The following is a 46,612-nucleotide window of genomic DNA, read 5'->3' as shown; positions in this document are numbered from 1 at the left end:
TGTGGTTCCCAACCAACAAACCCGCACCCGCGGCACGTTGCAACAGGAACAAACCACAACAACATAAACAACACCACAACTGCACCAGCACCACCGGTGCAGCAGGTTGTAACCACAGATTTCCCCGCCACACCCCCCCGGGTGCAAGGCGGTGGAGCAAGGGTTACGGCGGTCATAGCGTGGGGGAAACGCCCGGTCCCATTCCGAACCCGGAAGCTAAGACCCACAGCGCCGATGGTACTGCACCCGGGAGGGTGTGGGAGAGTAGGTCACCGCCGGAACACTATTACAGGTCGAGGACCCCCAACACACGTTGGGGGTCCTCCCGCATTTAACCGGACTCCCACGGGCCACGACGCTCAGTCACTTCTGACAGGTCTGCGGGACGTGCGGGATCGTCGGGTATGGAACCGGGAAACTCCCAGCAGACTCCGGGGAAAGCCCCGGCTCCAGCGGAACGTTCTCCGAGTTGGGATCGTTAGAATGCGACGGGCTGGATTCCAAAAGACCAGCCAGCCGCTTTCGTTCTAAGGACACGTCAATGCCCGAGCGCACTATCGTCATCACCGGAGCCAGCGACGGCATCGGTGCCTCCGCCGCACGGACTTTCGCCCAGCAGGGAGACCGCGTGGTCGTCGTCGGGCGTTCCGCGGAGAAGACCGAGGCGATCGCAAAGGAAATCGGCGCCGACTTCTTTGTCAGCGACTTCGCCGAGCTCGCACAGGTACGCACCCTGGCCGCGCAGCTGAAAGAGAAGTACCCGCGGATCGACGTCCTGGCGAACAACGCCGGCGGCATTATGGGACCCCGAGAACTCACCGTGGACGGCCACGAGAAAACCTTTCAGGTGAACCACCTTGCCCCGTTCCTGCTCACCACCCGGCTGATCGACGTTCTCACCGCCAGCCAGGCCACCGTCATCAACACCTCGAGCGTGGCGAACTCAATCTTCGGCAAGCTGGACATCGACGACCTCGACGCGGCCCGGAGCTACTCCACCAACCGTGCCTACGGCAACGCCAAGCTCGCCAACATCCTCTTCACCACCGAGCTCCACAACCGCTACAACGCCGAGGGGATCTCGACGGCGGCCTTCCACCCGGGCGGCGTGGCCACCAATTTCGCGGCCGACTCCACGAGTCCCATGCGCTTCGCCTACAAGTCGTTCCTCAAACGCTTCATGCTGACCCCGGATCAGGGCGCGGACACCCTTGTGTGGCTCGCCAACGCCACCCCGGGCCACGACTGGATCTCGGGCACCTACTACGCCAAGCGGACGCTCTCCAAGGCCAACAAGCAGGCCTACGACGCCGGCCTGGCCAAGGCGCTGTGGCAGCGCAGCGAAGCGATGGTGGCCCGGGACAGCGACAAGCTGGACCCCCGGCAGTAAATCACCAGAGCGGAGCCTCACGGCAAACGGCGAAACCGTGGGGTAGCATCTTCCTGCCCCTCGCCGACACGCGGCCGAGGGCTTCTATTTGGGGGAGTGCTCTCTACCGTGCGCCTGAAGAAATTGCTTGTCTCGTCCCTGGCGGTAACCGCCGTCGTTCTGAGTGCCACGGCCGTGCCGGCATCCGCCGCGCCCGCGCCGAAGTCGTACAAGAACTGCACGGAGCTGAACAAGGTCTACCCGCACGGCGTCGGCCGCGCCGGCGCCCGGGACAAGACCAGCGGAAAGCCGGTCACCAACTTCCGCGTCAACAACACCGTCTACAGCTACAACGACGGCGGTGCGCGCCACTGGGGCGAGCACGACCTCGACCGTGACAACGACGGCATCGCCTGCGAAAAGCGCTAGAGCAGGGAGGCAGCCGGGACTCTGACTCCGAGGGAATCCTGACGCCGGCCCGGACCATTCAACGAAGTGACACGAACGGCCGCTAAGCCATGATGCTTAGCGGCCGTTCGCGTCCAATGGCGGAGTTCGGCGGAATCAACGCGCTCCGACCCGGCGACGCCCGGCGACGCCCGGCGAGGCCCGGCAACACGGCACACTTAGGGTCACCGCCCGGCGTCGACCTTGTCCAGGGCGGTGAGGGCACTCTCCATGGTCCCGGCGAGGTCGCTGGCCGGGGCCGGCTTCGCGAAGAGGTAGCCCTGCAGGGAGTCGCAGCCGCGGTCCATGAGGTACTTGGCCTGCGCCGGGGTCTCGATGCCTTCCGCCGTGACCTTCAGGCCCAGGGCGTGCGCGGCGTTGACCATGGTGCCGAAGAATGGGAGCTGTTCCTGTCCCGTCTTGATCATGGCCACGAAGGAACGGTCGATCTTGACCATGTCCAGGGGCAGTTCCCGGAGCCGGCCGAGCGTGGAGTATCCGGTGCCGAAGTCGTCCATGGCAATCCGGACGCCGGCCTCCCGCAGGTGACGCAGCTGGCCCAGCACGTCCGAGGACGCATCGAAGAACACGCTTTCGGTCAGTTCAAGCGTCAGCTGGTGCGGGTCGACGCCGGTGGATGCGGCAATGGCGAGCACGTCCGTGGCGAAGTCCCGGTGCTGGAACTGCAGGCCCGAGACGTTCACGGCCACGCAGTAGGCGGCGTCGCCGGCCAGCCAGGGCCGGATCTCGGCGCAGGCGCGGCGCAGGACCTCATCGCCGATCTCGCGGATGAGGCCGCTTTGCTCCGCGACGGGCAGGAACTGGTTGGGCGGCACCAGCCGGCCGTGCCGTTCCCACCGCGCGAACGCCTCGAACTGCACCACCGAGCCGATTCCGGGGGACACCACGGGCTGGTAGTGCACGGAGATCTGGCCGAGCTCGACGGCGCGGCGGAGCCCGGTCTCGCCGTCGGCCTTGTGGGCCGCGGTGTTCAGCATCTCCGGCCGGAACCGCAGCCAGTTGTCCTTGCCGGCGGCTTTGACCGCGGTCATGGCGGCGTCGGCCTGCCGCAGCAGTTCGGCCCCGTCCAGGGTGTGCGCCGACTTGGACGCCAGGCCCATGCTCACGCCGGGCCGGACCATGGTGCCGCCGACGCGCAGCGGCTGGTGAAGGGCCTCGGTGATCCGCTTGGCCACGGCGTCGGCGTTGAGGCATTCGGTCAGGAGCACCGCGAATTCGTCGCCGTCCAGCCGGGCCACGGTGTCATGCGGGCGGACGCAGTTGCGCAGCCTGCTCGCGACCTCCACCAGCAGCTCATCGGCCGCCGAGCGTCCCAGCATGTCGTTGAGGGCCTTGATGTCATCGATGTCCAGCAGCAGGACGTCCACGGGATCCGGGCGGCGCAGCGCCGCGGCGAGCCGCTCGTTGAAGAACGGACCGTTGGGGAGCGCCGTCAGCGGGTCGCGGAGGGACCCGGCCTTGAGTTCGTCGTCGTGTCCGACGAACGCCGCGGGAGCCGCCCCCGCCGCCCGTGCGGCGCCCGGAGCGCCCGGAGCGCCAGCAGCGCCCGCAGCACTAGGGGTACGACGGCGGAAGTCGCCGCTGAGCGAACTGCCGGCGCTGCCGTGGGACGCTCCGCCGTGGGTGGCTCCGGTATCCCGGCCGGTGCCTGCATTCCGGTGGCCGGCGTCGCGGACCGCAAGGGCGACGGAGGTTCCGGTGTCGGCCGCTGTTGCCGGCGCGGGGACCAGCGAGCACGTGATTTCGACCTGGAGTTCGGTGCCGTCGGCCCGGCGCCCGGAGCCGGCGAACGGAGCGTGGGGACTAGGGGCCGCGGCCAGCCCGGCCAGGACGCCGTGGAATTCCTCCCGGCAGGACTCGGCCAGGAGCAGGCTGTGGTCCGCTCCGAGAAGTTGCGCGCGGGGATAGCCGAAGAGCCGTTCCGCTGCCGTGTTGAGGAAGGAAATGGATCCGTCCGGGCCGACCAGCAGCAGGGCGTCCGGGCTGTACTCCAACAGTTGCTGTGCGAAACCGGCTTCCACGATGTTTGACTGCCCCCCAGGCGACGGAAGTTCATAGAGCGATGATGTTCCCGGCCAAGGTGCCAGGATCAATGCGTTTCACTGCATCATAGGGTCCTTCGGCCCAATGTCCAGTACATCTGTCCAGTACATTCCAGTACGTTGGTTCAGTTCATCCGTCTGGCACTTTGGACGGGTAATTCCCGGTCATCGGTGACCGGGGACCCGGTCGCCCCGCAGTGCGGCGATGGCCCCGGCCGCCTGCTCGAGTCCCTGCTGCAGCCCGGACTCCGGCTGCGGGCCCGAAAACAGGAAGCCCTGCAGGGAATCGCAACGCAGCTTCATCAGGTACTCGGCCTGCGCGGACGTTTCCACACCCTCGGCGGTGACGGTGAGTCCCAGGCCGTGGGCCATGCCGATCATGGCGTTGAGGATGGGCAGCTGTTCCGCGCCGGTGCGGATCATGGACACGAACGACTGATCGATCTTCAGCGTGTCCACCGGCAGGCCCTGAAGCCGCCCGAGCGAGGAGAACCCGGTGCCGAAGTCATCCAGCGCCACGCGGACGCCGGCCGTGCGCAGGTTCATGAGCTGGCGGATGACATGGCAGTCGTCGCCGAAGAACACGCTTTCCGTGACTTCCACGACCAGTTGGCGCGCGTCCACCCCGCAGGACTCCGCCACCGCCAGCACGAGTTCGGCAAAGTCCCCGTGCTGGAGCTGGACGCCGGAGACGTTCACGGCCAGGGACCGGGCGACGTCCTCATCCAGCCAGGGCTTGAGCTCGGTACAGCCGCGCAGCAGGACCTCGGTTCCGATCTCGACGATGAGGCCGCTGCGTTCCGCCGCCGGAATGAAATCCTTCGGCGAAACCAACACCCCGTCACGCACCCAGCGGGCCAGCGCCTCGACCTTGACCACGGCCCCGCGGTCCGCCGAGACGATCGGCTGGTAGTGCACGGCAATCTGCCCGTTGTCCACCGCCAGCCGCAGACCGGCCTCGAGATCGTTGCGGTCCACCAAGGCCTTCATCATCTCCGGCCGGAAGCGCATGTACCGGTTCTTGCCGGCGGCTTTGGCGGCATACATCGCGACGTCGGCACGGCGCAGGAGCTCGGAGGCGTCCACGGCGTCCTCGCTGATCGAGGCGAGCCCCAGGCTGAGGCTGGGCCGCAGCATGGTGCCATCAATCCACACGGGCACCCGCAGCGAGTCGACGATCCTGGCGGCGACGGCCTCGGGATCCAGCGAGCCGACCAGCAGCACCACGAATTCGTCGCCGCCCAGGCGGGCCACGACGTCGCTCGGCCGGACGCACGTCCGGAGCCGCCGCCCCACTTCAATGAGCATCTGGTCCCCGGCGTGGTGGCCCAGGATGTCATTGACCTCCTTGAAGTCGTCAAGGTCCAAAAGCAGGACGTCCACGGCGGTGCCGCACGGGCCTGCGAGGGCGCTGGCGAGGCTGTCGTTGAACTGCTGCCGGTTGGACAGGCCGGTCAATCCGTCCCGGAACGCCAGCGCCTTGAGCTGGGCGGACTGCTCGGCGAGGTCGGCCATGGCCCGGGCAATCCGGTCCTGGGCCACCTTGGCCGCGGTCACATCGCGGAAGCTCCACACGCGTCCGACCACGTGGTCCGCGACCTTCTGCGGGCGGGAATAGCGTTCAAACGTCCGGCCGTCGCGGAATTCCAGGACATCGTGGCTTTCGGCCGCGGGATCGGCGTAGAGGGCAACCACCTTTTCAATGAACTGGGCGGGATCCTTCAACTGGTCCAGGACGAAGTCTATGACGGCCCCATCGTCGCGGGTGGCCAGCAGCTCCCGCGGGATGCCCCACATGGTGACGAACTGGCTGTTGACGCCGGCGATTTCGCCCTCGCTGCTGACCACCAGGATGCCGTCGGCTGTGGATTCGAGCGTCGCGCTCAGCAGCGACATCGCCTCGCGGAGTCCGTCGTCGGTCTCCGGGCGGTGGGAGGTGTCGCGGATCGCGACGATCATGCTGGCCGTCCGGGCGTCTGCTTCTGCTTCGGCGTCGGTTCCGCCGGCGGCACCGGAGTGAGGCCCGGCATCGGTGACGACGAGGGAGCAGGCCACCTCGGCCTGGAACTCTGTGCCTTCCTGCCGCAGCCCGTATACCTCCATCGGAACGTGGGCGCCGGCACCGGCCGTGGCAGTCGCGGCAGTTTCGGCGTCTGCGGCGGCTGTGCTGTCCGCTTCACGGCGAAGGGTGAAGAACATCCGCTGGAACCCGTTCCTGAACCCCTCGGCCAGGAGCATGCGGTGGTCCAGACCCGCGAGCTCCCCGCGGGAGTACCCGAACATGCGCTCCGCGGCAGCATTGACCATCCTGATGGTGCCGTCCTCGGCCAGCACGAGCAGGGCGTCGGGGCAGGATTCCACCAGATCCCCGTACTGTGGGGCCTCGCCGGATGCTCCCTCCGAGTTCGACGGCGCCGTCACCCGGCCACCGCCGTGCACATCTGAGACCAATCAGTCATTTAGAACCCTCCCATCGGGAAATCATAGGCGTCCCGACGGTCCCGGAGGTGTCACCACGAGCGCAGGGCGGGTCCGGTCCCCGTTGGCCCCGCATCGATTCCTCGGGTTGCCCAATCACTAATGGTGCCTAAAACCCCTGTTTAGCAGCCTTAAGTGATAGGGCAACGAGGCGGGAGCGGCCGACGGCGGGTTCCCCGGTGACGGCCTTGTAATGGCCCACGAGCTCGGCCCCGAGGGCGGACCATGTCCTGCCTTGAACCGAGGCATGTGCGGCCTCGGCGAACGCGCGGCGCTTGGCGTCGTCGCCCATCAGGTCCATCACGCGGGCCCGGAGCCCGGCGAGGTCGCCGGGTTCGTAAAGCCAGCCGGTCCGCGAATTCTCCACGAGGTCCAGCGGGCCGCCCCGGCCGGTGGCCACCACCGGCACCCCGGAAGCCATGGCCTCCTGGATGGTCTGGCAGAAGGTCTCGAACTCGCCGGGGTGCACGAAGAGGTCGAAGGACGCCACCGCCCGGGCCAGTTCGTCGCCGCCGAGGAACCCGGTGAAGACAGCGTCCGGCAGGGCAGCTTCCAAGGCCGCCCGCTGCGGACCGTCGCCCACGATCACCAGCCGGGTCCCGGGGACATCCGCCAGCACCGCCAGGTCCTCCACTTGTTTCTCGGCCGCCAGCCGGCCGACGTAGCCGATCAGGCGCTCGCCGCCGGGGGCTACGGATGCCCGCCAGCCGGCGTCGCGCTTCTCCGGGGTGAACCGCTGCGTGTCCACGCCGCGCCGCCACATGTCCACGCGCGGAATGCCGCGGCCGCGGAGCTGGTTGAACGCGAAGGTGGAGGGGACCAGAGTGCGCGAGGCCAGCAGGTGGATGTGTTCCACACGGTTCCAGGCCCAGTTCTCCAGGAACGGGACGCCATAGCGCGAAGCGTAGCCGGGGACCTCGGTCTGGTAGATCGCGACGGTCGGAATGCCGAGCTGATAGGCGGCCTGTGCTGCTCGCCAGCCGAGCACGAACGGGGACGCGAGGTGGACGACGTCGGGCGCGTAGTCGGCAAGGATTCGCTTGACCCGATACACACCGCCCAACGCCACCCGCACATTCGCATAGCCGGCCAGCGGGACCGAGGGGAGCCGGTGCACGTGGGCGCCATAGACCTCGTCCGGGACGTCTGTGTCCTGCGTGGACGGCGCGATCACGAGCACCTCATCCCCGCGCTCCTGCAGATGCTCCAGCACGCGCAGGATGGAGTGGGTGACCCCGTTCATGAGCGGCAGGAATGATTCGGCGACGATTGCGATCCTCACTCCTCCACGGTGCGGGCGCCGCCTTGCGACCCGGGGGAGCGGGCGTTGCCGGCAGGGGAAGACTGGGTTAACAGGTGGGCACGGTCGCTAGGGCGCCGTGAGCCACGTCCCCGAAACATGAGCCAGGTCCCCGAAAAAGGACCGACAAAGGGACCCACGGCGGGAGCGCGCGCCTAGGAGGGCGTGAACCATCGAGGCCATGGGTTCTCGGCACACTCCGACTAAACGGCGGTGCCGGACGGCATGGCGGAAGGACGGGCTACAGCGGATCGGGCCAGTTGCCGACCGGGCCGCGGGCTTGCATGCCGGGACCACTTACGAACCTGGCAGCCGGTCCGAGACGCTCACGCATATTGCCTTCCATCTGAAATACCTCCAGAGGCGACGGAACTTCAGGATACGCCCGTCGCCTCCTAGCGTCCAGAGGCCGTCATTCTGGTTTGAGCACGTCCGGAAGTTCGTCCACAAAGACGGTCTGGGGCGGCTCAAAATAGATGACCAGGACCTGCTCGCCCACGGCGAAGACGCTGGTTTTGTCGAACGGGTGAGCGTGGAACGCGCTGGTTCCGCCGCGGACCGGCAGCATGACCTCGCCGATGGTGCCCGGGCCGATCCGTCCGGTGACGCGCCCAATCTTTCCGGTCAGGCTCCGGTCAACATCCTTATGCATCACAATCCCCGGATCCCTGGACGCATGCCGGCCCTACGCCTCCGGAGCCTTCCCGTCCCGTTTGTGGGCGTCCCGGCCGTTCTTGAGCGCGGTGGAGAGCGCCGGAAGGTAGTCGCCCACCTGTGCCAAAATCCCGCCGATCATCCGGTTGACCCCTTCGCCGCCGTTGAGCACGGTCATCTGGCCGACGTGCGCAAACGGCTCGGCTGCGGCCGCCACGATGGCCGGCATGTTTTCGGCGAGCTGCTGGGAGATGACGGCGTCCTGGTTGGTTCCGAGCGCCTCCGCACGGGCCTTGATGCCGTCAGCCTCGGCCAGCGCCTTGGCCTTGATCGCGGAGGCGGCGGCATCGCCGCGCGCCTTCGTGGCGGCGGCCTCGGCCTCGCCCGTGACCTTGGTGGCTCCGGCTGCTGCCGCCGCGGCGTTGGCGTTTGCCTGGGCCTGCAGCTCGGTCCGGCGCGCGTTGGCCTGGGCTTCGAGTTCGGTGCGCCGGGCCAGTGCCTCGGCGGCGCTGATGTCCGCGGCTTTCTGGCCTTCGGCATCGGTGCGCTTGGCGTAGGCCCTTGCGTCGGCGGGCTTGCGGACGGTGGTCTGGAGCTTCTGTTCCTCCCGGTCGGCCTCGAGCTTCGCCACCTCGGTTTCCTGGACCACCACCTGCTGGCGCGCCGAGGCATCGGCCAGCGGGCCGGCCTGGGCCGCGTTCGCTTTGGCCCGCTCGGCATTGGCCTGCGCCACGGACTGCCGGATCGCGGACAAACTCTGGGCGTCGGCGATCATGGCCTCGGCCTCTGCTTCCTTTTCTGCCGCCTCGCGGTTCCGGGTGGCCTCCGCGATGCGGGCCTCCATCTTGACCATGGCGATGTGCGGCTTGGCGATGTTCTGGATGTAGCCGGTGGGGTCCTGGAGGTCCTTGATCTGCAGCGAGTCGACCACAAGCCCCAGCTTCTCCATTTCGACGCCGCTGGCGCTGCGGACCTGGGAGGCCAGCTTGTCGCGCTCGCGGATGATTTCCTCGACCGTCATGCTGCCGATGATGGAGCGAAGATGGCCTTCAAAGACGTTGTAGACCTGGCTTTCCATCTTGGGCTGCTGGCCCAGGAAGCGCCGTGCGGCGTTGGCGATGAACGGCGGGGCATCCCCGATCTTGTAGATGACCACGCCGTCAACAATGACCTGGATGCCCTGGGAGGTCACACAGGAGACCTTGAGCTCGGTTTCATTCAGCGTCAGGGACAGCGGCCGCACGGTCTGGAGCCCTGGGAGCACCAGGGCCCCCTTGCCGGTGACTATCTTGAAGTCCATGCCCTCCCGGGTTTCCAGCGTGCCGCGCGTCAGCCCGGAGATGATGAGGGCCTCGTTCGGTTCAGCCACCTTCCACATCAGTTTTGTGGCCACCCAGATGACGCCGATGACCACGACCGCCCCGAGGATGATCGAAATGAGCGGGTAGAAAGCTGACAAGTCCTGCATTACCAGGTCCCTTCACGGTGGTGGAAAAGGTATAAAGCAAAGCCCAAACGATGCTGCTGGTAGTCCCCGGCTGGCCCGGATGCGGGAATCAAGACGCCGCCTAGCCAGCTGTTGTACACAGTCTGTGGTGCTACCTGCCGGTAAGTCCAGCAATTCGGCCATACCGGCGTCCGGGCGGTGACGAAAGCCCCTGTTGGGGCGGCCGCCGCCGTGCCAGCGTGGAATAGCGTGTAATCGTGGGAGAGCGTGTAATCGTGGGAGAGCGGGCGGCAGGTGTGCCGGGCCGTGAAAGGGTGATGGGTGATGCGCGTCCGAGCCGGGATGACCGGGATCGCATGGGACATCTGGCGGGCCGGGCATGCCAGCCAGGACGCGATCGCCCGCCGGCAGCGGGAACGGCTCGCCGTGCTCGTTGACCACGCACGAGCCGCCTCGCCCTTCTACCGCAAGCTGTACCGGGACGTCCCGGAGACGGTCACGGATTTGCGGGAGCTGCCTCCGGTGGGCAAGCGCGAGCTCATGGAAAACTTCGATGACTGGGTGACCGACCCCCACATCACCCTCGCCGGTCTCAGGGCCGACCTCCTTGGCGATCCCTCGCGCGTCGGCGGCTTCTACCGCGGGCAGTACCTCGTCCTGACGACGTCGGGGTCCACGGGGGAGCCCGCCGTGCTGGTCCATGACCGGAACTCCTGGCTGGTGGCGAATCTCCTGGCCCGGAGTCGCGAACGGCGGACGGGTGTGTCGGCTGCGGAGGCACGGGCCTTCGTGCGCCGGGGGCTCCGGGCTGCGGCGCTGGTCGCAGACGGGGACCACTTTGCGGGCGTCGTCCTGACGGAAACCGCGCGGCGCCGCAGTCCCCGGATCGCGCGCCGGGTCCGGGTGTTCTCCGTGCTCCGGCCGCTCCCGGAACTCGTGGCGGAGCTCAACGAGTTTCAGCCGACTGTGCTCTACGGATATCCGAGCGCCATGCTGCAACTGGCCGCAGAGCAAAAGGCGGGACGGCTCAGAATCCAGCCAATCCTGGCTGTCGCTTCCGGGGAAAGCTTGGCGGCCACCGGCGCGGCCGAGATTGAAGCGGCTCTCGGCTGCCGTGCCACCGTGCATTACCTTGCTTCGGAGGCGCTGGCCCTGACCAACCGGTGCCGGCTGGGGCAGTTCCACGTCAACGCGGACTGGTACATCGTGGAGCCCGTGGACAAGGCGTTCCAACCCGTTCCGGCCGGCGAACTCTCCTATACGGTGTTGGTCACCAGCCTGGCCAACCGGGTCCAGCCCCTCATCCGCTACAACCTGGGCGACCGGGTGCAGATGATTGCAGGCCAGTGTGCGTGCGGCAGCCCGTTTCCCGCGCTTCGAGTCGAAGGCCGCAGCGGGGACGTGCTGACGTTTGCTGCCGCGGACGGAGGAACGGTGACGGTGCTGCCTCTGGCGCTGGGCACGGTGATCGAGGAAACTGCCGGCGTGCGCCGCTTCCAGGCGATCCGCACCGGGTTGCGGCAGTTGACAGTGCGGCTCGAGATCTGGCCGGAGGTCACGACGGCGGCCGTGCGGGCAGCGGCCGAGGAACGGTTGAGTGCGTTCTTCGCCGCCCAGGGCGCCGACGGCGTGGAGGTCCGGTTTGCCGATGAGCCGCCCCGGCCGGACCGTAGCGGCAAGTTCCGCGAGGTGTGGTCCGCCTGAGAGGTGTTACTGCTAATGCTGGTCGAGGATCCGCCGGGCGTCCTGCTGGGCTTGGAGCTCTGTCGCGGTGAGCGTCTGTCCGGCCAGGTAGCCCGCGTCGGCCACGATCCGGCGCAGCTCCGCGACCGTGCGCGGCGTCCGCACCCCGTGGTGTGCCATGGCGTGGCAGTTGGCGCAGAGCGGCACGAGGTCCGTGACGGGATCCAGTTCGTAGTTGTTGCCCAGCTGCGACGCCGGGACCAGGTGGTGGACCGGGGTGAAGTCCTTGCCGAGCTCCCCATAGGCAATTTCAAACGAGAACCCGCACACGGCGCAGCTGGTTCCGTGGTCGGCGATACAAACCCGCTGCGCGTCCGCGCTGTGTTCGTACCTGTTCACCTCTACCCGGCTGACTATTGCCGCCGGGACGGTGCCGGGAACAATCTGGGTAGGATCAGCCGCTGCCTGCGGACCGAATTCGCTCCAGAGTCCCCGGAGCAAGGGCTCGGCAGACGGATCTATGGCCAGGCCGGAGTCGTGCAGAGCCTCCCAGTCGATGCCCGGCACGGCGTCCGTGAGGGTCTCGAACGGGATCTGGTCTCCGGCGGCCAGGAGGGAATCAAAGGCCACTCGGACGTAGCGCCGGGAAGCCGCTGGCGCGGCGTCCCCGGCGCCGGATGTTTGGGCCGCGGATGTTTGACTGTCCGGTGCTTCCCCGCTGTGTGTTTGAAAGTCGGGGGCCGGAAAGTGGGTGGCCGGTCGCTCCGAGACGATGACGCCGTGGCCGATCAGGCCGCGCCCGTGACGCCCCTGGAGCACGAGCCACGCCTCCGCGCCGGACGTGGCGTCCCCGTTCCCGACCTCCCAGCTGGCCAGGAACCAGCCTGTGTCCCCGACTTCTTCCAGGACCGCCGGGTAGGTCCAGTTGTTCCATTCGTCGGGGTTCCAGACGAGGATGATCGCGCTCATGTGCCCATTGTCGCAGTGCCAATCGTCGCAGTGCCCGCCACACCTCGCGCAAACTCACCCCGGACTGCCGGCAGCAACCTTGACGCCCTCGGACGGCGCGGCCGGGCAGGTGGCGTTGAGGGTGTCCTCGGCGATGGCTTCCATCTCGCGCAGGATACGGGTGGCCCCGGACTGGAGCGGTTGCGGCGGGTAAGCCACGGCCATGGCGAGCTGCCGGGTGCCGTCCGCGCTGGTCATGGCGATGGTGCCGTAGCCGGGCACGTCGCCGGGATGGCCGTAGTAGAAGTCGTTGGTGCAGAGGTCGTTCCAGCGCACGACGCCGAGGCCGTACCGGGCATATAGCGGGCTCTGCATCTGCGTGATCGTGTCGGCCTTGAGCAGCCGGTCCTGCAGCAGGGCGCGGTAGAACGCATTCACGTCCGCCATGGAGGACACCATGCCGCCGGCGGAGTTGTCTATCTGTGCCGCGGGATAGGTGACGTCGAGCCGTTTGCGGTCCAGCGTGATGTAGCCGTGGACCATATCCGAGGGCGGAAGTCCGGCCGCCGTCATCAGGGTTCCGGTCAGGCCCAGCGGCTCGATGATGTCGGTGCGGATCACTTCGCCGATCGGCCGGCCCCGCAGGCGTTCGACGATCAGCGCCAGGGCAATGTAGTTCGAGTTGGAGTACTCAAATCCCTGGGCCAGCTTTGCCTGCCAGGTGATCCGGCCCGCCATGGCCAGCAGGTCCGCCAGGCTCACCCTCGTGGTCAGCGCCTGCTGCACGGTGGCCGGATCGTACAGCGGGCCGTCCACGGACGGCATGCCGGAGCGATGCTGCAGCAGTTGGCGGACGGTCACGGGGCCCGGCGGGTGCATGACCTGGTCGAACTCCGGCAGGTACGTGCTGACCGGGGCGTCCAGCTGGAGCACGCCCTCCTCGGCCAGCTTGAGCACGGACACCGCCACCATGGACTTGGTGATGCCGCCGATGTGGACAGGGTCCGTGATTTCAGTCCGGGAGCCGCTGTCCAGGTTGCGGACGCCGTACGCCGCGGACCAGTCGTCGGCCCCCACGCGGAGCTGGATGAGCACCGCGGGGGCGCCGTCGTCGAGCATTCTCTTGCTGAACTCTTCGAGCATGGTCCGGGAGACGGGATCGGACGATGAGGGCGGCTGCGCCGGCGGTTGCGGCCCGGGACTGCACCCGCCCAGGGCGGCCGTGAGCACGACGGCGACGATTTCGGCCGTGAGCCGGAAGGATGATGCGCGAATCCAGGCCACCGACATGGCGGGTCCTTTGTGCAGGTCGAGTTTTCAGTCGGGGCAGGAGGATGCCCCTGGCCGAGCACAGTCCTGACTCTTGTGATGGTCCTCAGCCGTGTCCCGGGCGACTAGAGCCATAAGTCACGGGCACACGTCAACGGCCGCCAGCAGTCCCAAAAGCAGGACTGCTGGCGGCCGTTGTCGGCAAGCGGTGCACCGGGAAGCGGTCAGCCAGTAACGCCGGCGGTCACGGGCGCGGCCGCCACGACGGGGTGGTCGCGGTGCAGGTTCCCGAGGGCCGAGGCGCCCTGCGGTGATCCCAGCTCGTCGAAGAACTCGACGTTGGCCCGCACGTAGTCGGCCCACTCATCCGGGACGTCGTCCGCGTAGTAGATGGCCTCCACCGGGCACACAGGATCGCAGGCGCCGCAGTCCACGCATTCGGACGGGTGGACATATAGCGAGCGTTCGCCCTCGTAGATGCAGTCCACCGGGCATTCCTCGATGCACGCCTTGTCCTTCACATCCACACAGGGCTGCGCGATCACATAGGTCATTGCCGGCTACACACCCGTGTAGACGGTTTTGCCCCACGTGAAGAAGTCCAGGGCGGACTTCCCCTGTTCGCGGAACGTGTTGGTGGAGGAGTCCTTGACGCCGCCGAACGGCACATTGAGGTCCAGGCCCGCCGTCGGTCGGTTGACCTTGATGACGCCGGCTTGGGCGCGGGCAGCGAAGTCGGTGGCGAACGCCAGGGAATCGGTGCAGATGCCGGCGGTGAGGCCGTAGCGGGAATCGTTGATCGCGGCGAGGCCGGCCTCATAGTCGGGGACCTCGAGGACGGCCACGACGGGACCGAAGATCTCCTCGGTGACGGCGGCGTCGTCGAAGGCGAGGTCGGTGAGGACGGCGGCCGGGAACAGGAAGCCAGCGTCCGTGCCGCCGTCGTACTCGCCGTGCAGCAGCGTGGCGCCGCGTTCGACGGCCGTGCGAACCGCCGCCTGGTTCTGTTCGAACTGCTGGCGGCTCACGACGGCGCCCATCCCGGCACTGTCCAGGCCGTCGCCGGGGGTGTAGTCGGCGGCTTCCTCGACGAGGGCTGTGAGGAAGGCGGAGCGGATGCCCGGGGTGACGTAGACGCGGGAGGTCGCGGTGCAGGCCTGGCCGGTGAGCCCGAACGCGCCGGCGGCAACGACCTTGGCTGCCTTGCGCGGGTCGGAGTCGTCCAGGACCAGCACGCCGTTCTTGCCGCCCATTTCCAGCTGGACCCGGGCGCGGCGGGCGTTCAGGATCTCCTGCAGGCCCAGGCCCACCGCGGTGGAACCGGTGAAGGACATCCCGGCGATGCGGGGGTCGCGGGCCAGGGCGTCGCCCACCACGCGGCCCTTGCCATGGACCACGTTGAACACGCCCGCCGGCAGCCCGGCGTCCTGCAGGGCTCGGGCCAGGTGCGTGGCGGAGAGCGGGGTGAGTTCGGCGGGCTTGATGACCACGGCGTTGCCGCTGATCAGTCCCGGGGCGGACTTCCAGGCCGGGATGGCGATGGGGAAGTTCCACGGCGTGATGAGCCCGACGACGCCGAGGGGCTCGCGGCGGGTGGTGATGGTGGTGTCCGGCAGGCCGCTGGGCAGGACTTCGCCGGTGGCGGCCCAGCCGAGCGAGCCGAAGAAGCGCAGCACGTCGGAGGCGCGTTTGACCTCGCCCTTGGCTTCGGCGAGGGTCTTGCCTTCCTCGCGGACGAGGTCCGCGGCGATGGCGGCCTGGCGTTCGAGCAGGAGGTCGCCGGCGGCCATGAGGATGGCGCCGCGGGCCGGGGCGGGCAGGGCGGCCCAGGCCGGCTGGGCGGCGGCGGCAGCGGTGATGGCGGCGTCGACGTCGGCCGCGGTGCCGCTGGGGGAGAAGGCCGCGGGCTCGCCGGGGCGGGCGGGGTTCGTGCGTTCGGTGTCCGCCTCGCCGAGCCATTCGCCGTTGATGAGGTGCCGGGCGGTGATGAGCCCGCGGTCGGTCTCGGTGGAGGTGGAGAGGTCTGTTGCCGTGGAAGTCATGGGGTTCCTTCGGGTCGTGGGGAAGATGAGGGGGCGGACGTCAGGTGCGGCTAGAGGCTGCGGATCAGGCCGCCGTCGCAGCGCAGGGCGACGCCGGTGATGTACGACGCCGGGGCGCTGCAGAGGAACGCGGCGGCGGCGCCGAATTCCTCGGGTTCGCCGTACCGGCGGGCGGGGATGGTCTTGCGGGATTCGAGCTGGATTTCCTCGGCCGTGGTGCCGCGGCGCTTGGCGGCGGCCTGGTCCAGTTCCGCGACCCGGTCCGTGGCGATGCGTCCGGGCAGGAGCATGTTGACGGTGACGGCGTCCAGCGCGACCTCGGCGGCGAGGGTCTTGAGGTACCCGGCCAGGGCCGCACGGCCGGTGTTGGACACGGCCAGGTTGGGCAGGGGCGCCACGACCCCGCTTGAGCCGACGGCGAGGATCCGTCCCCAGCGCCGGTCCCGCATGCCCGGCAGGATGTGCGAGACCAGGGCGTGCTGCGGTTTGACGAGCAGCTCGAACGCGGCGGCGATGTCGTCGGCGCCGAGCGTGGACGCGGCTCCGGGCTTCGGGCCGGGACCGTTGAGCACGAGGATGTCGATGGGGCCGAGTTCCGCGACGGTCTGTTCGACGGCGGCGGCCACGCCTTCGGCCGTGCTGAGGTCCGCTTCGATGGCGACGGCGCCGGGCCCGTAGGCGTCCGTCAGTTCGGCAACGATTTCCTTGGCGCGGACCTGGCGCCGGCCGGTGACGGCCACCCGAACGCCTTCGGCCGCCAGGGCCCGGGCGATGGCAAGGCCCAGGCCGCCGGTGGAGGCGGCCACGAAGGCGGTCTTTCCGCTGATTCCGAGATCCATTAGTGGCTCCTTGCCATGGTGAGGGCTTCTGTTGCCAGCGCCGACGATGCAGCGGAGGCCAGGGCATCGGCGGCCTCGGCGAGGTGGGCCAGCAGGGCCGGCCGGAGGACTTCCGGGAACGGCGACGCCGGAGCCCGGACGCCGGCGTCGGAGATGAGTCCGCGCCGGTGCAGGCATTCCTTGCGGACGGCCAGGGCGATCCTGGCCTGCTGCTCGAAGTTGATCAGCGGCAGGTAGGGAAGCAGCGACTCCCGCGCCGCTTCATACCCTTCGTTCTGCCACGCCCGCACGCAGGCGATGAGCGCCTCGGGGTAGGAGAACCCGGTCATGGCCCCGGCCGCGCCGGCCAGGAGCTCGTCCAGCAGCCCCTGTCCGCCGAGGCCGCCGAACACGGACACGGTGAGGGCGGCCGTCAGCTGCCCGATGGCCACGGACGTGGGCGGGGCCTCGGCCTTGACCGCGATGATGAAGCTGCAGGCCTGCACCACGGTGATCAGCGACTGCGTGGTGATACTGACGCCGCTGGCCAGCGGGTAGTCCTGCAGCACCACCTTGGCGCCGGTGGCCCGGTGGATGGCGTCCAGATGCCGGATCACCGTGTCCGCCCGCGCCGAGTTGGCCTGGACCATGACGGCGGCCAGGCGCTCGCCGGCGACGGCCTGGGCGGCGAGGATTTCCTCGATGGCCGGCCGGGTGGCCAGCGCCGTCACCCCCACCACGAGCGGCAGGCCGGTGCATTCGACGGCGGTTTCCAGGACCTGGGCGCGTTCGGCCGTGGTGAGCGCGGCGGCTTCGCCGAAGACGCCCAGGACGGTCAGGCCGGTGGCGCCGATGGCTTCGTAGCGTTCCACGAGGCCGGCCAGGCTGTCCAGGTCCACGTCCAGGCTGCTGCCCTGGAACGGTGTGGCGACGACGCCCCAGACTCCGGGTGTCAGTGACTCCCGCATGGGATTCTCCTTAATTCGTTGTCATGTGTTCGTTGTCCTGCGAGTTGCTGCATCGCTGGTGGCTGCAGTTCTCATGGCTGAAGCTCTAATGTCCGGGCCAGACCGGCGGGCGCTTTTCCTGGAAGGCACACACGCCCTCGGCGGAGTCCTCGCTGTCCAGAGCTGCCATGAGGGCCGGCAGCCGGAGGCCGCGGGCTTCGGCGGCGGTCAGGTGCCCTGTCCGGGTGACCATCTGCTTGACGGCCCGCACGGAGGTGGGGGCGCAGGCGAGGATCTGGTCCACCCAGCGCTGCACCGCGGCGTCGAGTTCGTCCGCGGGGACCACCTCGTTGACCAGGCCCATGGCCTGCATTTCCGCGGCCTCGGCCTTCCGACCGGTCAGGAGCATGCCCATCGCCTGGGTGTAGGGGATGCGGCGCACCAGCTGGTGGATGCCGCCGTCGAGCGCCAACCGCCCGACGCGCGGTTCCGTCAGCCCGAAGCGTGCCGTGTCCGCGGCGATCACGATGTCCGCGCCCAGCACGATCTCCATGCCGCCGCCGAGCGCGTAGCCGTTCACCTGGGCAATCACGGGGATGTCCAGGCTGGTGCGCAGGCTGAGGCCGCCGAAGCCGTTCGGATCCAGGCCGGCCCAGTATTGCAGGCCGGTCTTGTCCACGGCGGAGGCGGACATGTCCGCGCCGACGCAGAACGCCCGGGTCCCGGCGCCGGTGATGACGACGGCGCGGACGTCGGGATCGGCTTCCAGTTGGTCCCAGATCTCGTTGAGCCGGGCCTGGGCACGGCCGTCGACGGCGTTGAGCACGTGCTGGCGGTCGATCACCACGGTGGCGACATGGTTCTCGATGGTCAGGGTGACCTCGTCGATGAGGGTTTCGGTCGCGGCGGTCACCGGAGCACCCCCAGCTGCTGCAGGCGTTCGATGGTTTCGGCGTCGAAGCCGTTTTCCAGCAGGACCTCCACGTTGTGCTCGCCGAGCCGCGGGGCCACCCGGCGGATGGTCGGCGGGGTGGCGGAGAGCCGGATGGGCGCGTTGAGCATTTTCACGGTGCCGACGCCGGGGTGTTCGGCCTCGACGATCATGCCGTTGGCGTGCGTCTGTGCGTCGGCGAGGGTCTGTTCCAGGGTGTGCACGGGGGCGTTGAGCAGTCCTTTGTCCTCGAGCTTGCCGGTCCAGTATCCGGTGGTGTTGGTGGCGATGCGCTCGCGGAACATCGCCTGCAGCGCCGGCTTGTGCTTGAACTGCTGCTCCAGGGTCGCGAACTCGGGCCGTTGCGTGAGGTCCTCGTCCAGGCCGAGCGCCTCCGAGATGCGGGCCAGCGGGTCGGGGGTGAAGCCGCCCACCATGCAGACGGCGCCGTCGGTGGTTTCAAAGACGCCGCTCAGCGGCATCGCGCCCCAGTTGACCTCGTAGCCGCGGTTGAGCTGCATGCAGGCCTCCTGCATCTGCAGGTGCAGCATGGAGTCGTACATGGTCACCTCCACCTTCTGGCCGACGCCGGCGGATTCCCGGGTGCGCAGTGCCAGCAGGATGCCCTGCATGAGGTGCATGCCGGTGATGTAGTCACACAGCGTGGTGGGGTAGATCGAGGGCTTCATGTCCTCCGACTCGCGCCGCCACATCACGCCCGAGTACGCCTGCGCGATCGCGTCCTGGCCGCCCTTGTGTGAGTACGGACCGACCGGGCCGAAGCCCGTGCCGGAGGCCCAGATGATGCCCGGGTTCTGCTCCTTGAGGTCCTCGTAGCCGAAGCCCATCCGCTCCATGACGCCGGAGCGGAAGTTGCTGACCACCACGTCGGCGTCGGCCAGCAGCCGGCGGAGCACGGCTTTGCCCTCGTCGGTGCGGGTGTCCACGGAGACGCTGCGCTTGTTGCGGTTGATGGACAAGAAGATCGGGTTGTCCTGGCCGTCCTTGTCCGGGAAGGAGTTGCGGGAGATGTCCCCGGCGCCCGGGCGCTCCACCTTGATGATGTCCGCGCCGTAGTCGCCCAGGAGCTGGGTGCAGGACGGGCCCATGAAAACCTGGGTGAAGTCCACGATCTTGACGCCGTCCAGCGGCAGCGGGGTGCCGGCGCTTTCTGCCGTTGTTCCGGGCTCGGCGGCGGGGGCCGCCGCCGTGCCGTCTGTTGTACCCGACAACAGGTCTTCGATGACGGTGCTCATGCCCCCACCACCGCGTCCGCGTCCAGGGTGGCGTTCGACGACGGGACGTCGCCCGGGTCCGCGCCGTGCCGGCGCATGCCCTGTTGGATGTCCAGGGCCGAGACGTCGCGGACGAGGGTGCCGTTCTGGATGGCGAGGGCGGCGGCGACGCCGACGGCCTGGCCCATGGCCATGCAGGGCGGGATCTCGCGGGACATCTTCTGCGCCTCGGGGGTGGCGGAGTAGTGGCGTCCGGCGACGAGCAGCTGGTCCACTTCCTTGGGCAGCAGCGAGCGGTAAGGGTAGTAGTAGTCGCGGCCGCGGGCCACGGTGTCCGCGAAGTGACGACGGGAGGTGACATCGTCCTTGGTCATGACGTACTCGCCCTCGAGCAGACGGGTCTGCCGGACGCCCATCTGGGACGCGACGTCGAGCATGTAGCAGTTCTCGAAGCCGGGGAGGTGGGCGCGGACGTAGTCCACGGCCTCGGTGATCCGGTCCCGTGCGGCGAACTCAGCGGCGGTCATGTCCGCCGGGTCCACGCCGTCGTACCCGGTCATGTGGGGTGCGTTGCACCAGACGACGCCGTCGATGGGGGTCTTGAGCCACCACAGTTCCCAGGCGCCGCCGAGGAGCCGCTTGATGGTGCGGTTGATGGCGCGGGCCTCTTTGGGGTTGGCCTGTTCGAAGGCCTCTGCTGCGGCGGTGTCGACGTTGCCGAGGCGGAAGACGAGCGTGGTGAGGTAGCTGTCCTTGACGTAGCTGGCGCCGGCCCGGGAGGCGACGTCGATGTCGCCGGTGGTGTCGATCACGATGTCCGCCATGAAGGCCTGCGGGCCGGACTTGGTCTCGCAGATGACGCCCTTCATGACGCCGTTGTCCACGATGGGGCGGGAGAACCAGGAGTGCAGGCGGAGGTTGACGCCGGCTTCGCGGACGAGGTCGTTGGAGACGCGCTTCCAGCCGTCAGGGTCGAACGCCGCGGCGTAGCAGACCGGCTTGGGGGTGGTGTGGGAGTGGAAGTCGAAGGTGCCGTAACGGCCCCATTTGTTCCACAGTTCCTCGGAGGTCTTGCGGTCATCGGCCGGCGGCACGATGGCCAGTCCGAGTTTCTGGAGCCGTTCGACGTATTCGGAGACGATGCCGGTGACGGTGATTTCCTGGCCGTTGATCATGTCATCGAGCACCAGGACCATGCCGCCGGAGGCGAGCCCGCCAAGGGAGGAGTAGCGCTCCAGCAGGGTGACGGAGGCGCCGGAGCGGGCCGCGGTGACGGCGGCGGCCACACCGGCGGGTCCTCCGCCGACCACGAGGACATCGGAGCGGGAGATGACGGGGGCCGTGAGGTCGTGCGTGGTGGTGCTGAGTTCCAGCGACGACATGGCTGTAGACGGGTTCATGGGAATCCTTACTTTTCCGGCAGAAGCGCCGTGGGAACGGCAGCCGGTGAGGTAGAAGACGGTGCTCAGGAGGAGGGCGCGGCGACGCTGACCGCGAATTCGACCCGGCAGAGGGTATGACGCAGCGCGGCCCGTTGCGGGCCTTGTTGCGGGGTGTGGAAAAGGTTCCGGCGGACACCGCGGTATAGAAGAGGCGTCCGGACCGGAGAACGGCGACGGCGGCTAGGGCCGGCCGATCACCACGCGTGAGGTGCGTTAACCCAGATCGCTACGCATACCTCTTCGTAGCTGTTCTTGTACCAGTGAGGCGTATCCGAGGAGAAGGTGATCGAATCGCCTTCTTCGAGGGTGTAGCACTCACCGTCCAGGAAGATGTCTTTCCGGCCGGAGAGGATGATGCCGAATTCCTCGCCGCTGTGCCGGAACGGAGTGGCACTGGTGTCGTGGCCTGGCGGACTCACGATCCACTGGGCCTCCAACGCACCGTTGAGGTCGGGGGTGAGCAGTTCATAGACCGCCTCACCCACAGACTTCTTGGTAACGCCTTTGAGATTTCGCCGTTCGCCCTTGCGGACCACCGGGGACCTGGTCTCTTCCTGTCCAAGGAAGAACTTCCCTACAGGGATGTCCAGACCGTGGGCCAGCTGCGCCAGGGTGGTGAAAGACGGATTGGCCAGGCCGCGTTCGATCTGGCTAACGATCGCCGGGCTGAGGCCAGTGATTTCCGAGAGCTTCGCAAGGGTCATCCCTTTGTCTTTGCGCATGTTGCGGACCTTGTTGCCTACAGTGGCAAGCAGGACGCTCGTGCCGGCGGGGGATGATCCCGTGACGCTCTCATTGGTCATGGTCCGACTTTCTCTTGGTGAGCTGACACACACAACTATAGTGAAAAACTTTAGCGAATCAATGGTTTTGTGAAAATTCTTGCGGCGTCCGCCTCGGGTCCGGGCCGCCCCGGGCCCCGACTGGGTCGACCTCCCGCCCGACCTGGGGAGGTATCCCGCCCGACCTCTCGCCCAGCCCGGCGTATTCCCGCCCGCATCCGCGGTGACGACGCCGGACTTCTCCGAAACCATTGACTCCGTGAAGATCTTCAATATAGTTGTGTGAGCCGCAACACTTTGGGATTGACGCTACGAACAGGAACTGGGTGCGAAAACCTTCTGGCGGAAGGTGCAACCAACCCGCGTTCCGGTTCGTGTCCCTTAGCAATAAGGCAGGTATATCTGCCAAGCCATCCGCAGCACGTGATGTTGGCCCGCCGGCAGGGACACGTTCCCTGCTGCCGGGCCGGATGGCCCGTTTGCATTCAAGCGCTACGAAGAGGCACGCGTAGCTATCTGGGCTAACTCACCTCCCATGGGGTGACCCGGTCCCGCCCTGCGGACCAAGCCAACCGATAGTTTCGATTACCGCGACCCCGTCAGGGGTGCCCGCCGGTGATCCGTACCCTCCCGCGCCCCGAAGGTGCGGGGGAAGGAAAAGTATCATGACTGATACCGTCGACAAGATTGACGCGGGGAGCGGGCGGAAGTCCCGCCTCTCTCCGGAAATCCGCCGAGGGCTGCTGGGCCTCGGACTAGGGAACACCCTGGAGTGGTACGACTGGATGGTCTTTGGCCTTCTGTCGGCATTCATCGGGCCAAAGTTCTTCCCGTCGCATGATCCCGTTGCCGCAACGCTGAGTGCCCTGGCAGTCTTCGCCGTCGGCTTCGCCTTCCGGCCGCTCGGCGGCATCCTGCTCGGTACTCTGGCTGACAGGATCGGACGACGGCGGGTCATGCTCTGGTCCATCATGATGATGGCAGTCACCACCCTGATCATTGCCGTGTCTCCGACCTACGACGAGATTGGCGGCGCCGCCGGCTTGATCCTGCTGGTCTGCCGCATCATCCAGGGCATCTCCACCGGCATTGAAGCCCCGCTGTCCACGGCCCACGCCGTCGAACTCGTCCCCGAAGGGCGCGAGGGCTTCGTCGCCGGCGTCATCTCCTTCTTCGTCAACTCCGGCATCCTGCTCGCCTCGCTTGTCTGCTACCTGGCGAGCCTGCTGCTCAGCGGAGCCGTCATGTCCGACTGGGGGTGGCGCGTCCCGTTCTTCGTGGGCGCTGTCTTCGGCTTCGTGGTGGTCTACCTGCGCCGCACCCTTCCCGAAACCATGAAGCCCGAGGAACTGGCGGACAACTCCGCGAAGGCTGTCTGGGGCGGGGTGCGCAAGCACTGGCTCAGCGTGCTGGCCATTACGTTCGTCGTCGGCGCCGCGCAGGCGTACAACTACGCCTGGAACACCGGTCTCCCGACGGCGGCCCGCAGCAGCTTCAAGGAGGACGCGACCGCCGTCTTCGCACTCACCACCATCCTGGGGGCCGTCTTGGTCGTCGGAAGCCTCGTCATTGGCCGGCTCGTCGACGGCAAGTCGATTTCCAAGTGGTTCCTGATCACCCGTGCGCTGTCCATCCCGTCCGTCTTCCTGATGCTGATGTACGTCCGGCCCGGCATCGGCGGCTTCGCGGCCGTCCTCCTCGGCGGCTCCATCGTGCTGGTCCTGAACATGACCCTGTACAACGTGGTCACCAGCTCCCTCATGCCGAAGACGTGCCGCGGTGCCGGAACTGCCCTTGGCTACGGACTGGGCGTCGCCCTCTTCGGCGGCACCGCCTCCTATCTGCTGGTCTGGCTCCAGTCCCTGAACGCGTCCTGGATCTTCCCCGTGTACGTCGCCGTACTGTCGGCGCTCAGCATCGTCTTCTATCTGCTCGCCCGTCGGAAGAACGGCATCTTCATCGGACGGTAGGACCCCAGGAAAGTAGGACCCTGGAAAGTAAGACGCTGGAAAGTAAGACCACAGGAAGGTAGAAACGCGCTCATGGACCCCAGTCGCCCGGTCCGCCGCAGCGGTGAGGAAGACGTCGTCTCCTTCGACCTCAGCGTCTCAGACGTGGAGCTCTACGAGGCAGCGCGCCGGCTGTTGTTCACTGCCCATCACACCGAGAACCACCGAGTGGCTGCCGCCATGCGCGGTGAGTCCGGGGCTATCTACCTCGGACTGCACATCGGCTCGAAACGTCTCAACGTGTGCGCCGAATCCAGTGCCCTCGCCAATGCCCGCATGGCGCAGGAGCCATCCATCCACTCCGTGGTTGCCGTCAGCATGGACGGAGATGGAGAGCCCCAGGTCACGAACCCCTGCGGGCTGTGCCGGGAACTGCTGCGCACCTACGGATCCGAAACTTCCGTCCTGATCGATGCCGAGGGCGACGTGGGAAAGATCCGCATCAAGGATCTGCTGCCCTATCCCTGGATGCGGGCCGCGGAAACGGAATGGGACACCCGCCCGCCCCGTATGGAGGAAAGCGTCAGCTAGCCCACCCACCCAACTGACTCGCAGCTGGGGCCGTTTTGAGCCCTCATAACGGCCCCAGCTGCGAGTCAGTTGGGTGCGGGCAAAAGGAAGCTGGTGCAGCCGCCGCGTTTCCGCTAAACCACTGCACCAGCAGGTAGTACGAATTTTTTCGAATGCTATGAAACGTTACTCATTCGCGGCTCCCTTAGGTCCCGGGGGTTGATGACCGGGTCTTCACGTCTTCTTCAAGATGCCTTGTCATAAGCCAGCCTGCGCCAGCCATTACGATGCCCATCACCATAAAGGCCCAATTGTCCATGGTGTTCAGCGACAGGAAGTTGGCCGCCGAATCCACGCCGACTATAAACCCGTAGATGCTCAGGACGATGTAGAGCAGGCCGGAGCCCATGAGGAAATTCCGGGCGCCCATGGCGGTCCGGGACATCGTCAAGCCGGTGGCGCCGATCGCGAGCTGAACGATGTTCAGCAACATCGACACCTGGAACAGGTTCAGGAACAGGGCCTTGGAGTCTGGCCCGAAGAACCTGAGTTCGCTGTAGTTCGTCGTGATGCCCGGGATGAACCCCAGGATGCCCACGACGATAAGGACGATACCTACACCCATGCCTACGTTCTGTACATCTGTCCGACCAAAATGAACGCCATGGGCATGAGGAGTTGCGGTAGTCATTTGCTGCCTCCAACCACTGATTGCGGACAGTTACAATTTTACGGCCCGGGTGTGGAAAAAGCGCCGGCAGCCGGGGGAGGCGAATTCCGCGGATCCGCGCGTTGTGCCTGTCGGTAACCGGCCGGATGCCGGGCTCGTGGCACCATGGAACTCGATGAAACTGCGCGCTGATCAGACCGGACAACGTGGCCTTCCCATGCCCTTGTGGCTGCAGGGTGCCCTCGAGTCCGCCCAGGCCGCCGTTATCTCCGCCCTGGTGGTGGCGGCGCCGATCGTCACGGTCTGGGCCACGGCCGGATTCCAGAACAGCGGGTTCGACCTCCTGGCCCGCCTCGCCGGCCAGGCCTGGCTGCTGATCCACGGCGTGCCGCTGCTGCTGGCCACCGCCGGCGCCGGGTCCGCGGCTCACCCGGATTCCGGCACGCTCTCACTGATTCCGCTGGGGCTGACCCTCATTCCGTTCCTGCTCGCCTGGCGTGCCGGGCTTAGGCTCGCCCGCGCCTCCTATACGGACCAGCTCTGGCAGGCCCTGCTCGGATCCTGGCTGATGTACGCGGGATTCGGAGTCGCCACGGGTTTCGTCTGCCGCACGTCCGACGTCGGCATCAGCCTGTGGTCTGCCGCGCTGATCCCGCTCATCCCGTTCGGACTGGGCATGGTGGTGGGCGCGCGCCGCGAGGCAGGCTCCTGGAGCCGTCTGATCGGCGTCGACGCCGTGGCGTGGCTGTCCCGCACCAGCCAGCACTCCCGCTGGGCCGGGTCCTACCTGGGTTCCGCCATCAAGGCCGGATGGGTAGCGCTGATGGCGAGCCTGTCGATGGCGGCGGCGCTGCTCGCCGTCGACCTCTTCATCCACTGGAACCTTGTGGTGGCCGTGTATGAGGGACTCGACGCCGGTGCCATCGGCGGCGCTGTCCTGACCATCGTGCTGCTGGGCTTCCTGCCCAACCTCGTTGTGTTTGCCCTGGCCTGGATCTCCGGCGCGGGGTTCGCCCTGGGGGTGGGCTCGGCGGCCGGGCCGCTCGGAACCGCCGTCGGGCCGCTGCCGTCCATCCCCGTGTTCGCGGCGCTGCCGTCCGGGTCGCTGGACTTCGGCTTCGTGGCCCTAGTGGTGCCTGCGCTCGCCGGGGCGCTGGCCGGCTGGTGGTTCCTGCGCGAAGGCGAGAACCACTTCGACGAATGGCTGTCCATCAAGGTCCGGGCCCGCTGGTTTACCGCCGCGGCGTCCACCCTGGTGCTGGGCGCGGTGATCGGCTCGGTCGCAGGGCTGCTCGCGGCGGGACTCGCCTGGCTTGCCGGCGGATCCGCCGGAATCGGCAGGCTGACGGAGATCGGCCCCGACCCGCTCCGCACGGCACTGTTCGTGGCCGCGGAGGTCGGGATCGGCGTCGTGATCGGCTACGCGGCCGGCCCCTGGCTGGAACGCCAGCAGAAGCTGCGGGAAGCCGATCTCGAAGCGGTCAACGGCCGCTAACGGAACTGCGTGGGCATGGCGTTGTTGAGCTGCGTCCTGCACTCGGACATTGACTGCTCCGTCAGGGCATGCCGGACGCACTGCTGGTAGTCGCGGATCTGGCTGAAGAACAGTGACGAGGCCAGGATCACCAGCAGCATCACCGCCGAGGCCACCAGCCCGGAAATCGCGCCGAACAGGACCAGCCGCGGTGCCTTGTACTTCACCGCCCGGATCAGCAATATGATGCCCAGCAAAATCCCGGCCGTGGTGAGCAGGGCCGTCAGCCACAGGTAGTTGACGTCGAGCTGGAAGACGAAGAAGGCGCCCAGGACCGCGACGATGAACAGCCGGAACAGGGTGTGGGTTAGCTGCTGGGGGTCTTTGACCGCCGCGCCGCGCGGATGCCGGCCGGGCTGGCCGCCGCCGGAGTCCGTGGGGGAATTCATGGTTTCCAGCCTACGCGAGCGGCCCCATAAGCTAGGACCATGCGCATCGTAGTCCTCGTTTCCGGCACCGGCTCCAACCTCCAGGCAGTGATCGACGCCGTGACCTCCGGCGCGCTCGACGTCGAGATCGCCGCCGTCGGCGCCGACCGGCCCGGAACGTTCGGCGTGGAGCGCTCCGCGGCTGCCGGAATCCCGACGTTCGTGGTGGACTTCAAGGCCTATCCGGACCGGGCTGCCTGGAACGCGGCCCTGACTGAGACCGTCGCGGCCTACGACCCGGACGTCGTGGTGTCCTCGGGCTTCATGCGGATTGTCAGCGCCGGATTTATCGATGCGTTCGGCGGCAAATACCTCAACACGCACCCGGCCCTGCTGCCGTCCTTCCCGGGCGCCCACGGTGTCCGCGACGCCCTGGCCTACGGCGTGAAGGTCACCGGCTGCACCGTGCACTGGGCCGACGCCGGCGTGGACACCGGCCCCATCATCGCGCAGGAGGCCGTGGCGATCGAGGACGGCGAGACCGAAGAGTCCCTGCACGAACGCATCAAGGTGGTGGAGCGCCGCCTCCTGGTCTCCACGCTGGCAACCCTCGCAGCGGCCCACAACGGACGCAAGTAGCGGCGCTCCGGCGTACCCCGCCCATCCAACGGGGTTGCCCACCCAACTGACTCGCAGCAGGGGTCGTTTTGAGCGCTCAAAACGACCCCTGCTGCGAGTCAGTTGGGTGCGTGGGCCCTGAGCTGTGGATAACTCCCCGGGGCAGACCTCCGATTTGCGACGATGTACCGATGAGGACGCCCCGACCGCTCCCGGTGCCACTCGGATCAGCGCCGTTTACCGTCAAGGAGGCCGCCGACGCCGGCATCAGCCGACGTCGTCTTAGGCACTCCTCCCTGGACGTTCCGAGCCGCGGGATCCGATTGCCAACGGGGCACAGCGCCGAAGTGACGCTTCACGCCCGGCCCCTCACCCTGGTCACGCAATTCTCCGCAGCCTCCCACGCGACGGCCTTCCTGATCTGGGCCTTTCCGGGATTCCTCCCGGGCTCTCACGCTCCCGGAATCCACATTTCCCGTCCGGACACCATGGCCATACCGCGGCGCAGGGGCGTGATCGGGCATGTCGGGCAATTCTTCGCAGATGAAATCACCAGGGTCGACGGCGTGCTGGTCACCACGCGGACCAGGACGTGGTTGGACTGCTCCCGGAAGATGAGCCTCGATGAGCTGACCGTGGTGGCGGACCACTTGCTGCGCCGTCCTCGGCCTGCATTTGAAAGCCGGACGGAGCCTTATGCCACGCCGGCGCAGCTGGCCGAGATGCTGGACCGGCACAAGGGGACGCCCGGCATCCGCAAGGCGCGGCTCGCCCTGGAGCAGGCCCGGATCGGTGCGGACTCGGCTCCCGAGACGAGACTCCGGCTCGCGCTGTGCCGCGCAGGACTGCCGGAACCGGAACTGAATGTGGACACGGTCCTGCGCTCCGGCGTCGTGCGTCAACCGGATCTTGCCTACCCGGAGCACCGGGTTGCCGTGGAGTACGAGGGCGCCGGGCATTCCGAGGCGGCGCAGGTCATTCGTGACATTGCCCGGGAAGAGGACTTCAGTGGCGCCGGCTGGATCCTGATCCGGATCTCGAAGCGGCACATGGAGAACGACGCGCGGTCCGCCGTCGCGAAGGTCAGCGCCGCGCTCGCGTCCCGCGGCTGGCAGCCCAAGTAACTAGCAGCAGGGGCCGTTTTGAGGGTTCAGAACGGCCCCAGCTGCTAGTTAGTTGGGGTGAGGGCGGGCGGGGGCTGCTGCCCGGGGTGGGGGACTAGTCGAGCCGGCGCTGCTTGGTTTCGGGGGCGAAGAACGCCATCCACAGCACGGACAGGAGCACGAGGCCGCCGGCCAGGGCGAACGACGTCGCGAGCCCCAGCTGCGGCCACAGGAGGGCCGCGAAGATCAGCGGCCCGAACCCGGCGCCAAGCCGGGAGAACGTCGAGGCCCAGCCGAAGCCGGAACCGCGCAGCTCGGTGGGGTAGAGCTCGGACACGTAGGCGTACAGCACGGGGATGGCCACCTGCACCACGAAGCCGAAGACCAGGAGCCAGAACACGGCCGCCGTCGGGATGTCCACCACGATCGCCACAATCACGAGCGTCAGGGCGGCGAGCGGGCCGGTGATGGCCAGGATCCACTTGCGGCCCACGCGTTCGACGAGCAGGGCGGCCACCACCACGCCGAGGAGACCGACGGCGGCCATGGACGCCGTGGTCAGGAAGGCCGTGTACTCCTCGAAGCCGGCACCGATCAGGATCCGCGGCATCCATGTCAGGGACAGGTAATACACCAGCAGGATGCTGAAGAAGAGGGCCCACGCCGCCGTCGTGATCTTCCAGCTGAACTGCCAGAGCGCGCGCAATTGCGTCCACGCGCTGCCGGCGGAGAGCCGGGGTGCGTCCTGCGGTGCGGGCAGGCTGTAGACGCGGGGCTCGGCGCCGGTGGCCTCTACCAGGCTGTCGATCACCTTGGCGGCCTCGTCGCGGCGGCCCTTGCGGATCAAAAAGAGCGGGGACTCCGGCACGCTGCGGCGGACCCAGAACACCAGCAGCGCCGGGAGCACCATGACCAGCATGGTCAGGCGCCAGTCCGCGAAGGCCGCGACCAGTCCGGCGGAGACAAAACCGCACAGGGCGGCGCCGATCGGCCACCAGCCGTCCATTGCGGTCAGCACCCGGCCGCGCTGTTTGCGGGGTGTGAACTCGCCCACCAGCGCATAGTCCACCGGGATGCAGCCGCCCAGGCCGAAGCCGGCCATGAAGCGGAACACGACGAACCACATGAAGTCGGGGGAGACGGCGCCGAGCACGGTGAAGATGGAGAAGATCAGCAACGTGGCGGTGAAGGCCCTCTTGCGCCCGATCGTGTCCGCGATGGTGCCCCAGACGAAGGCACCCAGGGCCATGCCGATCAGGTTCGCCGTGCCGATCCAGGCGGCATCGCCGGGGCTCAGGGACCAGTGTTTGGACACCAGCGGAATGAGGATGCCGTTGAGGGTGACGTCCCAGGCATCGAACATGAAGCCCAGGCCGCCGATCAGGAAGATCCGGCCTTGGACCTTCCACCGCCACGGCAGTTCCTGGACCACCTGTTCGCCGCTGGGCACAGTGGTGTACGTGTTCATCTTGGCCTCCTGTGGGAAAACTCTACGTGGCCCGGGCGGGGCCGGTGCGTGCTTCACACTCCGGCGCGCGGGACGGCCCGGTGCCGGGACACGATAAACTGGCCGCATCCCCACCACCCGCGGCCCGCCGCGATATAAGACGGAGACTTTTTGTGAGCTTCACGCAGCTTGACCGTGTATCCATCGACCGAGTGCCCATCCGCCGGGCACTGATTTCGGTCTACGACAAGACCGGTCTGGAGGAGCTCGCACAGGGCCTGCACGACGCCGGCGTCAAGATCGTCTCCACCGGCTCCACGGCCAAGAAGATCGCCGCCGCGGGCATCCCCGTGCAGGAAGTCGAAGAAGTCACCGGCTCCCCGGAAATGCTGGACGGCCGCGTCAAGACCCTGCACCCTCGCGTGCATGGCGGCATCCTCGCGGACCGCCGCGTCCCGGCCCACATGCAGACGCTGGCCGACATGGACATCGAGCCGTTCGACCTCGTCGTCGTCAACCTTTACCCCTTCGTGGAGACCGTGAAGTCCGGCGCGGCGCCGGACGACGTCGTCGAGCAGATTGACATCGGCGGCCCGGCGATGGTCCGCTCGGCCGCGAAGAACCACGCCGCCGTCGCGATCGTGGTGGACCCGGCGTCGTACGGTGCCGTCGTGGAGGCGGCCGCCTCGGGCGGCTTCGACCTGAAGACCCGACGCCGGCTCGCCGCCAAGGCGTTCGCGCACACCGCGAGCTACGACACCGCGGTGGCGACCTGGACCGCCAGCCAGTTCCTCGACGAGGACGGCGACGGCGTGATCAACTGGCCCGCCTACGCCGGCCTGGCCCTGGAACGCTCCGAGGTGCTCCGCTACGGCGAAAACCCGCACCAGCAGGCCGCGCTGTACGTGGACAAGGCCGCCCCGGCCGGCATTGCGCAGGCCGACCAGCTGCACGGCAAGGCCATGAGCTACAACAACTTTGTCGACGCCGATGCCGCCCTGCGCGCCGCGTTCGACTTCGCCGAGCCCGCCGTCGCCATCATCAAGCACGCCAACCCCTGCGGCGTGGCCGTGGGCTCCGCCTCCGCGGCGGACCCGATCGCCGACGCCCACGCCAAGGCCCACGCCTGCGATCCCGTGTCCGCGTTTGGCGGCGTCATCGCCGCCAACCGCACTGTCACCGCCGGCATGGCCCGCACTGTGGCGGGAATCTTCACGGAGGTCGTCATCGCGCCGGGCTTCGACGAGGAGGCCGTGGAGATCCTGTCCAAGAAGAAGAACATCCGTCTCCTGGCCCTGCCCGAGGGCTACGGCCGCTACCCGACCGAGTTCCGCCAGGTCTCCGGCGGCATGCTGGTGCAGGCCACGGACAAGGTCGATGCCGAGGGTGACAACCCCGCCAACTGGACCCTTGCGGCGGGCGACGCCGCCGACGCCGCCACCCTGGCCGATCTCGCGTTCGCTTGGACCGCGTGCCGCGCCGCCAAGTCCAACGCCATCCTGCTCGCGGACAACGGTGCCGCCGTCGGCATCGGCATGGGCCAGGTCAACCGGCTTGATTCCTGCAAGCTCGCCGTGGAGCGCGCCAACACGCTCGGCGTCACCGTGGAGTCCGACGTCGACGCCGCCGGCGGTGCGGCCGGCACCGACGCCAGCGAGGCCCCCGAGCGTGCCCGCGGTGCTGTGGCGGCATCGGACGCGTTCTTCCCGTTCGCGGACGGCCTGCAGATCCTGATCGACGCCGGCGTTCGGGGCGTGGTCCAGCCGGGCGGCTCCGTCCGGGATGAGGAAGTCATCGCCGCGGCCAACGCCGCCGGCATCACGATGTACTTCACGGGAGCCCGCCACTTCTTCCACTAGGAGTCCGCGGTTCCAGCTGCACACATCCGCGGTTCCCGCTGCACGCAGTAGAAGCCGCACAAAGAGTGGGCATGCCCTCCCTCATCCGGAGGACATGCCCATTTTTTGCGCCACCGGGTCCGTCGGCGGGCAGGGCCGTGGGACATGCTCATCTTTCGCGGGCAGGCGTGGGCTGACGGGCGAGCCCATGGGACATGCTCATTTTTTGTGCCCACCGGGTCCGTCGGCGAGCAGGGCTGTGGGACATGCTCATTTCTTGTGGCGAGGAGTGGGCTGGTGGGCAAGCCCGCGGAGCATGCTCATTCTTGCGGGGGACATGCTTATTTTTCAGGCCAAGGGCTGAACATATAAGGGATATGTCCAGGCGCTGGAGTGTTGGGAGGGCATGTCCGGTGAACTCTGACGCCGATACAGGTCATGGGCCACGCCAAGGGACATGCTCATTCCTTTCGCAGGACATGCTCGTCTGTTGTGCCACGGGATTGGTCAGTGGGCAGGGCTATGGGACGTGCTCATTCTTCGCGGGCAGGAGTGGGCTGTTGGGCGAGCCAGCGGGACATGCTCATTCTTCGTGGTGAGGGGTGGGCTGGTGGGCGAGCCCGCGGAGCATGCTCATTCCTGCGGGGGACATGCTCATTTTTCAGGCCAAGGCCTGGACATATGGGGGATATGTCCAGGCCTTAGCACGTGGGGAGGGCATGTCCCGCGGAGGACCGCCGTCGTATGTTCAACTGTTCAACGCCAACCCGGGGCCACCGCGGGCCGTCCCCACTGCTGGAGACCGGCTGCAAGTGACCCCGCGCCGGGGTAGGCGAAACTGCAGGGATAGGTGATACCGGGGCTGATCAGTCTAGGAAGCGGCCGCCGTCGTGTAGGCCTGCTGGATGACGCTGCCCCAGTACGGGCCGTACATGGTGGTGGAGTTGCTGCCGTAACCGTAGCTGTTGATGGAGTTCTGGTAACCGGAGGCGCTGGTGCCGATGAACCATGGACCGCCCGAGGAGCCGCCGGTCATGTTGCAGGGGATTCCCTGGGTGTTGAACTGCGGGTTGTAGGGGTCGTTGGTGGCGGTGCCGGAGCAGCTTTTGAGGGATTCGCCGTTGAAGGGCGCCGCGGCGGGGTAGCCGAAGGACTTGTAGCTCAGGCCGCGGGCGGCGTTGAACTGCAGCCCGGAGCCGCCGACCACATCGGTCAGGTACCGGCCGTTGAGCGTGGACATCACGGCGAAGCCGGTGTCGTACGTCATGTCGCCGGCGGAGCTCCACTGGGTGGGAGCGTAGAGGGCCTTGGCCGTCCACTTGCCGTAGGGGGCTGTTCCGTTGAGGTAGGCCGGGACGAATGTGAACTTGGTTGCGAAGGCGCCCGGACCCTCGTTGACGCAGTGCCCGGCCGTGCTGACGGTGCTCTTGTTGCCGGAGGAGACCGAGTTGCCGGAGCAGACATAGTTGGTCCCGCCGAGGGTGAAGAAGACCTTGCCGATGTGCGGGACGGGGTTCTCGCTTGCGTTGGCTTTGGTCTGCAGCGTCTGCGACTTCAGGACCGGGGATTGCGGCGCCGGAGCCGCAGCCTCGACAGTGCTCGGGGCGGCACCCTCCAGCGGTGCCGCCACGGACTTCGAGGACTTGCCGCGCTTCATGGCCTTGTCCGCGAGGACGTCACCGGGGACGGCGTTGCGCATGCGTTCCACGGTCCAGTATTCGGCCGTCCCGGTTTCGGTGACGGCGTGGCTTGTGACGTCGGAGGCGGAAACCGGTGCCTTGGCCGGTGCGGGGGAAGCGGTGGCCGCCCCCGCGGCACTCAGGGCCAGCAGTGCGGCGGCTGAAAGAGTCAGCAGGCTGGTGGCCAGAGTCTTGGGTGTTCTCATGGGTGTCCTAACCGGTGGAAAGCGGGGCGGCCGCCTGTGGCGGCGGCTGGATGGGAACGAAACTACGGCAGTTTGACTAATCTGTAAAGCGACTTGTCAATTCTTGTTACGCCGTTTTTGGGTGTCATGCACCCGTCCGCGCACGACGCCGGTAGGCGTCAAAGGGGGCACCTCGGGTAAGTTAGGGGTGTTGAGATAACACAAGATTCCGGAAATACCCAGACCTTCAGGGAGACGCCCGAGCAATGGCAAAGATTATCTATACCCACACCGACGAAGCGCCGATGCTGGCCACCTATTCGTTCTTGCCGATCATTGAGGCGTTCGCCTCGACGGCCGGTGTGGAAGTGGAGACCCGCGACATCTCGCTGGCCGGCCGCATCATCTCCGCATTCGGCGACTACCTCACCGAAGAGCAGCGCGTCAGCGATGCCCTGGCCGAACTTGGCGCGCTTGCCAAGACGCCGGAAGCCAACATCATCAAGCTGCCCAACATCAGCGCCTCCGTACCGCAGCTGAAGGCGGCCATCGCCGAACTCCAGGGCCACGGCTACGCGCTGCCGGACTACCCGGACAACCCCGCCTCGGATGAGGAAACGGACATCCGGTCCCGCTACGACAAGATCAAGGGCTCCGCCGTGAACCCGGTCCTGCGCGAAGGCAACTCCGACCGCCGCGCCCCGCTCTCGGTCAAGAACTACGCCCGCCAGAACCCGCACAGCATGGGCGCGTGGTCTCCGGAGTCCAAGACCAACGTGGCCACCATGGCAGCCGACGACTTCCGCTCGAATGAGAAGTCCGTGGTGATCGATGCGGACACCAACATCAAGATCCAGCTCGTCAAGGAAGACGGCACGGTCAAGGTCCTCAAGCGCGCCTTCCCGGTCCTGGCCGGCGAGGTCATCGACGGCACCGTGATGCGCGCCGCCGCCCTGGATGCGTTCCTCATTGACCAGGTTGCCCGGGCCAAGAAGGAAGGCGTCCTCTTCTCCGCCCACCTGAAGGCCACCATGATGAAGGTTTCGGACCCCATCATCTTCGGCCACGTCGTCAAGGCCTACTTCGCCGATCTCTTCGCCACCTACGGCGAACAGCTCGCCGCGGCCGGCCTGAGCCCCAACAACGGCCTGGCTTCCATCCTCAACGGCCTCGAGGACCTCCCCGAGGAGATCCGCGGCGACGTTCAGGCAGCCATCGAGAAGGGCCTCAACGAGGGCCCCGAACTGGCCATGGTCGATTCCGACAAGGGCATCACCAACCTGCACGTGCCCTCCGACGTGATCGTCGACGCCTCGATGCCGGCCATGATCCGCAGCTCCGGCCACATGTGGGGCCGCGACGGCCAGGAAGCCGACACGCTCGCCGTCCTCCCGGACAGCAGCTACGCCGGCATCTACCAGGTCGTCATCGACGACTGCCGCGCCCACGGCGCCTTCGACCCCACCACCATGGGGACCGTTCCGAACGTCGGCCTCATGGCCCAGGCCGCCGAGGAATACGGCAGCCACGACAAGACGTTCGAGATCCAGTCCGCCGGCTCCGTCCAGGTCGTCGACGACGCCGGAACCGTGCTGATCGAGCACCAGGTCGCCCCGGGCGACATCTGGCGCGCCTGCCAGACCAAGGACGTGCCGATCCGCGACTGGGTCAAGCTGGCCGTCACCCGTGCCCGCGCCTCCGCCACGCCCGCCGTCTTCTGGCTGGACAAGGGCCGCGCGCACGACGCCCAGATGATCGCCAAGGTGGAGGAATACCTCAAGGACCACGACACCGAGGGCCTGGAGATCTCCATCATGTCCCCGGACGAGGCCACGGCCTTCACGGTGGAACGCCTCCGCAAGGGCGAGGACACCATCTCGGTGACCGGCAACGTGCTCCGTGACTACCTCACGGACCTCTTCCCCATCCTCGAACTCGGCACCAGCGCCAAGATGCTCTCGGTGGTTCCGCTGATCAACGGCGGCGGCCTGTTCGAGACCGGCGCCGGCGGATCCGCCCCGAAGCACGTCCAGCAGCTGCTCAAGGAAAACCACCTGCGCTGGGACAGCCTAGGCGAATTCCTCGCCCTGGCCGTCAGCTTCGAGCACCTTGCCACCAGCACCGGCAACGCCCGTGCCCAGGTCCTGGCCGACACCCTGGACCGCGCCACCGGCACGTTCCTGCTGGAGGACAAGTCTCCGAAGCGCAAGGCCGGCGAGCTGGACAACCGCGGCAGCCACTTCTACCTGGCCAAGTTCTGGGCGCAGGAACTGGCCCGCCAGAACGACGACGCCGAGCTCGCCGCCGCTTTCGCTGCCGTTTCCGGCGCGCTGGACTCCAACGAGGAAACCATCACCGGCGAACTTCTGGCCGTGCAGGGCTCCCCGGTGGACATCGGAGGCTACTACCGCCCCGATGAGGCCAAGGTCTCCGCCGTCATGCGCCCCTCGGCGAAGTTCAGCGAAGTCCTCGCGATGCTGACGAAGTAGGCTCCAGCCCCAACACTCAGGCAGCGCTCCCGCAGCGCGCAGCCGGTTGTGACGCAGAACGCCCCGCCTCCCGAAAGGGACGCGGGGCGTTCTGCTGCCCGATGAGGCCCGCAGGACCACATGTCGGTACCCGCAGCGACGGCGGCGCGGGCACGCCGTGATCCCGCCCGCGAGGTGGCGGCCGGCGGACCTCGGGTCAGCCCTTGCCCTTTCCCTTCTCCTTCGCTTTGCCGGCGGGTGCCGGAGCCGGTGCAGGCTGGGCGGCAGCTGCCGCCGCCTGTGCCGCAGCGGCTTGTTCGGCAGCGGCTTGATCAGCCGCCGCTTTGTCCGCCGCTGCGCGTTCGGCGGCCGCCTGCTGCGCGGCGAGATCAGCCCGGACGGCGTCGATCGATGACTTGATGCTCTGGTGGCGTTTGAAGGACACCTCGCCGTTGGCGGCAGCGGCATCCAGTCGGGTCAGAAGCTCGTCGAGCAGCTTGAGGGAGCCCGCGGGGTCATTGGCGGCCGCCGCCTCGCTGACGGCCAGGACCTGGGATTGCAGTTGCGTGGCCGCGTCGCGGCCCAAGTCGGGTGCGGGGGAGCCGCAACCCGCCATCGATCCGGCCAGCGCCCCGGCCAGCAGCACTCCCGCGAGGCGCCTTGCGGGCCTCCGATAGTTGGAACCGCTGCGGTCCCTCCACGTGGTTTGCCGGCTCATGGTTCCACGCTCTTTTGCAGATCCTTCAGGTGGTCTCCGAGCGGCCCCGTGACAGTGGGGTAGGGGACGACGTCGACGGGCGCCGGGGAGAGCGCGACCGCGATCACAGCCCCCGCGGCCAGGACAGCGACGACGGCGAGCACCAGGGCCAGGCGGGTACGGAGCCCGGCACGGCGGAACCACGCGGTTCCTCGCGAAAGCGAGGGCCGGCGTCGTGGCCGGGGCGGCACAGCTGCCGGGTGCAGCAGATTCAGGGGGCGCGTTCCAGTTGTCCCTAATGCACCGGTGCCGGGGCCGGCTCCGGGCCTCGGCGGCCGTGCCGGCCTGGCCGGCGGCGACGGGAGGACCCGGGTATGGTCCTCTTTGACGGGCCCGGGCAGGGACCCGGGGGAAACCAGGGCATAGCGCAATGCCGCCTCGAGTTCGGCGGCCGAGGGACGGTCCAGGGGGTCCAGCGCGGTCATGGCCCGGATGAGCCGGGCCCACTCGGCGGGGACTTCGGCCGGAATGGCGGGGGCGCGGTGCAGGCGGGCTACGGCGGATTCGACGGCGCTGCCCGGGTACTCGACCTGGCCCTTGAGGCATTCGAGCAGGACCAGGCCCAGGGAATAGATGTCGCTCGCCGGTCCGAGATCGGCGCCGCGGGCCTGTTCCGGGCTCAGGTAGGCGGCGGTTCCCACCATGGTTCCCGTAGCCGTCAGCCGGGTCCCGTCGATGATCCGGGCGATGCCGAAGTCGGTGAGTTTGGGACGGAGCGGCTCGCCGGGCCGGACGGGCACCAGGAGGATGTTGGCGGGCTTGATATCCCGATGAACGATGCCCAGCCCGTGGACGTAGGCGAGGGCATCGGCGATCCCGGCGCCGACGACGGCCAGCTCGTCCAGGGGCAGGGGACTATGCCGGATCCTGGTCCGCAGATCCTGGCCGTCCACGAGTTCCATGGTCAGGAAGGGCCTGGGCTCATTGGGAGTCCGGGTGTCCGTGCCGGCATCGAACAACGTCACCAGGCTTGGATGGTTCAGGGTGGCCAGCAGTTCGATCTCGGCTTCCTGGCGGCGGAGTTCATCCGGATCGGCCGACTGCGGTGCGAAGAGCTTCAGCGCCACGTCCCGGCCCAGGTTCAGGTCCTTGGCAGTGTAGACCGATGCCATGCCGCCCCGGCCAATCACATCCCCCAGCTGATAGCGGCCGCCCAAGGGCTCCGCCATGATGCTGTTGGGCGAACTGTCCACGATGTCCCCGTATCTTCCCTGTGCGCCACGGCGGCGCTCCACAAGAATAATACGGGGACGGGTATCGGCTGCCGTCACCCGGGGCCTGTGTCGGATGCGCCGCGGCCGGCACGGACCTCTTTTTGTTGACGGGTTTGTGTTGACGGGACGCTCCCTCGCAGGTGCCCTACCGCCGGAGCCAGTGAATGCCGTTGGGTCCCCCAGCGGACCCAACGACCTCGCTCCGGCGGTCACAGGACCTCGAGGGGAGCGGGGCAGTGCGTTACGGCGGGCGGGCCTTGCATCCGGCGCGCGGATGCTGGCCTGAGCGTTCCGGATGCGCGGGGGCGCGCAGCACTTCCGATGCCGCGGACATTGAGGGCGCCGGCTTTGACTGTGCCGGCTTTGACCTTGCTGACGTTGGCGGTGCCGACTTTGATCTCGCAGCCGGTGACGGCGCTGACGGGTTCAGCCCGTTGCGAAGTGGGGTACCGGCAACCCGGCGGCGGACGGTTGAGTCCATTGGGAAATCTCCTGGGTGACTGTTAACGGGCGGCCAAGGCAGCCCGACGGGCCGTGCTCTGCGGAGACAGAGACGGCCCGACTAGTCAGGAGAAGAACCGGGATCAGCGCTAACGGCGGCGTATTCGTGCTGGAGCGGACCGGTGATGGGGTCGGCCCCTGTTGTGGGCAGGCAGAAGTACAGGCCGGGCATCCAGGCAGCCGTTCCGGCAGGCCCGTTGGCGGACTGACCGCTGCCGCACCCCGAGCCCGGAGCAGCCGGGAGCGCGTCAGGGGCAGGCAGGCCTGTGCCGCCATGCCAGGGGCTCGGACCGGGGGTGCCGGGGGAGGCCGGCGGTCCACCGGTGCCGGCAGGAGGTTCGGCTGGTGGGGCAGCGGCCGACTGGACGGGTGCCGCAGAAACGGGTTCCGACATCAGCAAACCGGCATAGGTGACCGGGGCAACCGCAGGGCGGTATGTCGGGAGCGGGCCGGGAACCGGGGGACCCACGGGGGCGGCAGGCGCTGGCTGTTCCTGCGATGCTGCCTTCGCGCTGTCGGCTGGCGGGGAAGCGCCGACGCCGGCGGCCGGCGTTGCGGCCGCTGTGCCGTCACCCGGAACGACGGCGCCCGGAAGCACGCCCGGAACGACGGCGGCAGAGTCACCGGGTTGCAGTGAAGCCGGATCCGCCGGAGCCGCGGGCACCACGACCGGCGGAACAGCGCCGGGGCCTGGAACGGCGGGGTCCACCACAGGAGCGGTCGGGTCCACGGCGGGCGGAACCACACCGGTGCCAGTGCCAGGAACAGTCGGATCCACGGCCGGGACGGCGGGGTCCGCGGCAGGCGAAGTGGATGGCGGGGCGGCGCCTGGCACGGGTGAAGGATCAGATACCGCCGGATCGGAGGCAGGAGGTCCGGGATCAGTTACGGGTGGTGGCGCGTCCGGAACTGGCGCGGCATTCCCAACGGCAATTCCAGCGGCTCCCTTAGCCGCCTCGTCAGCAGCGAACCGCGCGTCATCTGCGACGTCTTTCGAGGCGACGGCAGGGGAAGCGTTCGTCGAGGCTACTACCGGCGCAGGAACGGCGCCCGCGGCCCACGTGCCCGACGGGGCCGGGTCGGACTCCAGAGGCACCTGGGAGCCCTCGAGGGCGGGCACAGGCAAGTCGTCGGTATCCGCGCATTCGGCAGCTGCTACAGTCCCGTGCTCGTCACCGGCCGGCCCGTAGATCGTGCACGCGTCGTCCGCCTGCGCGGCGGTGCCTGAGAGCGTCAGCCAGGCGGCGCCGGCTAGGGCCGCCAAGACGACGCGGCGCAGGGGGCGGAGGCTGCGGCCCGCACGGGAGGGCGACGCTGCTGGATCCATGCGCGCACCCCCGCTCCGGGAAGAGTAGACAATTGCCTACAGGGTAAGTCGGCCCCAACGGGCGAGTCCAGAGCAGCGCCGAAACTGTAGGCATACCGAGACACTGGGCCCCTGCCGGGTTCGCGGCCCGCGGGAGGTGGTTAGTGGGCGTCGTTCGGGTAACTCACTCCGAGTTGCGCGCGTACACCGTCGAAGAGCCGCATGGTGTTCAGGGAGTCCTCCAGCGGCATGACCGGGCTCTCAGTGAGCCCCTGCTGGATGCAGCGCGTGACTTCGCGGAGCTCGTAGGTGTAGCCGCGACCCACGGTCGTGAACTGCTCCGTGCGCGGATCGTCGAAGCCAACCCTGACCAGCAGCTCCTTCGGGTTGTTGATCGAGCCGGAGGTCTGGAGGAAGCCCTTGCTGCCGGCGACGGTGGCAGTACGGGGCCCATGTGCGAGCAATGAGGAGGTCAGCTGGGCCTGCGCGCCGTGGTGGTAGCCGAGCGTCAGGGCGTTCTGGGCGTCCACGCCGTCGTCGTTGAGCCAGCCGGTGGCGCTGACCGTTTGCGGGAACCCCAGCGTGCCGAGCGCCCAGAGCAGCGGGTAGACCGTCAGGTCCAGCAGGGCGCCGCCGCCGTCCTTGGGCGCCCAGAGCCGGGAACCTGGCGAGTACGGTGCCGGGAAGCCGAGGTCGGCGCCGACCCACTTGACCTCGCCGATCTCGCCCGAGGCCGCGATCTCGAACGCCCGCTGCATGCTGGGCAGGAAACGGCTCCACACCGCCTCCATAAGGAATAATCCGTTAGCCCGGGCCACCGCGATCAGCTCGGCGGCTTCCCGCGCGTTGATGGTGAGGGCCTTCTCGCACAGCACGTGCTTGCCGGCGTTGAGGGCGGCCAGGGCGATCTCGTGGTGGTGGGCGTGCGGCGTGGCGACGTAGACGACGTCGACGGCGTCATCCGCCAGCAGGCGGTCGTAGCCGCTCACGCCGTCGTGGTCGCCGTAGGCGCGGACAAAGCCGTAGTCGGCCGCAAAGGCGTCGGCCGCCGCCTGGGTGCGGGAGCTGACGGCATGCAGTTCCGCATCCGCCAGAAGTTCGAGGTCGCGGGTGACCGCTGCGGCGATCCCGCCGGTGGCGATGATCCCCCAGCGCAGCCGGGCGCCGGTGGCGGTGCGGGGATCCTGGTCCGGCTGGCTGAACAGCCACGGCTTCGCGATGGGGGCAGACATGGTGTCATCTTCTCACCCACGTGCGGGAGGGATTGGGTTTTGGGGGCGGGACCTGCGGGAGGGATTCGGTTTTGGGGGCAAAAGCTGCGGGAGGACCGGTAGGGATCCGCCCGCAGCGCCACCGTTAGCCGGTCACGGCCGCGGTCGCACGGGTCCGGGCCGTTTCCTCGGTGAGCCGGCCCTGCTGGAGCCGGAACCGCCGGTCGGTCTTATTGGCCAGGGACCGGTCATGGGTGACCACCAGGATGGTGGTGTTGTGGTCCCGGCTGAGCGCGCTGAGGAGCTCGATGATGTGCTCGCCGGTCTGTTCGTCGAGGTTGCCGGTGGGTTCATCGGCCAGGATCAGCTTGGGTTCGTTGGCCAGCGCCCGGGCGATCGCCACCCGCTGCTGCTCCCCGCCGGAGAGCCGGTTGATGCGCCGCACGTGCTTGTCCGGGTCGAGCTGGACCTGTTCGAGCAGCTGCCGGGCACGCTCGAGCCGGGCGGCCCTGCGCACCCCGGCAAACTCCATCGGCAGCATCACGTTGTCCACGGCCGAGAGGTTCGGGATCAGGTTGAACTGCTGAAAGACGAATCCGATGTCCCGGCGCCGGTAATTCGTCAGCTTGGCGTCCGGCATGCTGGCCAGGCTCACGCCGTTGACCACCACGTCGCCGCTGGTCGGCTTGTCGAGCGCGCCGAGCAGGGACAGCAGGGTGCTCTTGCCGCTGCCGCTCTTGCCCACGATCGAGGCCAGCGTGCCCTGTTCGAGCTCGAAGCTGACGTCGTTGACCGGCTTGATGGTCCGGTCACCGGATTTGAACGTGCGGACCAGGTTCTTCACTTCGATCATGGCTATTCTCCTCGGAGGACTTCGATGGGGCGGATGCGTGCGGTGAGCAGGGCTGGGACCAGGGCCCCGATGATGGCGACGCCGAATACCGCGGCGATGCCCGTGGCAATGATCTCGGGGGAGGCGCTCGCCGTGACGGAGGTCAGCAGCTGGCTGGCCCCGCCGAAGGGTCCGCCGGCACCGCCGCCGGGGAATCCACCGCCGCCGGGGAAGCCTCCGGGGCCGCCGCGCTGGCCGGTGGCCGCAGTCGTGCTGCTGCTTGAGCTGATGAGGGCGCTGGCGATCCCGCCGCTGGCAAAGGACGCGATGGCGGCGCCCACCACACTGCCCATGGCCACCAGCACGAGGGCCTCCAGCACGAACTGCAGGCCGATGGTGCGGTTAGGGGCTCCGACGGCCTTCAGGACGCCGATCTCGCGGCGGCGTTCCCGGACCAGCATGACCATGATCAGCAGGATGATCAGGCCGGCGGTGGCGAGGGCCGCGGCGAAGGCGATGAAGGAGATGTTCTTGACGCTGTCCAGCGAGCTGACGGCCGTCTGCAGGTTCCGCTGGCCCTGGGTGACGTCCGCCTTGTCGGAGCCGAGGGCGGTCTGGAGCGCGGACTTGGCGGCGTCGACGTTCTCCATGCTGTTGACCGTGACGATCATGGTGGACAGCTCGCCCGGCAGCGCGGCGAGGGTCTGGGCGGTGGGGAGCGTGACGTAGAGGGCGTTGTTGCCGAAGGCGGTGCCGGCGTCGAAGAGTCCCTTGACAGTGAAGGTCTGGTCCTTGATGGTGAACGTCGAGCCCACACTCAGACCGTTCTTCGTGGCCAGCGTGCTGCCCAGCAGGGCGCCGGTGGATGCGGCCGTGTAGTCGCCCAGGCCGGTGCCTTGCGTCAGTTGCAGGGCCTTGCCGGTGGAGTCCACCTCGGCGCCGATGCCCGTTGCGGTGACCGGCAGCGAGAACGACGGCGCGGCCTGGGTGGAGCTGGCGGTGCCGCTTCCGGAGGTACCGGTAGAGGCCTGGTTCCGGTTCCCGAGCGTGCCGGCGTCGACTGCGGCGGTGAGGCTCGTGGTGACGGAGGTGGCCGACTGGCCTCCCGGCCCGCCCTGGCCTGTCCGTCCGGACGCGGCTTCGGCGGCGTTGCGCAGGCGCAGTGCCTTGGTGCCGACCACGCTGGTGACGTTGGGGACGGCGGCCGCAGTGGCCGCCTGCGCAGACGTCAGTGGCTCGCCGCCGCCTTCAAAACCCTGGCCGCCGGCCGGGTTGACGGTCAGGACCGTGCCCACCGAGGCATTGAGCTCGGCGACCTTGCCGGTGACGGCCTGGTTGGCCACGAGCATGGCCAGAGCAAGTCCGATTGCTACGGCCAGCACGGCCACCACAGCGGCGGTCCTGACTTTGTTTCGAAAGGCGTTGCCTACACTCCGGGCAAGAACGCTCACGGTACTCCTAATTTTTCTTGGGTGTCTCTTGCCGGACCCGCTGTCCGGCGGCTGGTCCCACAGTGGTACAGGCTGCTGTGCGGACCTCCCGGTGAAGCTATGGATCCGCTGTGAAGCTCTCTGCCGGAGGCAAAAGGGAGGAGGCAAAAAAGTAGAGGCAAAAGGGAGGAGGAAAAAAGCAGAGGCAGTAAGGGAGAAGGCAAAAGGAAGCAAGCAGAAGGCGACAGCCAACGCAAGAGCCCCGGCCCTCCCTTGCGGGGGAGCCGGGGCTCTCGTGGCGGGCTGGCGCCGGCGGAACCTGCGCCTGAGTCAGGAACTGCTGGTCAGGAACTACTGCTTGGTGATCGGTCCGAGTACCGGATCGTTGACGTAGGCCGTGTGGACGTTGGCCTGTGTCACGATGACCGGCTTCAGCAGGTACGCGGGAACAACCTTGACGCCGTTGTTGTAGGACTTGTCGTCGTTGATCTCCGGCTTCTTGCCTGCCTGGATGTCGTTGACCATGGTGATCGAGTGCTCAACGAGCGCGTTGGTGTCCTTGTTGATGGTGGAGTACTGCTCGCCCGCCATGATGGACTTGACCGACTCAACCTCGGAGTCCTGGCCCGTGACAACCGGGATCGGCTTGCCGGCGGCCTTGACGGAGGTGATGATCGCGCGGGCCAGGGTGTCGTTCGGGGACAGCACGCCGTCAAGCGCGGCGCTGCCGTAAGTTCCGGCGAGCAGGGTGTCCATGCGCTTCTGGGCGTTCTCTGCCTTCCAGCCCTGGGTAACGGCCTGCTCGAAGCTCGTCTGGCCGGAGAGGACCTTCAGGGTGCCGTCATCCATCTTCGGCTTGAGGACGCTCATGGCGCCGTCGAAGAAGACCTTCGCGTTGGCGTCGTCGGGGGAACCGGCGAAGAGCTCGATGTTGTACGGGCCTTCCGGCTTCTTGGCCTTCATGCCGTCCAGCAGCGCCTGGCCCTGGAGTTCACCGACCTTGAAGTTGTCGTAGGCCACGTAGTAGTCCACGTTTTCGGTGTTCAGGAGCAGCCGGTCATACGCGATGATCGTGGCGCCGGCGTCCTTGGCCTGCTTGAGCTGGGTGCCCAGCTGCGCACCGTCGATGGCACCGACGATGATGAGCTTGTCGCCCTTGGTGATCATGGCACTGATCTGGTTCTGCTGATCCGAAACGCCGCCGTTGGCGAACTGCACATCCGGCTTGTAGCCGGCCTTGGTGAGGCCGTCGTTGAACAGCTGCTCAGCCAGGACCCAGTTTTCCGAGGTCTTCTGGGGCAGCGCGACACCGATTGAAGAGCCCTTCGGGAAGGCCTCGCCCCCGGAGGAAGAACCGCTGGTGGTTCCGGTGTCGGAACGGCCGCAGGCTGTCAGCGCCAGTGCCGCAATAGCAGCGATTGCTGCTGCCTTTCCTGCTTTACCAATCATTCGCATTGCTTGGTTCTCTTTCTTTTGGTGGTGTGCGGAGAAATGTGGGAATCGGGGCAGCGGATCATATCCCCCGGGAGATGACCTCTTTGGTTTGGGTGGTCTCGTCGGCCTTGATCTCGCTGCTGCGGCCGAAGTTCTTCATCAGCATGCCGATGATCGACCTCTTGCCCTGCGACTTGTTGTAGACGTCGAACGCGACGGCGATCAGCAGGACCAGGCCCTTGATGATCTGGGTGAGGTCGGCGCCGACGCCCAGGAGCTGCAGGCCGTTGTTCAGCACGGCCATGACCAGGCCACCGATAATCGAGCCGATCACGGTACCCACGCCACCGGTGACCGCGGCGCCGCCGATGAAGACAGCCGCGATGGCGTCCAGTTCCCAGCCGACGCCGTCGAACGGGCCTGACGCGGTGGACCGGCCGACGAAGATCATGCCGGCGAGGCCGGCCAGCAAGGACATGTTCATCATGACCAGGAAGTTGACCTTCTTGGACTGGACGCCAGAGAGCTCGGCCGCGTGCCGGTTCCCGCCGACGGCGTAGATGTGGCGGCCAATCACGGTCTTGGAGGAGATGAAGCCGTAGATGAGGATCAGCACGGCGAGGATCAGGCCCGGGATCGGGAAGGAGGTGCCCGGCCGGCCGGTGGCGAAGAGGTAGGTGGCGTAGAGGATGGCGCCGCAGACCAGGACCAGCTTGAGAACGCTGACCCAGACTTCGGGGACCTCGGCGCCGAGCGCCTTGGCGTTGCGGCGGGAGCGGATCTCGCTGAAGATCACGAAGGCGACGCCGAGCAGGCCCAGGATCAGGGTGAGGTTGTTATACCCGGTTTTCGGGCCGATCTCGGGCAGGTAGCCGGAGCCGATGTACTGGAAATCCGTGGGGACCGGGATGGTGTTCGACTTGCCGACCAACTGGTTGGCGCCGCGGAAGATCAGCATGCCGGCCAGCGTCACGATGAACGCTGGAATGCCGACGTAGGCCACCCAGAATCCCTGCCAGGCTCCGATCAGGATGCCCAGCCCCAGCCCCATCAGGACGCCGATGTACCAGGGCAGTCCCCAGTCACGGATGAAGAGGGCCACGCAGACGCCCACGAAGGCGGCGACGGAACCGACCGAGAGGTCGATGTGCCCGGCGATAATGACCAGAACCATGCCGATGGCGAGGATCAGGATGTAGGAGTTGCCGTTGAAGAGGTTGATGACGTTGCCCGACGTGAGCGTGCGGCCCTCCGTGAAAATCTCGAAGAACACGATCAGCGCAACCAGGGCGAAGATCATGCCGAATTGGCGGGTGTTGCCGCCAAAGAGCTTCTTGAGCGCGTTCATTGTTTCAGTCCTTGTGTCCGGGGTGTTCGGCTAGTTCTGGATGGTCCCAGAGGGTGAGGCGGTCTTGCGGGCGGACGTCATGAGTTTCATGAGGCTTTCCTGGCTTGCTTCGTCCTTGTTCAGCACGCCGGTGATGGCACCTTCGAAAATCGTGTAGATCCGGTCCGAGAGGCCCAGCAGTTCGGGCAGTTCCGAGGAAATGACGATCACGGCCTTGCCCTGGTTGGCCAGGTTCTGGATGATGCCGTAGATCTCGTACTTGGCGCCGACGTCGATCCCGCGGGTGGGCTCGTCC

Annotated in this window: 38 protein-coding genes and 1 rRNA gene (1 of these 39 cut by a window edge); 11 read left to right on the top strand and 28 right to left on the bottom strand. The window is 67.5% G+C overall.

The features are described from left to right. Positions 1-164: 164 nt before the first annotated feature. From rrf to BLR03_RS06560, 3 genes are all read left to right on the top strand, one after another. Positions 165-281: ribosomal RNA gene (rrf, locus tag BLR03_RS06570) — 5S ribosomal RNA — on the top strand. A 260-nt stretch (positions 282-541) separates the two neighbouring features. Then, positions 542-1,390, top strand: coding sequence for an SDR family NAD(P)-dependent oxidoreductase (locus tag BLR03_RS06565; protein WP_091250977.1), 849 nt, complete (start codon positions 542-544; stop codon positions 1,388-1,390). Positions 1,391-1,486: 96 nt separating this feature from the next. Then, entirely contained in the window at positions 1,487-1,798 is a 312-nt protein-coding gene (locus BLR03_RS06560; protein ID WP_254788208.1) for an excalibur calcium-binding domain-containing protein, read from the top strand. A gap of 203 nt (positions 1,799-2,001) precedes the next feature. Here the strand turns inward: BLR03_RS06560 and BLR03_RS06555 are convergent, their stop codons facing one another. The 5 genes from BLR03_RS06555 to BLR03_RS06535 all read right to left on the bottom strand — a co-directional run bounded on the left by BLR03_RS06555 (position 2,002) and on the right by BLR03_RS06535 (position 9,779). Continuing rightward, a complete protein-coding gene (locus BLR03_RS06555; RefSeq protein ID WP_254788207.1) occupies positions 2,002-3,858 on the bottom strand; it encodes a sensor domain-containing protein in 1,857 nt (618 codons plus the stop codon). 186 nt (positions 3,859-4,044) lie between these two features. Then, positions 4,045-6,300, bottom strand: coding sequence for a sensor domain-containing protein (locus tag BLR03_RS06550; RefSeq protein ID WP_302846570.1), 2,256 nt, complete (start codon positions 6,298-6,300; stop codon positions 4,045-4,047). A 166-nt stretch (positions 6,301-6,466) separates the two neighbouring features. Then, positions 6,467-7,639 (bottom strand): glycosyltransferase family 4 protein, encoded by a 1,173-nt coding sequence (locus tag BLR03_RS06545; RefSeq protein WP_091250972.1) that lies wholly within the window; start codon positions 7,637-7,639, stop codon positions 6,467-6,469. 430 nt (positions 7,640-8,069) lie between these two features. Further along, complete coding sequence (locus BLR03_RS06540) at positions 8,070-8,309, bottom strand: hypothetical protein (protein ID WP_091250970.1); 240 nt, start codon at positions 8,307-8,309, stop codon at positions 8,070-8,072. Between the two features lie 33 nt (positions 8,310-8,342). After that, complete coding sequence (locus BLR03_RS06535) at positions 8,343-9,779, bottom strand: flotillin family protein (protein ID WP_091250968.1); 1,437 nt, start codon at positions 9,777-9,779, stop codon at positions 8,343-8,345. A gap of 303 nt (positions 9,780-10,082) precedes the next feature. Here BLR03_RS06535 and BLR03_RS06530 point away from each other — a divergent pair, with 303 nt between their 5' ends. Then, complete coding sequence (locus BLR03_RS06530; protein WP_091250966.1) at positions 10,083-11,462, top strand: phenylacetate--CoA ligase family protein; 1,380 nt, start codon at positions 10,083-10,085, stop codon at positions 11,460-11,462. A gap of 12 nt (positions 11,463-11,474) precedes the next feature. Here the strand turns inward: BLR03_RS06530 and BLR03_RS06525 are convergent, their stop codons facing one another. From BLR03_RS06525 to BLR03_RS06480, 10 genes are all read right to left on the bottom strand, one after another. Then, the gene (locus BLR03_RS06525) at positions 11,475-12,410 is read right to left on the bottom strand and encodes an HNH endonuclease (protein WP_091250964.1); all 936 of its coding nucleotides are present in this window, start codon (positions 12,408-12,410) and stop codon (positions 11,475-11,477) included. A gap of 54 nt (positions 12,411-12,464) precedes the next feature. Beyond that, complete coding sequence (locus BLR03_RS06520) at positions 12,465-13,679, bottom strand: serine hydrolase domain-containing protein (protein WP_091250963.1); 1,215 nt, start codon at positions 13,677-13,679, stop codon at positions 12,465-12,467. Positions 13,680-13,882: 203 nt separating this feature from the next. Beyond that, on the bottom strand, positions 13,883-14,212 hold the full coding sequence (fdxA, locus tag BLR03_RS06515; protein ID WP_091250961.1) for a ferredoxin: 330 nt from the start codon (positions 14,210-14,212) through the stop codon (positions 13,883-13,885). 6 nt (positions 14,213-14,218) lie between these two features. Next, a complete protein-coding gene (locus BLR03_RS06510; RefSeq protein WP_091250959.1) occupies positions 14,219-15,700 on the bottom strand; it encodes an aldehyde dehydrogenase family protein in 1,482 nt (493 codons plus the stop codon). A gap of 50 nt (positions 15,701-15,750) precedes the next feature. Then, on the bottom strand, positions 15,751-16,539 hold the full coding sequence (locus tag BLR03_RS06505) for an SDR family oxidoreductase (protein ID WP_091250957.1): 789 nt from the start codon (positions 16,537-16,539) through the stop codon (positions 15,751-15,753). Beyond that, entirely contained in the window at positions 16,539-17,486 is a 948-nt protein-coding gene (locus tag BLR03_RS06500) for a dihydrodipicolinate synthase family protein (RefSeq protein ID WP_091250955.1), read from the bottom strand. Before BLR03_RS06500 ends, BLR03_RS06505 begins: the two co-directional genes overlap by 1 nt. A gap of 85 nt (positions 17,487-17,571) precedes the next feature. Then, positions 17,572-18,378, bottom strand: coding sequence for an enoyl-CoA hydratase-related protein (locus BLR03_RS06495; protein ID WP_091250954.1), 807 nt, complete (start codon positions 18,376-18,378; stop codon positions 17,572-17,574). Further along, positions 18,375-19,652 (bottom strand): CaiB/BaiF CoA transferase family protein, encoded by a 1,278-nt coding sequence (locus BLR03_RS06490; RefSeq protein WP_091250952.1) that lies wholly within the window; start codon positions 19,650-19,652, stop codon positions 18,375-18,377. The genes BLR03_RS06495 and BLR03_RS06490 overlap by 4 nt, the downstream gene beginning before the upstream one ends. Beyond that, the gene (locus tag BLR03_RS06485; RefSeq protein WP_217639746.1) at positions 19,649-21,031 is read right to left on the bottom strand and encodes an FAD-dependent oxidoreductase; all 1,383 of its coding nucleotides are present in this window, start codon (positions 21,029-21,031) and stop codon (positions 19,649-19,651) included. The genes BLR03_RS06490 and BLR03_RS06485 overlap by 4 nt, the downstream gene beginning before the upstream one ends. 236 nt (positions 21,032-21,267) lie before the next feature. After that, positions 21,268-21,876 (bottom strand): helix-turn-helix domain-containing protein, encoded by a 609-nt coding sequence (locus BLR03_RS06480; RefSeq protein ID WP_091250949.1) that lies wholly within the window; start codon positions 21,874-21,876, stop codon positions 21,268-21,270. Between the two features lie 644 nt (positions 21,877-22,520). On the opposite strand from BLR03_RS06480, the gene BLR03_RS06475 reads away from it, so the two are divergent. Together BLR03_RS06475 and BLR03_RS06470 are read left to right on the top strand one after the other, a co-directional pair. Beyond that, the gene (locus BLR03_RS06475; RefSeq protein ID WP_091250947.1) at positions 22,521-23,825 is read left to right on the top strand and encodes an MFS transporter; all 1,305 of its coding nucleotides are present in this window, start codon (positions 22,521-22,523) and stop codon (positions 23,823-23,825) included. 72 nt (positions 23,826-23,897) lie between these two features. Beyond that, a complete protein-coding gene (locus tag BLR03_RS06470) occupies positions 23,898-24,395 on the top strand; it encodes a cytidine/deoxycytidylate deaminase family protein (RefSeq protein ID WP_091250945.1) in 498 nt (165 codons plus the stop codon). A 184-nt stretch (positions 24,396-24,579) separates the two neighbouring features. Here BLR03_RS06470 and BLR03_RS06465 read toward each other — a convergent pair whose 3' ends face one another. Then, complete coding sequence (locus BLR03_RS06465; RefSeq protein ID WP_254788204.1) at positions 24,580-24,999, bottom strand: DUF4383 domain-containing protein; 420 nt, start codon at positions 24,997-24,999, stop codon at positions 24,580-24,582. Positions 25,000-25,219: 220 nt separating this feature from the next. Between BLR03_RS06465 and BLR03_RS06460 the strand changes: the two genes are divergently transcribed. After that, a complete protein-coding gene (locus BLR03_RS06460; RefSeq protein WP_091250942.1) occupies positions 25,220-26,539 on the top strand; it encodes a cell division protein PerM in 1,320 nt (439 codons plus the stop codon). Here BLR03_RS06460 and BLR03_RS06455 read toward each other — a convergent pair. After that, positions 26,536-26,967, bottom strand: a complete 432-nt coding sequence (locus BLR03_RS06455; protein ID WP_091250940.1) for a hypothetical protein — start codon at positions 26,965-26,967, stop codon at positions 26,536-26,538. The two genes, BLR03_RS06460 and BLR03_RS06455, sit on opposite strands and share 4 nt — an antisense overlap. A 39-nt stretch (positions 26,968-27,006) precedes the next feature. Between BLR03_RS06455 and purN the strand changes: the two genes are divergently transcribed. Together purN and BLR03_RS06445 are read left to right on the top strand one after the other, a co-directional pair. Beyond that, positions 27,007-27,585: a phosphoribosylglycinamide formyltransferase gene (purN, locus tag BLR03_RS06450; RefSeq protein ID WP_091250938.1), complete on the top strand. Its 579-nt coding sequence runs from the start codon at positions 27,007-27,009 to the stop codon at positions 27,583-27,585. Between the two features lie 326 nt (positions 27,586-27,911). Continuing rightward, positions 27,912-28,688, top strand: coding sequence for an endonuclease domain-containing protein (locus BLR03_RS06445; RefSeq protein WP_254788201.1), 777 nt, complete (start codon positions 27,912-27,914; stop codon positions 28,686-28,688). Positions 28,689-28,782: 94 nt separating this feature from the next. Here the strand turns inward: BLR03_RS06445 and BLR03_RS06440 are convergent, their stop codons facing one another. Then, positions 28,783-30,135 carry an MFS transporter gene (locus BLR03_RS06440; RefSeq protein ID WP_091250934.1) on the bottom strand — a complete coding sequence of 451 codons (1,353 nt, stop codon included), beginning with the start codon at positions 30,133-30,135 and terminating at the stop codon, positions 28,783-28,785. Positions 30,136-30,287: 152 nt separating this feature from the next. On the opposite strand from BLR03_RS06440, the gene purH reads away from it, so the two are divergent. Beyond that, on the top strand, positions 30,288-31,973 hold the full coding sequence (purH, locus tag BLR03_RS06435; RefSeq protein ID WP_091250932.1) for a bifunctional phosphoribosylaminoimidazolecarboxamide formyltransferase/IMP cyclohydrolase: 1,686 nt from the start codon (positions 30,288-30,290) through the stop codon (positions 31,971-31,973). Between the two features lie 850 nt (positions 31,974-32,823). Here purH and BLR03_RS06430 read toward each other — a convergent pair. Further along, positions 32,824-33,837 carry a trypsin-like serine peptidase gene (locus BLR03_RS06430; RefSeq protein ID WP_091250930.1) on the bottom strand — a complete coding sequence of 338 codons (1,014 nt, stop codon included), beginning with the start codon at positions 33,835-33,837 and terminating at the stop codon, positions 32,824-32,826. Positions 33,838-34,082: 245 nt separating this feature from the next. Here BLR03_RS06430 and BLR03_RS06425 point away from each other — a divergent pair, with 245 nt between their 5' ends. After that, positions 34,083-36,305: an NADP-dependent isocitrate dehydrogenase gene (locus BLR03_RS06425; protein WP_091250928.1), complete on the top strand. Its 2,223-nt coding sequence runs from the start codon at positions 34,083-34,085 to the stop codon at positions 36,303-36,305. A gap of 196 nt (positions 36,306-36,501) precedes the next feature. Here the strand turns inward: BLR03_RS06425 and BLR03_RS06420 are convergent, their stop codons facing one another. The 9 genes from BLR03_RS06420 to mmsA form a co-directional block, all read right to left on the bottom strand. Continuing rightward, positions 36,502-37,002, bottom strand: coding sequence for a mucin-associated surface protein (locus BLR03_RS06420; RefSeq protein ID WP_091250927.1), 501 nt, complete (start codon positions 37,000-37,002; stop codon positions 36,502-36,504). After that, positions 36,999-38,237: a serine/threonine-protein kinase gene (locus BLR03_RS06415; protein WP_254788217.1), complete on the bottom strand. Its 1,239-nt coding sequence runs from the start codon at positions 38,235-38,237 to the stop codon at positions 36,999-37,001. Before BLR03_RS06415 ends, BLR03_RS06420 begins: the two co-directional genes overlap by 4 nt. Positions 38,238-38,817: 580 nt before the next feature. Then, on the bottom strand, positions 38,818-40,083 hold the full coding sequence (locus tag BLR03_RS23885) for a hypothetical protein (protein WP_139184470.1): 1,266 nt from the start codon (positions 40,081-40,083) through the stop codon (positions 38,818-38,820). A 140-nt stretch (positions 40,084-40,223) separates the two neighbouring features. Further along, on the bottom strand, positions 40,224-41,294 hold the full coding sequence (locus BLR03_RS06405) for a Gfo/Idh/MocA family protein (RefSeq protein ID WP_091250923.1): 1,071 nt from the start codon (positions 41,292-41,294) through the stop codon (positions 40,224-40,226). Positions 41,295-41,418: 124 nt separating this feature from the next. After that, positions 41,419-42,126, bottom strand: coding sequence for an ABC transporter ATP-binding protein (locus BLR03_RS06400; RefSeq protein ID WP_091250921.1), 708 nt, complete (start codon positions 42,124-42,126; stop codon positions 41,419-41,421). Positions 42,127-42,128: 2 nt separating this feature from the next. Next, entirely contained in the window at positions 42,129-43,556 is a 1,428-nt protein-coding gene (locus BLR03_RS06395; protein ID WP_091250919.1) for an ABC transporter permease, read from the bottom strand. Positions 43,557-43,886: 330 nt separating this feature from the next. Then, positions 43,887-44,990, bottom strand: coding sequence for a substrate-binding domain-containing protein (locus BLR03_RS06390; RefSeq protein WP_091250918.1), 1,104 nt, complete (start codon positions 44,988-44,990; stop codon positions 43,887-43,889). A gap of 58 nt (positions 44,991-45,048) precedes the next feature. Beyond that, positions 45,049-46,317 (bottom strand): multiple monosaccharide ABC transporter permease, encoded by a 1,269-nt coding sequence (gene mmsB, locus BLR03_RS06385; RefSeq protein WP_091250916.1) that lies wholly within the window; start codon positions 46,315-46,317, stop codon positions 45,049-45,051. A 30-nt stretch (positions 46,318-46,347) separates the two neighbouring features. Then, positions 46,348-46,612, bottom strand: partial view of a multiple monosaccharide ABC transporter ATP-binding protein gene (gene mmsA / locus BLR03_RS06380; protein ID WP_091250914.1) — the 3' portion only. 1,316 nt of this gene lie beyond the right edge of the window; 265 of the gene's 1,581 nt are visible here — the last part of the coding sequence; the start codon falls outside the window, past its right edge; the stop codon is at positions 46,348-46,350.

The sequence above is a fragment of the Arthrobacter sp. ok909 genome, from assembly GCF_900104405.1.
GTDB lineage: Bacteria > Actinomycetota > Actinomycetes > Actinomycetales > Micrococcaceae > Arthrobacter > Arthrobacter humicola.
This window is presented reverse-complemented; position numbering and strand designations above follow the sequence as displayed.

Bases quoted from the DNA above. Each gene is read 5' to 3' on its own strand.
- BLR03_RS06565 (WP_091250977.1), top strand. From the start codon at position 542: ATGCCCGAGCGCACTATCGTCATCACCGGAGCCAGCGACGGCATCGGT.
- BLR03_RS06540 (WP_091250970.1), bottom strand. From the start codon at position 8,309: ATGCATAAGGATGTTGACCGGAGCCTGACCGGAAAGATTGGGCGCGTC.
- BLR03_RS06535 (WP_091250968.1), bottom strand. From the start codon at position 9,779: ATGCAGGACTTGTCAGCTTTCTACCCGCTCATTTCGATCATCCTCGGG.
- BLR03_RS06530 (WP_091250966.1), top strand. From the start codon at position 10,083: ATGCGCGTCCGAGCCGGGATGACCGGGATCGCATGGGACATCTGGCGG.
- BLR03_RS06525 (WP_091250964.1), bottom strand. From the start codon at position 12,410: ATGAGCGCGATCATCCTCGTCTGGAACCCCGACGAATGGAACAACTGG.
- BLR03_RS06520 (WP_091250963.1), bottom strand. From the start codon at position 13,679: ATGTCGGTGGCCTGGATTCGCGCATCATCCTTCCGGCTCACGGCCGAA.
- fdxA (WP_091250961.1), bottom strand. From the start codon at position 14,212: ATGACCTATGTGATCGCGCAGCCCTGTGTGGATGTGAAGGACAAGGCG.
- BLR03_RS06510 (WP_091250959.1), bottom strand. From the start codon at position 15,700: ATGACTTCCACGGCAACAGACCTCTCCACCTCCACCGAGACCGACCGC.
- BLR03_RS06505 (WP_091250957.1), bottom strand. From the start codon at position 16,539: ATGGATCTCGGAATCAGCGGAAAGACCGCCTTCGTGGCCGCCTCCACC.
- BLR03_RS06500 (WP_091250955.1), bottom strand. From the start codon at position 17,486: ATGCGGGAGTCACTGACACCCGGAGTCTGGGGCGTCGTCGCCACACCG.
- BLR03_RS06490 (WP_091250952.1), bottom strand. From the start codon at position 19,652: ATGAGCACCGTCATCGAAGACCTGTTGTCGGGTACAACAGACGGCACG.
- BLR03_RS06485 (WP_217639746.1), bottom strand. From the start codon at position 21,031: ATGAACCCGTCTACAGCCATGTCGTCGCTGGAACTCAGCACCACCACG.
- BLR03_RS06480 (WP_091250949.1), bottom strand. From the start codon at position 21,876: ATGACCAATGAGAGCGTCACGGGATCATCCCCCGCCGGCACGAGCGTC.
- BLR03_RS06475 (WP_091250947.1), top strand. From the start codon at position 22,521: ATGACTGATACCGTCGACAAGATTGACGCGGGGAGCGGGCGGAAGTCC.
- BLR03_RS06470 (WP_091250945.1), top strand. From the start codon at position 23,898: ATGGACCCCAGTCGCCCGGTCCGCCGCAGCGGTGAGGAAGACGTCGTC.
- BLR03_RS06465 (WP_254788204.1), bottom strand. From the start codon at position 24,999: ATGGGTGTAGGTATCGTCCTTATCGTCGTGGGCATCCTGGGGTTCATC.
- BLR03_RS06460 (WP_091250942.1), top strand. From the start codon at position 25,220: ATGAAACTGCGCGCTGATCAGACCGGACAACGTGGCCTTCCCATGCCC.
- BLR03_RS06455 (WP_091250940.1), bottom strand. From the start codon at position 26,967: ATGAATTCCCCCACGGACTCCGGCGGCGGCCAGCCCGGCCGGCATCCG.
- purN (WP_091250938.1), top strand. From the start codon at position 27,007: ATGCGCATCGTAGTCCTCGTTTCCGGCACCGGCTCCAACCTCCAGGCA.
- BLR03_RS06440 (WP_091250934.1), bottom strand. From the start codon at position 30,135: ATGAACACGTACACCACTGTGCCCAGCGGCGAACAGGTGGTCCAGGAA.
- BLR03_RS06430 (WP_091250930.1), bottom strand. From the start codon at position 33,837: ATGAGAACACCCAAGACTCTGGCCACCAGCCTGCTGACTCTTTCAGCC.
- BLR03_RS06425 (WP_091250928.1), top strand. From the start codon at position 34,083: ATGGCAAAGATTATCTATACCCACACCGACGAAGCGCCGATGCTGGCC.
- BLR03_RS06420 (WP_091250927.1), bottom strand. From the start codon at position 37,002: ATGAGCCGGCAAACCACGTGGAGGGACCGCAGCGGTTCCAACTATCGG.
- BLR03_RS23885 (WP_139184470.1), bottom strand. From the start codon at position 40,083: ATGGATCCAGCAGCGTCGCCCTCCCGTGCGGGCCGCAGCCTCCGCCCC.
- BLR03_RS06405 (WP_091250923.1), bottom strand. From the start codon at position 41,294: ATGTCTGCCCCCATCGCGAAGCCGTGGCTGTTCAGCCAGCCGGACCAG.
- BLR03_RS06400 (WP_091250921.1), bottom strand. From the start codon at position 42,126: ATGATCGAAGTGAAGAACCTGGTCCGCACGTTCAAATCCGGTGACCGG.
- BLR03_RS06390 (WP_091250918.1), bottom strand. From the start codon at position 44,990: ATGCGAATGATTGGTAAAGCAGGAAAGGCAGCAGCAATCGCTGCTATT.
- mmsB (WP_091250916.1), bottom strand. From the start codon at position 46,317: ATGAACGCGCTCAAGAAGCTCTTTGGCGGCAACACCCGCCAATTCGGC.